At 40.2% G+C, this 57671-nt stretch carries 46 protein-coding genes and 1 pseudogene (1 of these 47 running past the window's edge); 29 read left to right on the top strand and 18 right to left on the bottom strand.

The window, feature by feature from the left end; genetic code table 11:
- Positions 1-66: 66 nt before the first annotated feature.
- Positions 67-1482, bottom strand: a complete 1416-nt coding sequence (locus tag IGJ26_RS16145) for a helix-turn-helix domain-containing protein (RefSeq protein ID WP_430599752.1) — start codon at positions 1480-1482, stop codon at positions 67-69.
- A gap of 292 nt (positions 1483-1774) precedes the next feature.
- On the opposite strand from IGJ26_RS16145, the gene IGJ26_RS16140 reads away from it, so the two are divergent.
- Positions 1775-7966, top strand: coding sequence for a Spy0128 family protein (locus IGJ26_RS16140; RefSeq protein ID WP_430599750.1), 6192 nt, complete (start codon positions 1775-1777; stop codon positions 7964-7966).
- An 81-nt stretch (positions 7967-8047) separates the two neighbouring features.
- Here the strand turns inward: IGJ26_RS16140 and IGJ26_RS16135 are convergent, their stop codons facing one another.
- Positions 8048-8719, bottom strand: a complete 672-nt coding sequence (locus IGJ26_RS16135) for a prepilin peptidase (RefSeq protein ID WP_430599749.1) — start codon at positions 8717-8719, stop codon at positions 8048-8050.
- A 125-nt stretch (positions 8720-8844) separates the two neighbouring features.
- On the opposite strand from IGJ26_RS16135, the gene IGJ26_RS16130 reads away from it, so the two are divergent.
- Positions 8845-9333, top strand: coding sequence for a Dps family protein (locus tag IGJ26_RS16130; RefSeq protein ID WP_005230382.1), 489 nt, complete (start codon positions 8845-8847; stop codon positions 9331-9333).
- Between the two features lie 41 nt (positions 9334-9374).
- Here IGJ26_RS16130 and argH read toward each other — a convergent pair whose 3' ends face one another.
- Positions 9375-10754 (bottom strand): argininosuccinate lyase, encoded by a 1380-nt coding sequence (argH, locus tag IGJ26_RS16125; RefSeq protein WP_430599747.1) that lies wholly within the window; start codon positions 10752-10754, stop codon positions 9375-9377.
- A gap of 53 nt (positions 10755-10807) precedes the next feature.
- Complete coding sequence (locus tag IGJ26_RS16120; RefSeq protein ID WP_005230386.1) at positions 10808-12022, bottom strand: argininosuccinate synthase; 1215 nt, start codon at positions 12020-12022, stop codon at positions 10808-10810.
- 406 nt (positions 12023-12428) lie between these two features.
- Here IGJ26_RS16120 and rplM point away from each other — a divergent pair, with 406 nt between their 5' ends.
- The 5 genes and pseudogenes from rplM to IGJ26_RS16095 all read left to right on the top strand — a co-directional run bounded on the left by rplM (position 12429) and on the right by IGJ26_RS16095 (position 16895).
- On the top strand, positions 12429-12875 hold the full coding sequence (gene rplM, locus IGJ26_RS16115) for a 50S ribosomal protein L13 (protein ID WP_301280258.1): 447 nt from the start codon (positions 12429-12431) through the stop codon (positions 12873-12875).
- A gap of 15 nt (positions 12876-12890) precedes the next feature.
- The gene (rpsI, locus tag IGJ26_RS16110; protein WP_003128901.1) at positions 12891-13283 is read left to right on the top strand and encodes a 30S ribosomal protein S9; all 393 of its coding nucleotides are present in this window, start codon (positions 12891-12893) and stop codon (positions 13281-13283) included.
- A 38-nt stretch (positions 13284-13321) separates the two neighbouring features.
- On the top strand, positions 13322-14290 hold the full coding sequence (locus tag IGJ26_RS16105) for a DUF6414 family protein (protein WP_368854548.1): 969 nt from the start codon (positions 13322-13324) through the stop codon (positions 14288-14290).
- Positions 14291-15424, top strand: a complete 1134-nt coding sequence (locus IGJ26_RS16100) for an AAA family ATPase (protein WP_430599746.1) — start codon at positions 14291-14293, stop codon at positions 15422-15424.
- A 168-nt stretch (positions 15425-15592) separates the two neighbouring features.
- A pseudogene (locus IGJ26_RS16095) lies at positions 15593-16895 on the top strand (ISL3 family transposase).
- A 62-nt stretch (positions 16896-16957) separates the two neighbouring features.
- On the opposite strand, the gene IGJ26_RS16090 reads toward IGJ26_RS16095, so the two are convergent.
- The 4 genes from IGJ26_RS16090 to IGJ26_RS16075 form a co-directional block, all read right to left on the bottom strand.
- A complete protein-coding gene (locus tag IGJ26_RS16090; protein WP_153884008.1) occupies positions 16958-18868 on the bottom strand; it encodes a P-loop NTPase fold protein in 1911 nt (636 codons plus the stop codon).
- A 38-nt stretch (positions 18869-18906) separates the two neighbouring features.
- The gene (locus IGJ26_RS16085; protein WP_194943348.1) at positions 18907-19140 is read right to left on the bottom strand and encodes a DNA methyltransferase; all 234 of its coding nucleotides are present in this window, start codon (positions 19138-19140) and stop codon (positions 18907-18909) included.
- 894 nt (positions 19141-20034) lie between these two features.
- Entirely contained in the window at positions 20035-20247 is a 213-nt protein-coding gene (locus tag IGJ26_RS16080) for a helix-turn-helix domain-containing protein (RefSeq protein ID WP_430599745.1), read from the bottom strand.
- Between the two features lie 77 nt (positions 20248-20324).
- The gene (locus tag IGJ26_RS16075; protein WP_015510596.1) at positions 20325-20543 is read right to left on the bottom strand and encodes a helix-turn-helix domain-containing protein; all 219 of its coding nucleotides are present in this window, start codon (positions 20541-20543) and stop codon (positions 20325-20327) included.
- Between the two features lie 252 nt (positions 20544-20795).
- Here IGJ26_RS16075 and IGJ26_RS16070 point away from each other — a divergent pair, with 252 nt between their 5' ends.
- From IGJ26_RS16070 to IGJ26_RS16025, 10 genes are all read left to right on the top strand, one after another.
- A complete protein-coding gene (locus tag IGJ26_RS16070) occupies positions 20796-23843 on the top strand; it encodes a glycoside hydrolase family 2 TIM barrel-domain containing protein (RefSeq protein WP_430599744.1) in 3048 nt (1015 codons plus the stop codon).
- Positions 23840-25135: an ABC transporter substrate-binding protein gene (locus IGJ26_RS16065; RefSeq protein WP_430599743.1), complete on the top strand. Its 1296-nt coding sequence runs from the start codon at positions 23840-23842 to the stop codon at positions 25133-25135. Before IGJ26_RS16070 ends, IGJ26_RS16065 begins: the two co-directional genes overlap by 4 nt.
- 22 nt (positions 25136-25157) lie before the next feature.
- Positions 25158-26039 (top strand): carbohydrate ABC transporter permease, encoded by an 882-nt coding sequence (locus tag IGJ26_RS16060; protein ID WP_115232999.1) that lies wholly within the window; start codon positions 25158-25160, stop codon positions 26037-26039.
- Complete coding sequence (locus tag IGJ26_RS16055) at positions 26036-26851, top strand: carbohydrate ABC transporter permease (protein WP_194193991.1); 816 nt, start codon at positions 26036-26038, stop codon at positions 26849-26851. The genes IGJ26_RS16060 and IGJ26_RS16055 overlap by 4 nt, the downstream gene beginning before the upstream one ends.
- Before the next feature lie 674 nt (positions 26852-27525).
- Positions 27526-28518: an ABC transporter permease gene (locus tag IGJ26_RS16050; RefSeq protein WP_005233042.1), complete on the top strand. Its 993-nt coding sequence runs from the start codon at positions 27526-27528 to the stop codon at positions 28516-28518.
- Between the two features lie 15 nt (positions 28519-28533).
- A complete protein-coding gene (locus IGJ26_RS16045; RefSeq protein WP_005230433.1) occupies positions 28534-29418 on the top strand; it encodes a carbohydrate ABC transporter permease in 885 nt (294 codons plus the stop codon).
- A 48-nt stretch (positions 29419-29466) separates the two neighbouring features.
- Complete coding sequence (locus tag IGJ26_RS16040) at positions 29467-31074, top strand: ABC transporter substrate-binding protein (protein WP_010729375.1); 1608 nt, start codon at positions 29467-29469, stop codon at positions 31072-31074.
- A complete protein-coding gene (locus tag IGJ26_RS16035) occupies positions 31075-32559 on the top strand; it encodes a glycoside hydrolase family 32 protein (protein WP_086316688.1) in 1485 nt (494 codons plus the stop codon).
- 176 nt (positions 32560-32735) lie between these two features.
- Complete coding sequence (locus IGJ26_RS16030; protein ID WP_086316687.1) at positions 32736-33728, top strand: LacI family DNA-binding transcriptional regulator; 993 nt, start codon at positions 32736-32738, stop codon at positions 33726-33728.
- A gap of 51 nt (positions 33729-33779) precedes the next feature.
- On the top strand, positions 33780-34649 hold the full coding sequence (locus IGJ26_RS16025) for an ROK family protein (protein WP_086316686.1): 870 nt from the start codon (positions 33780-33782) through the stop codon (positions 34647-34649).
- A gap of 493 nt (positions 34650-35142) precedes the next feature.
- On the opposite strand, the gene IGJ26_RS16020 is transcribed toward IGJ26_RS16025, so the two are convergent.
- The 3 genes from IGJ26_RS16020 to IGJ26_RS16010 are packed head-to-tail and all read right to left on the bottom strand — an operon-like array spanning position 35143 to position 37081.
- Positions 35143-36072 (bottom strand): NAD-dependent epimerase/dehydratase family protein, encoded by a 930-nt coding sequence (locus IGJ26_RS16020; RefSeq protein ID WP_061053449.1) that lies wholly within the window; start codon positions 36070-36072, stop codon positions 35143-35145.
- Positions 36057-36749, bottom strand: coding sequence for a type 1 glutamine amidotransferase domain-containing protein (locus tag IGJ26_RS16015; RefSeq protein ID WP_086316685.1), 693 nt, complete (start codon positions 36747-36749; stop codon positions 36057-36059). Before IGJ26_RS16015 ends, IGJ26_RS16020 begins: the two co-directional genes overlap by 16 nt.
- Positions 36746-37081 (bottom strand): ArsR/SmtB family transcription factor, encoded by a 336-nt coding sequence (locus tag IGJ26_RS16010; protein WP_086316684.1) that lies wholly within the window; start codon positions 37079-37081, stop codon positions 36746-36748. Before IGJ26_RS16010 ends, IGJ26_RS16015 begins: the two co-directional genes overlap by 4 nt.
- A gap of 296 nt (positions 37082-37377) precedes the next feature.
- Here IGJ26_RS16010 and IGJ26_RS16005 point away from each other — a divergent pair, with 296 nt between their 5' ends.
- The 12 genes from IGJ26_RS16005 to IGJ26_RS15950 all read left to right on the top strand — a co-directional run bounded on the left by IGJ26_RS16005 (position 37378) and on the right by IGJ26_RS15950 (position 51188).
- Positions 37378-38853 (top strand): helix-turn-helix domain-containing protein, encoded by a 1476-nt coding sequence (locus IGJ26_RS16005; protein WP_034872175.1) that lies wholly within the window; start codon positions 37378-37380, stop codon positions 38851-38853.
- A gap of 767 nt (positions 38854-39620) precedes the next feature.
- Entirely contained in the window at positions 39621-42743 is a 3123-nt protein-coding gene (locus tag IGJ26_RS16000) for a BspA family leucine-rich repeat surface protein (RefSeq protein ID WP_430599742.1), read from the top strand.
- A 39-nt stretch (positions 42744-42782) separates the two neighbouring features.
- Entirely contained in the window at positions 42783-43301 is a 519-nt protein-coding gene (locus tag IGJ26_RS15995) for a hypothetical protein (protein WP_034871937.1), read from the top strand.
- A 25-nt stretch (positions 43302-43326) separates the two neighbouring features.
- Entirely contained in the window at positions 43327-43890 is a 564-nt protein-coding gene (locus tag IGJ26_RS15990; RefSeq protein ID WP_144330853.1) for a hypothetical protein, read from the top strand.
- Positions 43891-43924: 34 nt separating this feature from the next.
- On the top strand, positions 43925-44263 hold the full coding sequence (locus tag IGJ26_RS15985; protein ID WP_086316681.1) for an LPXTG cell wall anchor domain-containing protein: 339 nt from the start codon (positions 43925-43927) through the stop codon (positions 44261-44263).
- 176 nt (positions 44264-44439) lie between these two features.
- Positions 44440-44787 (top strand): DUF7006 family protein, encoded by a 348-nt coding sequence (locus tag IGJ26_RS15980; RefSeq protein ID WP_005233047.1) that lies wholly within the window; start codon positions 44440-44442, stop codon positions 44785-44787.
- A gap of 353 nt (positions 44788-45140) precedes the next feature.
- The gene (locus IGJ26_RS15975) at positions 45141-46538 is read left to right on the top strand and encodes a polysaccharide deacetylase family protein (protein ID WP_086316680.1); all 1398 of its coding nucleotides are present in this window, start codon (positions 45141-45143) and stop codon (positions 46536-46538) included.
- 36 nt (positions 46539-46574) lie between these two features.
- On the top strand, positions 46575-47093 hold the full coding sequence (locus IGJ26_RS15970) for an RNA polymerase sigma factor (protein ID WP_005233050.1): 519 nt from the start codon (positions 46575-46577) through the stop codon (positions 47091-47093).
- Between the two features lie 32 nt (positions 47094-47125).
- The gene (locus tag IGJ26_RS15965) at positions 47126-47965 is read left to right on the top strand and encodes an RsiV family protein (RefSeq protein ID WP_223273055.1); all 840 of its coding nucleotides are present in this window, start codon (positions 47126-47128) and stop codon (positions 47963-47965) included.
- Positions 47966-48373: 408 nt separating this feature from the next.
- Entirely contained in the window at positions 48374-48754 is a 381-nt protein-coding gene (locus IGJ26_RS15960) for a MarR family winged helix-turn-helix transcriptional regulator (RefSeq protein WP_016613715.1), read from the top strand.
- 80 nt (positions 48755-48834) lie between these two features.
- Positions 48835-50211, top strand: a complete 1377-nt coding sequence (locus IGJ26_RS15955; protein ID WP_429962043.1) for an MATE family efflux transporter — start codon at positions 48835-48837, stop codon at positions 50209-50211.
- Positions 50212-50501: 290 nt separating this feature from the next.
- Entirely contained in the window at positions 50502-51188 is a 687-nt protein-coding gene (locus tag IGJ26_RS15950) for a YoaK family protein (protein ID WP_429962042.1), read from the top strand.
- Positions 51189-51265: 77 nt separating this feature from the next.
- On the opposite strand, the gene IGJ26_RS15945 is transcribed toward IGJ26_RS15950, so the two are convergent.
- The 7 genes from IGJ26_RS15945 to citC all read right to left on the bottom strand — a co-directional run.
- Positions 51266-51805 (bottom strand): DUF1697 domain-containing protein, encoded by a 540-nt coding sequence (locus IGJ26_RS15945; RefSeq protein ID WP_086316677.1) that lies wholly within the window; start codon positions 51803-51805, stop codon positions 51266-51268.
- Between the two features lie 274 nt (positions 51806-52079).
- The gene (locus IGJ26_RS15940) at positions 52080-53471 is read right to left on the bottom strand and encodes an oxaloacetate decarboxylase subunit alpha (RefSeq protein WP_086298863.1); all 1392 of its coding nucleotides are present in this window, start codon (positions 53469-53471) and stop codon (positions 52080-52082) included.
- Positions 53468-54010 (bottom strand): citrate lyase holo-[acyl-carrier protein] synthase, encoded by a 543-nt coding sequence (gene citX, locus IGJ26_RS15935; RefSeq protein WP_223347143.1) that lies wholly within the window; start codon positions 54008-54010, stop codon positions 53468-53470. The genes IGJ26_RS15940 and citX overlap by 4 nt, the downstream gene beginning before the upstream one ends.
- Entirely contained in the window at positions 54003-55535 is a 1533-nt protein-coding gene (gene citF / locus IGJ26_RS15930) for a citrate lyase subunit alpha (RefSeq protein WP_430599740.1), read from the bottom strand. The genes citX and citF overlap by 8 nt, the downstream gene beginning before the upstream one ends.
- Positions 55536-55537: 2 nt before the next feature.
- Positions 55538-56425, bottom strand: a complete 888-nt coding sequence (gene citE, locus IGJ26_RS15925) for a citrate (pro-3S)-lyase subunit beta (RefSeq protein ID WP_430599739.1) — start codon at positions 56423-56425, stop codon at positions 55538-55540.
- The gene (citD, locus tag IGJ26_RS15920) at positions 56413-56721 is read right to left on the bottom strand and encodes a citrate lyase acyl carrier protein (RefSeq protein WP_430599738.1); all 309 of its coding nucleotides are present in this window, start codon (positions 56719-56721) and stop codon (positions 56413-56415) included. The genes citE and citD overlap by 13 nt, the downstream gene beginning before the upstream one ends.
- 12 nt (positions 56722-56733) lie before the next feature.
- On the bottom strand, positions 56734-57671 hold the 3' portion of the coding sequence (citC, locus tag IGJ26_RS15915; RefSeq protein WP_430599737.1) for a [citrate (pro-3S)-lyase] ligase. The gene runs 58 nt beyond the window's last position; the window shows 938 of its 996 coding nt (coding positions 59-996); its start codon lies off the right edge, out of view; it ends in the stop codon at positions 56734-56736.

Raw genomic sequence — 57671 nt, 5'->3', positions numbered from 1 at the left:
ACAGCAAACAAATAATGGAAACACCCTCGAAAATCGCTAAATTGCGGCTTTTCAAGGGTGTTTTTTTTATTGCGCATTATTTTCTTGCAGCATACGAATCCCCTTTTCCTGAACCTGCCGAGCGATAAACGCCAAATCATTCGAAGTCAGGTTGATGTCTGCATAATGAAATAAGTTTTTTCTGCAGGAGGGGGTCAGATTGCCGATGATCAAATCATAAGTCTCGTCCAGTCTGGTCAGAGAAAACGAGTCCAGAGGATTTAAAATCGTGATGGTTAGCTGATAAGGAATAAACTGTTGGATTTTCGTTTGGATAAATTCCGTATGGTAACTATTCGTATCATAAAACAAAGCTAAGCGAAAGCCAGCATTGGCATCGATGATTTCTTTAGCGAAATTTGGGAAAGATATATGGAAAATATAAATCAGGTAATTGATCGTACTTGGTCGAATGATCGGTAAATTTGAATGGGTCAAAAGGTGAACGATGTCTCGATTGACTGCCTGTTGGACCAAATCACAGTTGTTGACAAAACGAGCAAAGCGATCATCCAAGATGCAGTAAGGAACGCGCAAGTTGATCCCAAGAAAATAAGAAAAGACCACAGCGTCGAGTTTCTCTTCAAAGTCGGCTTCATGATAGTTGTACTTTTTAAATATACGTTTGGTCATTTGATAAAACTCTTGTTTGGTCTTACGAAAGACGTTGGGGTCTTGACCAATATGGGTCGTGACATAACCGACCATTTTCTCGACGTAGGCCCGACTGTAGCCGGTAAATTCGCTCAAATCGATTTTCTCTAAGAAATATTCGACGTGGTTTCCATTGGGGTTGGAGGCGTATAGGCGATCGCGCTTCGTGTTGATATAGATCACAAAAGCGATTTTTTTGATGTCGGAAAAATAAAGCTTTAAGGGCGTCGCTGCCGCCATGATACGGGCGATTTTCAAAAAATCCTGTTCTTGGTTGATGTTGGCATCCACAAATTCATACTGGTACTTTTCTAAGAAGAAAATCAGAAAAAACTGGCGAATGTTGTGTTCATTTCCTTTTAACTGGATGGGTTTGGTCGCGATGAAGAAATCATACGGTGCCAGAACCAAATTGATCCTCTTGATCAAACGAATGATCGATGACTTGCTTAAATTTAATTCTAGTGCCAGCATGTCATAACTAGTGAAACTTGATGAGAAGAGTAGTTCTAACAATTGAAACGCAGACGAGCGATTTAAAAACTGGCTGTATACGTCTAGTCGAGTAGCGAAAGGATGCAAGTGTAGGCGAACAGCTGAATAATCGTCAAATTGTAAGTCCAGAAACGAAAATTCATTGGCGATTTCCGCGATATAGGTTTTCGCTGCAGACATTGAAATGGAAAATTTCACTGCCAAATCGTGAAGACTCGTCCCCTGATCGTCTAATAAATACTCAATCAGCTGTAGTTTCTTTTGTGTTGTAGATGATAACAATTTCCGTAACATGATTGCCCCTGAGCCCCCTTTTAAGTAAATAGTATCACGTTTTTACATGTATTCAAAAAAATTGCGTGTTGTATTTTTTTTGAATACATCCCACCCCCAAATTTTGGGAAAATAGAAGTGTGGAATAGTAGTAATACGTTTGATACAAGTAGCAAAGACCAAAATTTTTGAATCATGGGGAGGAGGCAAAAAGCAGTTGTTTGTTGGGATATCTTGCTCACTGTTGAACAATATTATTCGTCGAGCGCTTCCGAGATCAATTGAAAAAATTTATAAAAAGGAATGAGCAACTATGAAAAAACAATTTTCTATCTATATATGTTTGCTAGTCTTGCTTGGCTCCATTTTTTGTGAACCAACGATCATACTAGCAGAAGCAATCAACGCAACCGAAAGTACCGAAAGAACGGCTGAAACGCTGGAAAGTAGCGAACCTGAGACCGGAACGATCGATACGGAAAAAGCACCTACGGATTCATCGACAGCGGGAGCAGTTCAGTCAGAAACGAGTCAAGCAGAAGAAGAACAAGCAACCGTCCCTAGTGAAAGTCAAGCAACCCAAGCATCTTCGACACTGAATCAAAACAGCATTCAACCCCGAGCACCAGATACTGAGGCGGAAACGGAAGCTTCTACTATCGCTGAGAATCTTAGTGCCAACCTAAACGAACGGGGAGTACAACTTTTTGACAATGTCCGAATTACTGACTTAAACGATCAACCCTTCACTGCCGAAAATCCACCGATGTATAACGGCAACATCAAAATTCATTTTGACTGGTCGTTAGCAGATACGGAAGAAATTCGCGCAGGCGATTATTATACGTATCAATTGCCAGACTATTTTGCCATTCATAATACCGTTAGCGGCGAATTGACTCGTTCTGGCGGACAATCGATCGGAACCTTTACCTTGGATCATGATGGTACATTGACCGTCACGTTTAATGAGGCCGCACAGACATTATCCAATCGTTCGGGGACCATTGATTTGATCACTGAATTAAGTGTGAGTACCGTTACTGAAGAAGTGACGATTCATACTGGGATCTACGATGAAGATGGTCATGAGATCATCATTACATTGCCGATTTATGAAGTCGATATCATTAAGACTGGTAACGTGACTTCCAGCGGTTCAGTGGTTTGGGAAATTATTTTTAACCAAACCAGTCGTGAATTGCACGATGTGGTGATCACCGATAAAATGCCTCAAGGTTTGTCTTATAGTACTTCGACAGGCTACTTGTACGATGAAGCCACCGAGGAGTGGGTTCGTACCGATGGCTTATATACCTTTAACAGCGTCAACAACACGTTTACCTTCAATCAAACCGTCAATCAACCGGTCCGCATCGTCATCAATAGTGCGGTCACCGATCCAACGGCTTCTTCTTTCAAAAACACGGCAACAATCAACGGTAGCGATTTTACAGAAAAAACTGCAGAAGCAACGGTTACTTACGATGAGCAATCGGAATACAAACGGTTCAAAGGCTATGATCAAGAAACGAAACGAGCGTCATGGGAAATTTCCGTCACATTGGACAAAGACCAAGCCAAAGTTTTGGATCAGACCTATTCAGGAACGGATCCTGAAAAAGCCCTGCACTTTTTTGTGCCAGAGACTTTGGTGATCACAGACAAAGATGGTAACTCGATTCCAGCAGAAGATTGGTCCTTTGATGGGACGTACCAGCTGGACAAAGAGGGGGAAATCGTACGCTTTGGTATCACGTTTGCCAAAGCTGGTTACTACAAGATTCAATACGATACTCAGCTATATGAATCGGTTTTAGCCGATACCCGTATTTACAACTACGCTTCGGTCCGCGACAATCAAAATAGCTCGTTGACGGGCAGTGGGATCGTGACGCCAACCAAAACGATCGGTGTCGTGAAAACAGCTGGCACCAAAGATTATGAGACGAAGACTGTCGCATGGAAGATTGATGCCAATACCAATCAGCAAACAGTTAGCGACCTGATCATCGAAGACCGCTATCAATTGATCTCTGGCGCAAACAGCAGCGCACTGGCCTTGTTGGCGGATACGCTGGTAGTGACGGCAAGCGGCGTGACCGAGCCTTTGGTCCTTGATACCGACTATACGCTGGAGCGGATCAAAGAAACGAAAACACTGACGGATGGCACAACGAAGGAACTTGAGACGGGTTTTCGCATCAAGCTGCAAGGGGCGTACCAAACGACTTCGGCAACGATCACGGTTAATTTCAAAACTAGCTTCGATGTTTCACAGCAGATCGCATTAGGAAGTTCTAGTAGTCGTTTTAGTAATGCAGCGTTTGTCCATTATAAAGACGAAGCCGGCAATACGTTCACGGAAGCCTCTGAATCCAATACTTGGATGGATACCAACTGGTTAAAAAATGCCTTGAAATACGGCCTATTTATTGGTGAAGGGGAAGATGTCGCCAAAGCGATTACTGCCGTATTAGGTCGGAACTTAGGAACTATTTTTGATGAGCAGACCGCCTCTAGCGATCAAGTCTATTGGATGGGGCTATTCAATACGTACAAAGAAAAAATCAACAAAGATGCAATCATCACGGACCAGCTGCAAGAAGGCCAAACCTTGAAAGACTTGGCGCTTTACACGGTCACAGTAACTGGGTATACGACGCAAGTCAGAGCACTGAAAGAGCAATTGGTGCTAAACGAGGATTACAGTTACACTTATGACCCTGACTCGAAGACAGTTACGATCACCTTGCTGAAAGAAACGTCAGAAACACTGGCGGTCTTCTTGGCAACGGAAGCAGCGGAAGATGTATTTACCTACAAAAATACCATCACGTTGACAGACAACGATACAACGTTGACCGCGGATGGCCAAGCCGATAAGTCGGCGAAAACGGACTGGTTGATGAAAAACGGTAGTCAGAATGCCGACAACAATCGGTTGATCGATTGGGAAATCATGATCAACGCTGACAGTCGCAAAATCCACAATGCGGTGGTCACCGATACCATCAACTACAATCAACACACCTTTTTACGAGATGCCGACGATGCCGTGATCGTAGATGTGTATGAAGCGGTCTTAAACAATGGCACGTGGGAAAAAGGAGAAAAAGTCACCTTCACCAACGAGGACAATCCGAAAATCACCTCGGATGTGGTAGCAGGGACGCAATCGTTAGTGATCGCTTTTGAAGAAATGATTGATAAACCATACTTTATTGTTTATCAAACACAGCTTGATCCCGGGATTTTGAACAATGAACGGGTGGCCAACAGTGTCAATTTGACGGGTAGTGAGATCGAGATTCACACAGTGACCAAAGAAATCACTATCAAATCGACAGATGGCAGCGGAACGTCTTCTGGGACGAACGGCTCTTTGACGATCATGAAATACGATGCAGACGGCACCAAAGAACGAGGGATCGATAAAGAAGCGGTTTTCCAATTAAGCCGCAAAAATGCGCAAAATACCTATGAAGTCATCTTGTCGAATCTGGTGGTCAAAAACAATCAGATCATGGAAAACGGCAACGCCATTGATCGGATCGACAATCTGCGTTACGGCGATTATATGATCCAAGAAATCACCGCACCGGAAGGATACGAACGAGATGCGACTCAGTACACCTTCACTATTTCTGATAAGCAAGTCAATTATGTCTTTGAACTAGCCAACAAGCGGGAAATCAAAGAAACGACCCACGCCTTGAATGTTCAGAAGCTGCTTGATGGGCGCGAGCTAAAAGACGGCGAATTTACGTTCCAACTAGTGGATGAAACTGGCTCTGTGATTTTAACACAAACTAATGATGGCAACGGTCAAGTTGCCTTTGACGCCATCACTTACAATGAGCCTGGCGAATACCATTACACGATTCGGGAAAAAGCCGGCGATGATCCAACCATCACCTATAGCGACAAAGAACTAAAGGTAACTGTGACCGTCACGGAAGAAGATAGCCAGTTGATTGCGAAAGCAGTCTATGAAGGCAATCAAGTCTTCGAAAATGACTATACGCCAAAATCCGGTAGTGTCGTTTTGAATGCTGAGAAAGTGCTGATCGGTCGTGATTTGAAAGCAGAAGAATTTGACTTCGAATTAGTCAATGAAGCAGGAACTGTACTTCAAACAAAAGCCAATGATGCCACTGGCAAGATCTACTTTGACGCTATTCCTTATGATAAAGCAGGTGAATACCGCTATACCATCCGTGAGAAAGCAGGAACTGACGGTACCATCACTTACGATGCAAAAGAACTAGCGGTAGTTGTGACCGTGACGGATGAAGATGGACAGTTGACCGCAGTGGCGGAATATGAAGGCAATCAAGTCTTTGAAAACGACTATACGCCAAAAGCTGGCGAAGTGGTGCTGAATGCTGAGAAAGTATTGACGGGCCGCACGCTGGAAGCCAACGAATTTGCCTTTGAACTGGTAGATGAAGAAGGAACTGTTCTTCAAACAAAAGCCAACGACGCAACTGGCAAGATCTACTTTGACGCGCTCCCTTACGAGGAAGCCGGTGAGTATCACTACACCATTCGTGAGAAAGCAGGAACTGACGGTACCATCACTTACGATGCAAAAGAACTAGCGGTAGTTGTGACCGTCACTGATGAAGACGGACAGTTGACCGCAGTGGCCGAATACGAAGGCAATCAAGTCTTTGAAAACGACTATACGCCAAAAGACGGTGGAATGGTGCTGAATGCTGAGAAAGTATTGACGGGCCGCACGCTGGAAGCCAACGAGTTTTCCTTTGAGCTAGTCGGTGAAGCAGGCAACGTGTTGCAGACGAAAACCAATGACGCAACCGGACAAATCTACTTCGATGAATTAACGTATGACGAAGTCGGCGAATACCGCTACACGATTCGAGAAAAAGCTGACGCAGATAGTACCATTACCTATGACATGAAAGAAATTGGCGTTGTCGTGAAAGTCACCGATGAAGACGGGCAACTGGTGGCAAAAGCAACGTATGATGGCAATGCGATCTTTGAAAACGACTATCAACCAAAAGCTGGTAGTGTCGTACTGAGTGCCGAAAAAGTTTTGATCGGTCGTACGCTACAAGCAAATGAATTCGATTTTGAACTAGTCGATGAAGAAGGAACTGTTCTTCAAACAAAAGCCAATGATGCAACCGGACAAATCTACTTTGACGCTCTCGCCTATGAGGAAGCTGGCGAATACCGCTATACCATCCGTGAGCAAGCAGGAAACGATGGCACCATCACTTACGATACGAGAGAACTGGCAGTAGTCGTTACCGTCACCGATGAAGACGGGCAATTGACCGCAGTGGCGGAATATGAAGGCAACCAAGTCTTTGAAAACAGCTACCAACCAAAAGCCGGCAGTGTTGTACTAAGTGCCGAGAAAGTATTGACCGGTCGTACGCTACAAGCAAATGAATTCGACTTTGAACTAGTCGATGAAGAAGGGAACATTCTTCAAACAAAAGCCAATGATGCAACTGGCAAGATCTACTTTGACGCGCTCCCTTACGAAGAAACAGGTGAGTACCACTACACCATTCGTGAGAAAATAGACAGCGATGGCACTATCACGTACGATACAAAAGAACTAGCGGTAGTCGTTACCGTCACCGATGAAGACGGACAGTTGACCGCAGTGGCAGAATACGAAGGCAATCAAGTCTTTGAAAACAGCTATCAACCAAAGGCTGGTAGTGTCGTATTGAATGCCGAGAAAGTCTTAACTGGTCGTACACTACAAGCAAATGAATTCGATTTTGAACTAGTCGATGAAGACGAAACTGTACTTCAGACAAAAGCCAATGATGCAACCGGACAAATCTACTTTGACGCTCTCGCCTATGATGAAACAGGTGAGTACCACTACATCATTCGTGAGAAAGCAGGAACTGACGGTACCATCACCTACGATACGAAAGAACTGGCAGTAGTCGTAACGGTCACCGATGAAGCTGGACAGTTGACGGCAGTGGCGGAGTACGAAGGCAGTCAAGTCTTTGAAAACAGCTACCAGCCACAAGCTGGCAGTGTCGTACTAAGTGCTAAGAAAGTCTTGACGGGTAGAGACTTGCAAGCCAACGAATTCATATTTGAATTAGTGGATGAAGCTGGAAAGGTTCTGCAAACCCAACGCAATGACGCAAATGGAACGATTACCTTTGATGCATTGACGTATGACGATGCTGGGGAACATCGTTACACGATTCGTGAAAAAGCTGGCAATGACGCAACGATCATCTATGATGAAACCACCTATCAAGTGACGGTCACCGTCAAAGATCAAGACGGAAAATTAGTGGCTGAAGCGGAACAAACGGCAGACATGGTATTCAACAACCGTGTCAAAGAAGGCAAAACAACGAAACCGGGAACTGGCAACTTACCGAAAACCAATGACACCACGACCGCTGGTTGGGTCGTCTTGGGACTGTTGTTAGTAGTGATCGCAGTAGGCATCTACCTTGATCGCAAAAAACGGACGCCGTTATCATAGGCAGGGGAAGCAACAGAGCAGAAAGAGAAAGCGGGATGAGGCCAACTTGTCCCGCTTTTTCCTGCCCTATTTTTCTTCACTTCAAAGAAAAAAAGCGTCAAAAGTATGGAACGCTATGAAGCGAACAATCAGCAAACCCAGGCTCAAGAAGGGGACAAAGGGCAACTGCGCCAATCGTTTCTTCCAGATGCCTTGATAGCTAAAAAAAGCGAGAAGACCAAGACTACTGGCTATTAGTAAGAGGGCCAAAAGGGTCGTTGGCGCTAGCCAAATACTCCAACCTGCCAGCACTAAGAGATCGCCGCCGCCCATTTTTTTCTGCCAGACAAAAAAGACCAGTGGAACCAGCAAGCCTAAAGACAGCCATTGAAAAGAAGCGCCGCTCCTAAGCTGTGTCAGCGCTAGCAGTAGGTGGGCGGGGTACAGCAGTTGCGGGTAGACGCTATAGTCTATCAAGTCGGTCAAACTGAGTAAAAAGGCACTGGTCAGCCAGACAAAAGCCAGGAAGCTTTGGGAATCATGAAAGGCAACCACGCAAAGTCCGCCATAGCACAAGCAGACGATGGCCCAATAAAGCAGGGGTAAAAGCCATCTCGTAGGAAGGCGAAAAAACCAATGGTTATCCGAAACTTTGTTCACCTTCTCGTAATGAGAACGAGAATCACTTTTTGGTGGATTCCAAAACAGGGTATGTAAGAGCATAAGCCAAAAGAAGCCGAGTAAAGCGCCTAAAAAAAACACGAAAATCGTCATTTTTTGATCCTCCTTATAAAGAAATACGTAAGAGAGTGAGAAATTTTCTCAAATAGATGATTTTGTTGTACTTTTTATTTGTTTCGTATTATCCTTAAAATAGATAATTTAGAGGAGGAATCGTTATGAAATTTGAACAAACAAAAGAAGTATTAAACCAACTTGTTGCTGATTTAAGCCAAATGGCTATGGTCGTTCACCAAACACACTGGTACATGCGTGGACCTGGCTTTTTGACATTGCATCCAATGATGGACGAATTCATGGATGATTTAAATGAGCAATTGGATGAAGTTTCTGAACGCTTGATTACATTAGACGGTTCACCATATTCAACTTTGCGTGAAATGGCAGAACACACTCAAATCCCTGATGAAGTCGGCAACTGGGACCGCACGATTCCAGAACGCTTAGCTACATTGGTGGAAGGCTACCGTTACTTAGCGGACTTATACCAAAAAGGGATCGAAGTATCTGGTGAAGAAGGCGACGATCCAACCCAAGATATCTTCATCGGCTTCAAAACAGCCATCGAAAAACGTATTTGGATGATCCAAGCGCACTTAGGCGAAGCGCCATTGATCGATCCAGCGAAATCTCGCGTACGTCATTAATCAACAAAAAAACCAGCGAAGAATTTTCTTCGCTGGTTTTTTTACTTGCCCGCCAATAATGTTTTGGCGGCTTCAATTTGCTGTGCCACTTGATCAAAACCGGTGCCGCCATACGAATGACGATTTTTGACGGCGGTATAGGAATCAAGTTTTTCAAAAATATCGCTGTCGATGGCAGGATGGATCGCTTGGTAGTCTTCCAAGGAAACATCTTGCAGATAGATGCCTTTGCTCAAACACTCACTGACGAGTTTGCCGACGATCTCATGGGCTTGTCTGAAAGGCACGCCTTTGCCGGCTAAGTAATCCGCTAATTCTGTTGCGTTGGAAAAATCCTTTTCAGTGGATTCTTGCATCCGTGCTTGATTGACCTTCATCGTTGCGATCATGCCCGTCATGATCTGCAAGCTTTTCGTGATGGTTTCGGCACTGTCAAACATGCCTTCCTTGTCTTCTTGGAAATCTTTGTTGTACGCCAGCGGCAAGCCCTTCATGACCGTCAAAAGACCAAAGAGGTTCCCATAGACACGTCCTGTTTTTCCACGGATCAGCTCCGCCATGTCAGGGTTTTTCTTTTGAGGCATGATGGAGCTGCCGGTGGAGAAGGTATCGGTCAGTTCCACAAATTGGTATTCGTGGCTGCACCAAAGAATCAGCTCTTCACAAAAACGAGACAGATGCATCATCAATAAAGAGGCATTGCTTAAAAATTCCAAGATAAAATCACGATCGCTGACCGCATCTAGGCTGTTGCTGTAAATATTGCTAAACCCTAACTCTTGAGCGGTGAAGGCACGATCGATGGGGAAGGTGGTTCCTGCCAAAGCGGCACTGCCTAAAGGCATCACATCGATGCGGCTCAAACTCTCACTGAAACGCTCTTGGTCACGCGTCAGCATACTGTAATAGGCTAAGAGGTGATGGGCAAAAGAAATCGGCTGTGCATGCTGCAGATGGGTATAACCGGGCATGATGGTGTAGATGTTGGCTTCGGCTTGTAAAACCAGCACTTCTCGCAATTCAGCGATCAAAGTGATCACGTCTTGCACGACTTCTTTCAAATACAAATGCATATCGGTCGCCACTTGGTCATTACGACTACGGGCAGTATGCAATTTGCCTGCCACTGGTCCAATCAATTCATGCAAGAATGTCTCGATGTTTAAATGGATGTCCTCATTTTCAATCGTGAAGGTCAATTCGCCAGCGGCTAATTGCTGCTGAATCGTGGTCAAGCCGCCAATGATCGCTTCGCCATCGGGCTGACTGATGATGCCCGTATGGACCAGCATTTTGACATGTGCCAAACTGCCAAGAATGTCTTGCTTTGCTAACTTTTGATCAAACGTGATGGAAGCCCCAAAAGCATCGATCCATGCTTCGTTTTTCCCATCGAAACGTCCGCCCCATAATTTTGCCATATTCTCACCTCAAAAAAGATTACGGCTGAAGCGGCAGCTTCAGCCGTGCATACTTAAATCAATGTTTCTGTTAGTTGCTGTTGTGCTTGGATCTCAGCGTGCACTTTGCTTGGCAGTCCCCATAATTTGATGAAGCCGATAGCCGCATGCTGATCAAAGGTATCTGCAGAAGTATACGTTGCTAAGTTTTCATCGTACAAGCTGTTTTCAGATTTCCGTCCTTCACAAATGACGTTGCCTTTGAATAATTTCAAACGCACGATTCCGTTGACGTAGACTTGTGTGCTTTTCAGGAAGGTAATCAAGGCTTCCGTCAATGGATTGAACCATAAGCCGTCATAGATGACTTGCGCTAATTGTTGCTCGATGATTGGTTTGAAATGCGCCAATTCCCGTACAAAGACCAAATCTTCCAATTCTTTATGAGCCGTCATCAAAGCGATCGCTCCTGGACATTCATAAACTTCCCGTGATTTGATTCCCACCAGACGATTTTCGATATGGTCGATCCGACCAACGCCATGCTCGCCAGCCACCCGGTTCAGTTTCATGATCAATTCTGCTAGATTCATCGTTTCGCCATCAATGGCCGTCGGTACCCCTTGATCAAAGGTGATCTCAACGATCGTTGGTACGTCAGGAGTATCTTCTAATTCTTGCGTGATAGCGTAGGCCCCTTTTGGCGGCGTTGCCCAAGGATCTTCTAAGACGCCACACTCACAGGCACGTCCCCACAAGTTTTGATCGATGGAATACGGATTGTCCAAATCAGCGGGAATCGGCACTCCTTTTTCAGCCGCATAGGCAATCTCTTCTTCCCGGGACCATTTCCATTCCCGAACCGGTGCGATGACTTTCAAGTGAGGCGCTAAAGCGGCGATCGCTACTTCAAACCGAACTTGGTCGTTGCCTTTACCAGTACAGCCGTGGGCGACGGTCGTTGCGCCAGTCGCTAATGCCAACTCCACCAATTTCTTGGCGATCAATGGACGAGACAAAGCGGAAACAAGAGGATAAGAATTTTCATAAAAAGTATTGCCTTGTAAAGCGATCAAAGCAAAATCTTGGGCGAATTCTTCGCGGGCATCGATGGCATAAGATTCAATCGCGCCAACTGCCAAAGCTTTGTCTTTAATGGATTGGGTATCGCGACCTTCACCGATATCTAGGCAGCAAGCCACCACATCATATCCTTGGTCCGTTAACCATTTAATTGAAACGGAGGTATCTAATCCTCCAGAATAGGCCAATATTACTTTTTCTTTCATACTTATTAACTCCTTTTCCGCGTGTTTTCAAGTGATTGAAGCTATCTTATCAGAATAAAAATAATAAATCAAGGGTAAAATTAAATATTTATACATAAAAGTGGCGATTATCAGGTTTTTATACTATTATCGATGGTTAAGGAAAAGAAGTGGATGCTCACTTTGTTAATGAAAGTTTATACATAATATTCATTATGGTATTCAGTTTTAGAAACCTGCAACAACAAGTTTCGTTTTTCAGAGAAAATGGGAGAAAACGAATGGAGAAAATTTTCAAAAAGAGGCGGAATTACGTTGACATTAGGCTTTATAGAAGGTATTATGTTATATGGTATTGTTTGCCCCACAAGAGCCCCGGAAACTCAAGTGTATGTCAAACATTCGTGAAATTGAATTGGAGGAAAAAATTGTGCGTACAACATATATGGCCAAACCAGGCGAAGTAGAACGTAAATGGTACGTAGTAGATGCAACAGATGTTCCTATGGGTCGTCTTTCAGCAGTAGTAGCATCTGTCTTACGTGGTAAAAATAAACCAACATTCACACCTCATGTGGATACAGGCGATTTCGTAATCGTCATTAATGCAGAAAAAATCAAATTAACAGGTAACAAAGCAAGCGATAAAATTTATTACCGTCACTCAAACTTCCCAGGAGGATTGAAATCAGTCTCTGCTGGAGAATTACGTGCTAAAAATTCTCGTCGTTTGATCGAAACTTCTGTAAAAGGCATGCTTCCTAAAAACACTTTAGGCCGTAAACAAGGAATGAAACTTCATGTTTATGCTGGCGCTGAACACCCACATGCTGCACAACAACCAGAAGTATTGGACATCACAAACTTAATCTAATAGGAGGGAATTTCATTGGCACAAGCTCAATATATCGGCACTGGCCGTCGTAAAAATGCAGTAGCCCGCGTACGTTTAGTACCAGGTACTGGTAAAATTACTGTTAACAAAAAAGATGTTGAAGAATACATCCCACACGCAGACTTGCGTGAAGTAATCAACCAACCATTCGGCGTTACAGAAACTAAAGGTTCATACGATGTTTTTGTAAACGTAAATGGTGGTGGATACGCTGGACAATCAGGTGCAATCCGTCACGGTATCGCACGCGCATTGTTACAAGTTGATCCTGATTTCCGTTTAGCTCTTAAACGTGCTGGCTTACTTACTCGTGACGCACGTATGGTTGAACGTAAAAAACCAGGTCTTAAGAAAGCTCGTAAAGCTTCACAGTTTTCAAAACGTTAATCTATTTCATATATACCAACGTTTTGGACTATTATTTGGTGGAAATTGGTGTAAAAGCCAATTTCCTTATCAATATAAAAGCAAAAGACATCAGTATTTTACTGGTGTCTTTTTATGTTTACCAAGAAACTTCTAAAACTGTTATAATATATTTACTGAGTACATTATTAGGAGGGTTTGTTTTGGCGGAAAATTTAAAAAAAATAATTTATTTTGATGAGACATCTGCAATTGATTTATTGCAGATAGAGAAAAAAGGAAACTTTAATCAAACAATAGAACTAGTTAATGAAGTAAGTGGTGAAGCCAATGGTGGAGTAAAAGCCAGTGCAGCCGCTGGAAAGCAAAGTGCAGTTAAAGCTGTTTTTGAAAAATTAACAGGGTTGTCTGGATCAATTGAGGGTCAAGTTGGGGTTTCTGGAGCCGTTCATGGTGGAAGAATTGCAAAAACATTATTGGAAAATACTTTGCTCTACGATTTTTTAGATACTGTTGAATTTAGAAAAAGAAAATCATTGATAGATATTACAAGTGGATATAAATTGACTATTGATAAAGAATCTATGACTTATTTTGCTATGATTGCCCCTATAACAGAAATGATGGAAGGGAATCAAAGAGTAGACGAAGAGATAACAATGACAGTATCTAAGATGAACCAAGGAATCAGGAACACTAAAGGGTATTATGAATTGATAGGAACAAAAGATAAATCTGAAGATAATTCAACTGATAAAGGTATAGATAAGAGAATTTTCCGATTTAATATCGATTCTTTCAAAAATAATTATAGAATTCAAGATTTAAGAAGAATGAATTTAAATTTGTATTCTATATATGTAGGAGAAACATCTATGTCTGATTTAAACTTTGAAAGAGAATTTGATTTAAATTCAGATAAAACTGAGTTGGATTTTCAAGGATTTGGTAATAATAACTCTGAAGAAAATAATATACCTGATGAAATTGTCCCAGTATATGATGTAATATTGGCAGGGGTGAAATAAATGGATAAGATAGTTCTTTTTGATGGATCAAAAAAGGATTTCAATGCCTATATGAAAAAACATGGTGTTGAAGAATATACTCCATTTATGGAATTGATTAGACAATACAATGAAAAAATTAGAGCTAATGATACATCTGCTGTAAATGAAGTTGGTGAAGTAAATAAAAATGTTATTGAAAATGTAGTTATTTATTCTGATGATTTTGCTTCTGTAACAGATCATGTAATTACTAACTTCCCTAACATAGTAATTTTAGGACATGATATTGAGAATTTATATATTCAAAATGCACCTAAACGTGTCAAGTATTCGTTGGAGGTAGAGTTTGATAGTATAATAAAAAACCGAAAGTCTGATTATTATGAAGCAGATTCTGAAGATATCATTAAATTCTATAATAAGCTAAAAAATAGTAATGTTGTAGGACAAGAGGAAGCTAAGAAAAAAACATGTGTTGGTTTGTACAAATCTGCGGTTTTGAAAGAAAATCAACCATTAGTATTATTGTATTACGGGCCCTCAGGAGTAGGAAAGACTGAACTTGCCAAAAAAATAAGTAGTTTTTATGATGGAAAGCTCACAAGAATTCAATTTTCCATGATGCAAACAGATGAAGCTTATAAATATATATTTGGAGATACTCATGGAAAACCATCTTTGGCGAGAGACTTATTATCCAGGGAAACAAATGTGGTGTTAATTGATGAATTTGATAAAGTATCACCCTCTCTGTATAATGTTTTTTATCAGATGTTTGATGAGGGAGAGTTTGAAGATATAAATTATAAGGTTGATGTATCAAATTGTATTTTTATACTAACATCTAACTTCAATAATGAAAAAAATATTGCTGAAGTACTTGGTTTTCCGATTTTTTCAAGGATAGATACCAAAATAAGATTCAAAGAGCTAACAAAAGCAGAACTATCTTTAGTAATAAAAAAGATATTTGACAGTATTTATAAAAAAATATCAACTGAAGACCAAAAACTTATTGATGAGGTTGGATTAAAAAATAAGTATTTGGAGTCAGTTGAAATTTTTAAAAATATTAGACTGTTGGATAAGTTTATAGAAAATGATATCTTTAATGTATTGTTTGACAGTAGAATTCAGAAAAATAATAACTAAAATTTGTTATTTTAATGAATCTAATAGATTTAGGTTCTACAATATTTAGTGTTGGTGGAAGATCTACGGATTTTCTATCAACACTTTTTTTGTAAAAAAAGATAGAAAAAGAGATAGCCTAACTGGTAGAATTTAGTCGTCTAAAACAAAACCAAACCAAGATAGGATATCTCCACGGATCATTGTACTAGAAATTTGTTAGGTTTGACAGATGAAAATTTATTCTTCGAAGAAGAGTGGTTAGAGACGATAGAAGAAGAGGGGTTTCGCACCAATCTTATCCATGCCAAGCTTAGCTATATACCAAGTCATTGCCGTAAATGTGGCATCAAAAATGAAGGACAAATCATCAAGCTCACATAAAACAAAAGTCCAACTTTTGCCTTATCGAGCAACCAAAACAGAATTACGCTTGGTACGTACGCGCTTTTACTGTAAAGAATGTCAGTCGACATTCAACGCTCAGACAAATTTGGTGGATGAAAACTGCTATCTTTCAAAGGAATTAAAGGTTCAAATTGCCTTGGAACTGGCGAAGAATACAACAAGAAAAGAAATTTCCAATCGCTATTTTGTCTCTGACGTAACCGTTCTACGTGTCCTGCACACCTGTTTAAAAACGTATCATCCTCGTTTTGATACATTACCTTCGGTCCTTTGTTTTGACGAGTTCAAATCGATGAAGTCTTGCAGTGGAAAAATGAGTTTTGTTTTTATGAATGGGCAGACCCAGCAATTAATCGGTGTATTGGAGAATCGTCGCCTGGCTTTCTTAAAACCATATTTTCTTAAATTCACTCGTAAAGCACGAGTGAACGTAAAATACGTCGTGATGGATATGAATGTCCCTTATTTTGAACTTGTAAAGGCGGTCTTCTCAAACGCCAAAATCGTGACCGATCGCTTTCACATTGTCCAACAAATCACTCGTGCGTTAAACCAGTTGCGAATTAAAACAATGAACAGCTTTCAAAAAACGGAACCGACAAAGTATCGACGACTGAAGCGATTCTGGAAATTACTCCTGAAGCATGCCTATGATCTGGATAGTTCCAATTATCAATATGATCGATCCTTTCGTAGACCAATGACGCAAAAAGCGATCGTCGATGAACTTTTGAGTTATGACGAGCAATTAACAAGGGCTTACGAGACCTGTCAACTCCTCCTCTATCACTTTAAACACAAGGACAGCCAAAGCTTTTTCGATACGATCAACAGCTTAGATCAACGCCTCCCACAATGGTTTTGTAAGAAGCTGACGTTTTTAAATAAATACAAATTAGGGATTCAATATGCTTTAAAAACCAGGTATAGTAATGGGGCACTAGAAGGAACAAACAACAAGATAAAAGTGATAAAACGAGTAGCCTACGGCTATCGAAACTTCCACAACTTTCGAGCAAGAATATATCTCATTCAAGGCTTAATCTTCCAAGTAAAACAAAAACCAGTTAAGCACTTTGCCTAACTGGTTTATGACTAAATTTTCAGTTGTATCTTTTTCTACCAACACTAAATGTCGAAGAACCATTATTTTTGATTTCGTCTAGTGAAAGTGTATCCTTTGTTTTCAAGTTCATTTAATCTAGGTTCAATCTTCTGGATAGTGTAGCTATGATCTATAAACGTATTGTAAGACTCAAAGTCGCGTTTGTTTTCTAATAAGATGTATTGTTTATTTTCAGGAATTATATCAAATTCATGCCTTCTATTATTATCGAGTATCCCCTGAGCCACCCAAAATGAAAGATATTGAGTATCAGGAAACTGTTCAATAATCTGCCAAACAGACTCCGACCATTCTTCCATTTTTGCATACATATTTTTTGATGAAAGATACGCAATTAACAAAACATCCTTCCGTCTAACATGCTTAAAGTTCTCAATTGAAAGTTCGATGTTTGTAAAAAGAACACCTAACGCATGAAAGTGTAATTCGCTATATTTTTCAAGTAGATAAAGTTCTTGAGAAAAGTCAAAATCATGCTTACTCAGTATATTATGCCAAGAATCGTATATCTCTTTACGAATTTGCTCATCACTTTTATGTGCTCGTTTATCTGGAATACCCCACGTATTATTTCCCATATACTGTTTTCTAGGCATTAATTTTTCATTTTTTTCGTTGATAATATACCGTATTAGAGGACTACACTTGTATTCTTTCACTAATTTTAAAGTTGCAACAAAGATTTTGTGTTTTTTCTCTTTTTCAAAGTCTTCATAGTTACTAGTTATATAAGTGTAAAAGTCTGAGTCCATGTCAGATAAGAGGTTATGTGTTAAGGACTCATTATCCTGTATAAGCGAATCTAAATCTTGAACTGTTTGATTTGAAGGTTGTTCATATAAAAAGTATCCTTGTCTATTCTTTATAAATGGGTATGGATATCCTTCATTTTCTGTTCGCTGCATCGCATATAAAAGTGAATGAAGAATATCTTTGTTAGTAGAAATAAGAACTTCTTTTTCTTGATTCTGAAATTGCTCTGCAAAGTCAAATTCAGAATTAGATAATAAGGTATTATAGTGTTCTGGATGAAACAGATAGACGTATATAACCAGTAGTTGATGGATGGGTTGAACATAATTCAGTTTCTTACGAGTAAAAAACTCATTATTTACGTAATCATTAAACTGTTCACGCTCGCGTAAGTTACGTTGTTCATTGATTACTATTCTTTTAAGCTCATCAGGAATAGAGAAGTGTAGTTTATTTTCCAACACGTTAAAATACTCGGTCCAGATATTCTGTGGTTGTAAAGTAAAAGGAAGTTCCACTTTGCGGCTCATAATTTTTTGAAGAAATTTACCATCATTCTGCGATAATTTACTGTAGTCTCCTACAAAAATGATAGGTATTCTATTTTCAAGAATATTAAATAATGTATATAATTGTTCCTGCATGGGAGAATCAATTCTATCAAAATCATCTATAACTAGAACCGTGTTCTTAAAAGGGTATTTTTTAAGTACCCACACGTAAAATGAATCAGATTTTATCTTAAAAAAGCTCCATACTGCTACAATTAAAGCTACTACTCCCGCAATTTGTGCTATTAAAAGAGTACCCAAAAATTTAGAAAGCCCTAGATTTACAATGTCTGTCATTAAGATTGAGATGACGACAGATAATATCATAGCAGATCTTAAAATCCAGTATGTTTTTGGTAATAGTTTTGAAAAAGCGATAGAAACTACTGAACGCTCATCAGTTACTCTCCAAAAATCTAAAGTGATAAACCTCTTTTTGGTTTCTTTTTTTGCTTTTTTTTCAACTTCTCTTAGAAATTCTGTTTTTCCAGAACCCCATGCACCATTAAGAAAATAAGTTTTATTCTCTTTCAATAAATCTGAGAAGTTCTTTGCGGATACTGTAGTGTCAATGTGAGTAAGCTCGATAAATTCTGTTTGATAATCTTCGTTTAATACATGATGCACGGGCTAAGTCCTCCTTGTTTTAATATTTTATGAAACATCTATAAGTTATTTGAGTACCCTAGAATCTTTTTGAAAGCGTTTCTGTCTTGCACATATCCGATGAACCGTCTTTTTAGTTTTTTTGCGCAAAGGTCAGATACACCGCTACTTAAAAATAAATCAATCACTAAATCGCCCAGTTGGGAATGTCGTAATATTAAATCATCTATTAAAGACAATGGTTTTTGACAAACGTGGCGTCTGTCATTGCTTGTTACTCTTGAATATGCCATCATGGTAGGATTCAAAAGATGCCAGTTTAAAATAAGGCGTTAAGCCTTTATGAGTGAAATGAAAAATGTACTCTCTTGCTTTCGTGGTATACCCACGAATACGAATACACCGTGGGTTAACATTCGGATTTTGCCATAAAATTAAATCTTGTAACTCAAAATCAAAATGTTCAATAAAATATTTTGAACAAGTAAATATGCTACGTGAAGATTTCTTCAAGATAAATAAACATAGACAAGAAAATTTACAGTCTTTGCATTTGAAATTCTTAGGTTGGGGGTTCATCCATCGCACTATTTGTTTATAGTGAGCTCCAAGGTATAAAAAGTAAAGATCTATGGATTTCACTATTTTGTTCCAAATCAGAAAAGGTCACTTTATTTTTAATGATATTTATTATATCCCTAGTAATTATATGGATTATATATGTAAAAGAATTTCAAGAAATGAAAAAAGAATTTAAGAAACCCAAAAAATTTTATATAGATGAGTTATTTTTTGAGTCGAAATATTTTGACCGTTATATAAAAGAACCGGAGATTCCAAAAATCTATGTGCTTATCTTCTTAATTTTGCTGAATTTACTTATCTATAGGCTTTTAATAATTTTTCTATAACTACTATAATTGAAAATAAGGGTCAATTGCATTTAAAAACTATATATTTTATGAAGCTACCTATCGATTTTTGGAAGGTAGTTTTTTTGCTAAATTCTAATATGGAGAAGAAGTTATTGACTAATAATAGTAGTGTCTTATGTTTTAATTAGAAATTAGATATTTAGAAAATTGTGGTACATGTCACTATTCTAAAGTGAAAATTCTGTTTAATTAGTTAAAATATGCCCTGAAGATTAATAAAATTAGATTGTTTATATTTTACTAACTCTAAAGTCACCTATAAGGATTTTTAATATCAGTCATATTTACCAAATAATCAATACTAGTATCATAATGATTTGCTAACTTTATCAACGTTTGAATAGGAATCTCTAACTCACCGTTCTCGTACCGAGAATACGTTGACTGTGAAATATTTAAAAGAGTAGCAATCTGGTGTTGGGTTAAATCGTTGTCTTCCCGCAGATCGCGGATTCGTTGAAACATTCACGTCACCTCGATACTATTCTAAATTATGCTCTTATCGCATATTGACTTTTATGCGTTTTGCGCATATTATGTTGTTAGTTACGAGGATAAGGCTTTTGATGGTCTGTTAAATTAAGCAAGTAATCGACACTAGTAGAATAAAAATCTGCAAGTTTAATCAGAGATTGGGTAGGAATGTCTAATTTTCCTGACTCATAGCGGGAGTAAGTTGTTTGGCTGATATTCAGTAGTTTAGCAAGTTGTTCTTGATTCAAGTCTTTATCTTCGCGTAAGTCACGAATTCTATGATACATAAAAATCACCTCAACCTTATTTTAGGTGAGTAATTTTGTGCTACGGCATATTATGCGTTAAACGCATAATATTTTGGGTTTTCTGTTAAACATCAATATATTTAGTAACTTACATAGGAAATGAAAGGAGGGAGTACTTGAAAAGCAGAAACAAATTTATCTCTATGTAATTGCCATCTTTAAAGAGGGGACCATATAGAGGAGAAGTCACTTGGTTGTTACAGACAGGACGAAACACATCAGGAGGAAGCTATGTTCCAAGAAAAAATATTCAATCCAGCAATACTACATGAAAACCGCTTGTCGCCTCGAACCAGTTTTTTTAGTTATGAAACGGTCGCAGCAGCTATGCAAGGGGATCCACAGGCATCTTTTGGGTATCAGTCATTAAATGGTCTGTGGGATTTTTATTTGGGTGAGGCAGAAAATCAAGTTGTGTATGAACAAAAAATCGAGGTACCTGCTCATTGGCAGTTTCAAGGGCATGGAAAACCAATCTATACGAATGTCCAGTATCCTTTTCCAATTGATCCGCCATTTGTTGCGATGGAGAATCCAACCGCCTTTTATCGAAAAGCATTTATTGTGGAGGACATTGATCTTGAGCATGTGCTTCACTTTGAAGGTGTGGAATCGGTGTTTGAAGTGCATGTCAATGATCAATATGTCGGCTACAGCACCGGCAGTCGCTTGGTCTCTGAGTTTGATATCACACCCTATCTTCAAAAGGGCAAAAATGTGCTTAGTGTAAAGGTGAAACAATGGAGCGCGATGAGCTATGTCGAGGATCAAGATATGTGGTGGCTTGGCGGAATTTTTAGAGAAGTCTACTTGTTTTCCCGTAAGCCGCAGTCGATTCAAAATGTAACGATCAAAGCGGATTTATGCAATCAATATAAAGATGGCTTCTTGGAAGTTTCGCTTTTCTTTGATCCTACAATGCCAGAGCAGTTAGAACGTACGATAGAAATCGAATTGCTAGATCAAGAAAATGTAACCGTTTTAAAGAAAGCTGAGAAACGCCAAGGAGGAGCGAAAGCGGATTGGACGATTTCTGCAACCATTGAAGAGATAATTCCTTGGAACGCAGAAGAACCGTACCTATACCATCTTTTGGTGAAACAGTATCAAGGCGAGGAACTGTTGGAGGTCATTCCGTTCCAAGTCGGCTTTAGACAGATTTCCATAGTTGGCGGTATTTTCCAAATCAATGGAAAACGGGTGGTTCTGAAGGGTATCAATCGCCATGAATGGCATTGTGAGTCTGGTAGAAGTCTGACGGTTGAGACGATGGAACAAGATGTGCAGATGATGAAAGCATTCAATATCAACGCCGTTCGGTGTTCTCATTACCCAGCAGATACAAAGTTTTATCACCTGTGTGATCGTTATGGGCTGTACGTCATTGACGAAGCAGACATTGAAACTCATGGGATGGATATCACCCAAAGGATCAATGAACAGAGCAGTAGTGAGGAATGGTTGCCGACGTATTTAGACCGAGCAAAAAGAATGGTCGAAAAAAATAGAAACCATCCTTCGATCATTTTCTGGTCGTTAGGAAATGAGTCTGGCTATGGGGAAAACCATTTGAAGATGGCGCAGCTGATCAAGAAATTAGATCCCAGTCGTCTGGTTCATTATGAAGGAGAAGCACGGCACTTGAAAGCCTTGGGAGAATGGCAAGCGTGCCAAGCGTCTGATGTCATTTCGACTATGTATACTTCTGTTGGCGAAATGGCAGAACAAGGGGAACGTTCACTAACACAACCGCATATTTTATGTGAATATGGTCATGCGATGGGCAATGGCCCTGGTGGATTGAGCGAATATCTGGAATTGTTTTATCGCTATCCCCGGTTACAAGGCGGCTTTATTTGGGAGTGGATCGATCATGGTATCAAGAGCATTGACAACGTTTCTGGTGAGACGTACTACAAGTATGGCGGTGATTTCGCAGAGAAAATCCAAGATGGCAACTTTGTGATTGATGGATTGCTATTTCCAGACCGTACGCCATCGCCAGCATTGTTTGAGTATAAGAAAGTGATTCAGCCTGTCAAAATCACCTTCCAGCTCTCAGAACAGACCTGTTGCATCACTAACCGTTTCGACTTTCGAAATTTAGCCTCTTTACAGCCAGTCCTGCAAATCAAGGAAGACGATCAGGTGATTTTCTTACAAGAGTTGCCAAGAATCGACCTTCTGCCTCAGGAAGAAACAACCATTTCCCTGCCAGAAGAAGCTACGCTGAGCTTAGCGGGAAGAGCACAGGCAGTGGTCACGCTGTTTTTCTTTGAAGAAAGTGCCCCAGATTTTTCTCTAGAACACGCAGTTGCTTGGGAACAAGCCATCATTGATCAACCAGTAAAAAGCGTACAAATACCCAAATCGGATGCCTTTCACTGTTCAGAAACGGTCGATGAACTGAGGATTACTTTGGCTGAGCAGACCTATATTTTTCATAAGAAAACAGGTGCCTTGAGCCAGTGGCTCATCGAAGAACAAGCCTTGCTTACTGAACCGCTTGAAATGAACTTTTGGCGGGCACCGACTGACAACGACTTGTTAGGCAGTGAAGAATTTGGTTCGGCAAGCATCGCCAAGGAATGGGAAGCGTTTCGCATTCGCCACTTAAAGGAGCGTGTGCTCGCGTTTACCTATGAACAGCGCCCTGATGAAATAAAAGTTGAGATTCGCCGCAACAGCATGCCTATTTCCCTCGACTGGGGAATAGAATTGTCCTTTACGTATCGTCTTTCATTGGCAGACGACATCCGTGTAGAAGTCCAAGGAACCCCGTTTGGCAATGGGCCGAAAACTCTGCCGCGAATCGGTGTGCAGCTGATGATCAACAAAGAACATCAGAACGTGCAGTGGTTGGGACTTGGGCCGCATGAAACCTATCCTGATAGTTGCCAAAGCGGGTTTTTCGATTGGTGGGAAAGAACCGTTCCAGAGATGCACACGCCGTATGTGCGGCCGCAAGAAAATGGCAACCGCATGAAGACCAAATTCTTCCGTTTGTCTAAGCCTTCTGGAGCGGGACTGACTATTTCCAGCAAATCGCTGAATTTCAGTGTGCATCACTACACCCAGAACAATTTGGAACAAGCGACCCATACCAATCAATTAGAAACCAGCGATGCAGTTGCCGTCAACATTGACTATGGGGTGCAAGGATTAGGAAGTGCCAGTTGCGGTCCCGGCATTTTACCGAAGTATTTATTAAAAAATCAGGCATTTGCCTTTGATTTTAATATGAATTATCAAAAAAAAGTGGAAGGAGCAAAACAATGAAAAAAATAGCTTTATGTATGGCAATAATAGGACTAGGAGGCTTAGCTGCTTGTGGGAATGGCAGCGATACGCCAGAGCGTGAGGGGGGCGATCAAAACGGCGCAGAGGAAATCACCATTTGGGCGTGGGACCCAAAATTCAATATCGCAGCCTTTGAGTTGGCGGAATCATACCATCAAGAAGAAAACCCTGATTTCAAAATCAATGTCACCGAGATTTCCCAACAAGACAGCGTACAAAAAATGAATACCATCTTTAGTTCAGGCAGTACCCAAGGATTGCCTAATATCGTCTTGATTGAAGATTTTCGCGCTCGTATTTTTTTAGAAGTGTTTCCAGAGTATTTCGTTCCATTGACTGAGTATATAAATGTTGACGACTTTATGGATTACAAAATCGAGGTGTCTTCGATCGATGGCGAGCAGTATGGGATGCCGTTTGATTCAGGGGTAGCAGGCGTTTACTTGCGAAAATCGATCATTGAAGAAGCGGGCTTGGAACTGTCAGATTTCACCAATATCACTTGGCAAACCTTCAATGAATTGGGGGTCCGTGTGAAAGAATCAACTGGCAAACCATTGCTGTCCATCGATATGAACGATCTAGGACATTTGCGAATGATGATGCATTCCAGTGGTTATTGGTATACCGCAGAGGATGGTGAAACGCCGTTTATTGACGGCAATCCTTCTTTGAAACAAGGGCTTGAAGATTTGAAAATGCTGCTTGATTCAGGAGTAATGACAACGCACAATGGCTGGGATCAAATGCTAGCAGGTTTTAACAGCGGCGAAGTAGCAGGCGTTTTACAAGGCAACTGGATCACGCCATCGGTGAAAGCAGAAGAAAGTCAAAGTGGCGATTGGGCAGTCGTTCCAGTGCCCAAGCAAGAATCGATCGAAGGTTCAGTCAATGCAACCAATCTCGGAGGCTCGTCAATTTATGTGTTAGATATCGATGGGAAAGAAGAAGCCCTGAGCTATATTGCTGACGTATTCGGCAAAAATATCGCCTTTTACGAAGAGCTGATTCAAACCGTTGGAGCAATCGGTTCTTACGTTCCCGCCTCACAAGGAGATGCGTATCATGCACCAGATCCTTTCTTCGACGATCAGGCTATCTATCAAGATTTCATGAACTGGGCAAATGAAATTCCTTCGGTAAACTTTGGAAAAAACACATATGCGTTGGAAGACATCATGAATCAAGGCTTTTTGGACTATGTCAATGGAGCAGATTTGGATGAAGTCTTAAAAAATACGCAAATGATTGCTGACAATCAATTGAATTAAAACGGACTGAGGGGCATGTACGATGAAAAATAAATTATTTTATAAAAAAGGAGTGATCACGGGGTGGCTGTTTATTGCTATCCCGACACTCTTAATCTTCTTTTTCTCTTTTTATCCAATGATCCAAGCATTTCTATTATCCTTACAATCAGGAAGCGGCACCGGGCTGACCTTTAGCGGACTAGCGAATTATCGGCGGCTGTTTTCGGATCAAACCTTTTTGACAGCCACGAAAAATACCTTGATCTTTTTGGGCTTTCAAGTGCCTGTCATGGTCTTGTTGGCCATGTTCTTTTCCGTCCAGCTCAATCAGAAAACCCTAAAGCTGAAAGGCCTGTTTCGGACGATCATTTTTTTGCCAGCAGTGACTTCATTAGTCGCATACTCCATGGTCTTTAAATCACTGTTTGCAACAAATGGCGTGGTGAATGCCCTTTTAGTGAGACTGTCGATTGTCTCTGAGCCAATCGCCTTTTTCTCCAGTCCCTTTTGGGCAAAAGTCATTATCATTTTAGCCATCACTTGGCGCTGGACCGGCTACAATATGATTTTCTTTCTATCGGCTTTGCAAAATATCGACCCAGCAATTTATGAAGCTGCTAGAATCGATGGCGCTTCTCCGACCAAACAATTTTTTAAAATCACCGTCCCTTTGCTGAAGCCAGTCATTTTGTTTTCAGCTGTGACGTCAACGATTGGGACACTACAGTTATTTGATGAACCGATGAACTTGACCCAAGGGGGGCCAGGAAACGCCACATCGACGATTTCCCAATATATTTATAATCTTTCTTTTCGCTATACACCAGATTTTGGCTACGCCTCTGCAGTTTCCTATGCCATTGTCGTCATGGTCATCTTCTTTTCCATGATCCAATTTAAGATCGGAGGAGAGGAAAAATGAAAAAAGTAGGCACGTATGTATTTTTGGGTGTTTTTACCATTCTGTTTGCCTTTCCCTTTTATTTCATGTTAGTGAGTATCACCAATCCTACCGTAAATATCATGCAAGGCAAACTATTGCCAAGTACCCATTTGCTAGAAAACTGGCGTAACCTAGTCGCAACCTATGATTTGAAACAAGTATTCTTTAATAGTGCAAGAATTGCGTTGTTACAGACGATTTTATCCGTGACGATCGCTTCGTTGGCCGGCTACGGATTTGAGATCTATCAAAGCCGATTAAAAAATATGCTTTTTAATATTTTGCTTTTGTCGATGATGTTGCCTTTTGCCGCCACCATGATTCCGCTGTTTCGAATCTTCGGCAGCTTTTCAACGACGATTCCTTTTATTGGACTCGATACAGTAGCTTCAGTCATTTTGCCAACATTATCGACCGCATTTCTGATTTTCTTTTTCAGACAAAACACAAAAATGTTTTCCAAGTCACTGCTTGAAGCTGGGCGAATGGATGGTCTGTCGGAACTAGGCTTGTTTTTCCGAATATACATGCCAACCATGAAAACAACTTATGCGGCCGCTGCCATCATTACATTTATCAATAGTTGGAATAGCTACCTTTGGCCGTTGATCACCCTTCAATCACCAGAAAAGCAAACCTTTCCCCTAATGATTTCTGCCATCGGCGCCGCCAATAATCCAGATTATGGCTTAATGATGTTAGCAATCGTGATCGCAACTCTGCCAACAATGGTGGTCTTCTTCTCGCTGCAAAAGTACTTTGTGGCTGGGATGTTGGGATCGGTGAAGTAGGGAGAAGCTATATGCGAGAAAATACTAGCTCATCGTTAGAAAATTTGATTCCATAAAAGAAGAGCCGTATATTGATTTGGAGTAAATTCACAATTTTTGTGAGTTTACTCTTTTTTCGCTAATTTCTTTCAGCTGGCGGAAAAAATGAATACTCCTAATTCCTGCATTTTTTTCAATCCTGATTGGCGACCTTAGTTTTCCGAGATTCCCCTAAAAAGCTCATCTAACAGCTCTTAACCTTATATACATTTACAAATTTAACTCTTATCTTTTCGCTTTTAGTTAGTTAAAAAGCAAAAAATAAATGTGAATCCGAGCTATTTTTAAATAATTAACTAGATAATCTTCCGATTGGAACGGTTAAACAGTGAATGATTGTTAGAAAAGAGATTGGGGAATGCAAGTTGTGATAAGTAAATTCATAAAAGAAGAATGCTAGAAAAGTAGAGAAAAAACAGGATTAATGAAATAATCGAGATCCTTAATTTTTAACAATTTTCGTAAACCATAAATGAATTGACGGAAGCTTAGTGTGGGTGAAAGAATAATTACAAAAAAATATTGACTTAAAAAAATGGCTGTGGTAATCTATAAACGAAAATAGTGGGAACGTTTCCAAAAAGCATCTTCGTTAAATTTTTATTTTTTTAAACGAAAATGGAAACGTTTCTAAAATGTATTGGGAGGAGATCGAATTGGAAAAGACATTGGGACCAGGTGGTGAGATAAGGGCGGTACAACGAGATAAAAAAAATATCTCGAAGTGGGAAAAATTAAAGAAACAGTTGCGGCGTGATAAGTGGATGTACTTGTTGCTCTTACCAGGTATCATCATGACGTTTATCTTTAAGTATGTGCCAATGTACGGTGCTGTGATTGCATTTAAAGACTATAATCCTATGCTAGGAATTTTGGAAAGTCCTTGGGTAGGACTAGATCACTTTAGGGAATTTATCAGTTCACCAAATTTTACGCTTTTGCTGAGCAACACATTAAAAATTAGCATTTATGGTTTATTGTTAGGTTTTTTTCCACCAATTATTTTAGCACTGAGCTTGAATCAAATTATCAATAAAAAAATAAAACAGAAAATCCAGTTGATTCTATATGCGCCGAATTTTATCTCAGTAGTTATTATCGTGGGGATGCTGTTTTTGTTCCTATCCGCAAATGGACCTATTAATGGGTTAGTAGAAAAGGTTACGGGGCAACCAATTATGTTCATGTCTAATCCAGCTTATTTCAGAACGATTTATATTTTATCGGGAATTTGGCAAGGAATCGGCTGGTCATCCATTCTTTACACCGCGACGCTGGCGGGAGTCAGTACCGATTTATATGAGGCAGCAAATATCGATGGGGCAAATATTTTACAAAAGATTTGGCATATCGATTTGCCTGCATTGAGGCCTGTGATGGTGATCAGCTTCATCTTGGCCGCCGGCGGTATTATGAATGTAGGATATGAAAAAGCCTACTTGATGCAAACTTCAATGAACATCCCTGCCTCAGAAATCATTTCCACTTATGTATACAAAGTCGGCTTGCAATCAGGTGATTATGCCTACTCTGCTGCTGTTGGTCTGTTCAATATGATTATTAATGTCGTTTTATTACTGATTGTCAACAATATAACCAAGCGGCTAAACGATGGTCAAGGCTTGTAATGAAAGGAGAAAATTATGAATAGTGCTTTATCAAAAATCGACCGTCAAATCTTATGGTTGAATCGAGTGATTGTAACTTTTTTAGTCGTCATCACCATTGTTCCGCTGATTTATGTACTGGTAGCTTCTTTTATGGACCCAGCTACTTTGATCAATAAAGGTATAAGCTTCAATCCGAAAGATTGGACAATACAAGGATATCAACGGGTATTTGCAGATGATTCCATTTTACGCGGTTTTGTAAATTCGTTGTTTTACTCTTTTAGCTTCAGTTTATTGACTGTATTTATTACGATGATCACTGCGTATCCTTTGTCTCGACCTAACTTGGCGGGGAAAAAGATTATTATGACTTTTTTTGTCATTACAATGTTCGTGGGTGGCGGCTTGATACCTACCTATTTATTGGTAAAGAACTTGGGCATGTTAGATAGTGTATGGGCGATTATCGTACCAGGTGCTATAAATGTGTGGAATATTATCTTAGCCCGTACCTATTTTAGTGCTTTGCCAAAAGAACTTTCTGAAGCTGCTACTATCGATGGCGCCAATGACTTGCAAATACTGTTCAAAGTCATGCTTCCATTAGCTAAACCAATTATGTTCGTATTGTTTTTATATGCCTTTGTTGGGCAATGGAACTCATATTTTGATGCCATGATTTACATCAAAGATCCCGACTTACAGCCGTTGCAACTCGTATTAAGAAATATTTTGATCCAAAACCAACCCTCACAAGACATGGTGGGAGCCAATACTGCCATGGCAGAAATGAAACAAATTGCTGAGTTGATCAAATACGCAACGATCGTCATTTCTAGTCTGCCATTAATCATAATGTATCCTTTCTTCCAAAAATATTTTGATAAAGGTGTTTTAGTTGGTTCTGTTAAAGGGTAAGAATTGTTCACTATTTGTATGAATAAAAATTATAAAGGAGATTTTAAGATGAAAGCAAAATGGATGCTGCCAATCGTTTTTACTTCCGTACTAATTTTGGGGGCTTGTGGAGGCTCAAAAGAAAAGAGTAAATCAAGCCCTGATTATGAACTAGAAAATGTCTCTTTTCCATTGAAAGAAAAAGTATCTTTAAAAATGATGTCTCAAAGTGCCCCTTTGGCTCCCAATGATCCTAATGACAAATTGATTTTCCAACGATTAGAAGAAGAGACCAATCTCCATATTGATTGGACAAACTACAGTAGTGATTTTGCCGAAAAAAGAAATTTGGATATCGCTAGTGGTGATTTACCAGATGCCATCTTCAACGCCGCTGCAGGTGACTATGATTTATTAAACTGGGCGGAAAGTGGTGTTATTGTACCGATTGAAGATTTGATCGAAGATTATATGCCAAATCTGAAGAAAATTTTTGATGAAAACCCCGAATACCGACAAATGTCTACTGCACCTGATGGTCACATTTACTCTATGCCTTGGATTGAAGAATTAGGCGAAGGAAAAGAGTCGATTCATACAGTAAATGGGATGGCTTGGATCAACAAGGAGTGGTTGGATAATTTGGGTCTTGAAATGCCGCAAACCACTGATCAGTTGATGACTGTGTTGGAGGCTTTCAAGACGCAAGATCCAAATGGTAATGGTGAAGCAGATGAAATTCCTTTTAGCTTTATTAACAATGGAGGAAACGAAGACTTAAAATTTTTAATGGGGGCATTCGGTCTAGGTGATAATGATGACCACTTAGTCGTTGATAACGATGGCCAAGTACAATTTACTGCTAACAAAGAAGGGTATAAAGAAGCCATCAAATATTTCAATGAAATGAATAATAAAGGTCTTATTGATAAAGAGGCTTTCGAACAAGATTGGAATACGTATGTTGCCAAAGGGAAAGAACATAAGTATGGCGTGTACTTTACTTGGGATAAAGCAAATATCACGGGTGCAGATGATAGTTATGACGTCTTGCCAGTCTTAGCGGGACCAGATGGAACGAAACACGTTACTCGTACGAATGGCATGGGTTTCTCAAGAGATCGTTTCGTAATTACTAGTGCGAATAAAAACTTGGAACTTACAGCTAGGTGGATAGATAAAATGTATGAACCGTTACAGTCTGTCCAAAATAACTGGGGAACCTACGGTGATGAAGCACAGGCGAATATTTTTGAATTAAAGGATGGTATGTTAAAACATTTGCCTTTAGAGGGGACAGCACCGGGGGAACTAAGACAAAAAACCGAAGCTGGAGGACCATTAGCAGTTCTTGATTCTTATTACGGCACAGTCACTACTATGCCAGATGATGCGAAGTGGCGTTTAGATTTGATGCATGACACGTATTTGCCATATATTACAGAAGACAATATCTATCCACGTGTCTTTTTAGAAAAAGAAGAAACAGATCGATTAGCAAAAATTGAAACAGATATGTGGGATTACATCTATCGCAAAAGAGCAGAGTGGATCACCGGCGGTAAAATCGATGAAGAATGGGAAGAATACCTTGCTGAATTGGAACGTGTAGGTTTGGAAGAATGGATTCAAATAAAACAAACTGGCTATGATAATTTTTTGAAGGGAGCACAATAAGTGTTAGTAGAAGAAACGGCGATTTTGGATAAAGCAAATCGATTTATTGAAATGATGCGAGGAAAAGTTAACCCTCAGTATCGACAAAACTATCATTTTTCCGCACCCATCGGGTGGATAAATGACCCCAATGGGTTTATATATTACAAAGGGCATTACCATCTCTTCTATCAATACTATCCTTACGATAGTCGATGGGGGCCCATGCATTGGGGGCATGCGCGCAGTAGTGATTTGGTCCATTGGGAAGATCTACCAGTAGCGTTAGCCCCAGATCAACCTTATGACAGCGGCGGGTGTTTCTCAGGAAGTGCAATTGAAAGAGACGGAAAACTATATTTAGTTTATACAGGCTGTCAAGAAATTGATGGTATTAGCCATCAGCATCAATGTTTGGCGGTCTCTGAAGATGGTATTCATTTTAGCAAATACAGTGGTAATCCTGTGGTAGCAGAAAAACAGCTAGGTGAGAATGGGCTGATACAAGAATTTCGTGATCCTAAAGTAATTGTTCACAACGATGCTTACTATATGGTAGTAGCTACTAAATCTACACAGTCTACTGGTAGAATAGTGATGTTTCAATCGTCAGATTTGTATACTTGGCACTTTTACTCTGTGTTGCTAGAAGGGACTTCAGAGCAAGGAATAATGTGGGAATGTCCTGACTTATTCCATTTAGACGGACGAGATGTCTTAATCATGTCACCGATACAAATCAAGAAGAACGGACTGGAATATCATAATATCAGTTCTACCATGGCTTGTATTGGTGAGGTAGACTGGGAAACAGGTCAGATGATAGTTGATAATTTCCATGAAATGGATTTTGGAATGGATTTTTATGCACCACAAACAACAACAGATCCTAATGGTGGACGGGTGATGATTGCTTGGATGCAGATGTGGGATCGTACATTGCCTACACATGAGTTAGGCCATCTTTGGGCAGGCTCTATGAGTTTGCCCCGAGAGTTAAGAGTGAAAAAAAATCGATTGGTACAAAAACCCATCTCAACTGTATATAGTCATTTAGTTTATCAACAAGGCAGTGAAAATATCGCAGTGACTGACACATCAGTCGTATTTCGAAACGCACTGTCGGATTCTTCATATTTACATCTAGTCGCAGATTTGGAGAAAGCAGAAGTTTTTACAATTGAATTACTGCGGTCTAAGACGGATTGTCTCAAACTAACTTATGACACTGCTAAACAGGTTTTTGAATTGGATCGTCAGAAACTAGGAAGAGAGCTTACAGGGGCGGAAGAAGAATCTCTGAATGTCCGAAAAGTTGAAGTACCTTTGATTGATAATCAGCTCGTTCTTGAGATTTTTAGAGATACCTCATCAGTTGAAGTCTTTATTAATGGTTTAGAAGTTATGACGGCTACTTTCTATGAGCTGGAAAAAGCTCGAGATATCTTGTTTCATTCGATTGGAGAAAGTCGTATTCAAGCTTTTGAAACAGCGAGTGTGAAATAAATGTTTGATTGCTTAGGCGGTGTATCAATTATTTAATAGGTTTTGAAGGATAATATTTTTAGAAAAGAACAGATAGCTAGATTTCCCATGACTTTGCTATTAGTATTTTGAAAAAATTAGTAATTTATGACAAAATTCATTATACTAAACTTGTGCAGAAATGTGAGGGATCAACTATGAAAGCAACAATGAAAGATGTCGCAAAATTAGCAGGTGTCGGAGTAGGAACTGTTTCCCGGGTATTGAATAACGGCTCTGTTAAAGCTTCTACTAGAGAAAAAGTTGAAGCAGCAATGACAGAGTTAAACTATCAACCAGATTTTTATGCCCGGGGGTTAAAGATGAAGCATACGAATACGGTTGCTTTGATTCTACCCACTGTATGGCATCCATTTTTTGGCGAATTTGCCTACCATGTAGAAACAGCATTAGAAAGACAAAACTACAAGCTTTATTTGTGTAACTCCAGTGGGAATAGTGAAAAAGAACAAGAATATATCCAGATGGTCAGCCAAAATAAAGTAGACGGCATCATTGGAATTACTTATTCAGATATCGATGAATACATTTCGAGTAATCTGCCTTTTGTTAGTATTGACCGTTATTTCACTGAAGAGGTGATTTATGTGACCGCTGACAATGCGGCCGGTGGACGTTTGGCTGCAAATGAACTTTATCGCCGAGGATGTCAGAATGTAGCATATATCGGTGGGTACCAAGAAACACCGAATGAAACGAAGAGTCGTCGAAAATATTTTGAGATCGAGTGCCGTCAACTGGGGATTTCCTATAAAGCGTTAGATATGTTAGAACCTTTAGACCATCTCTCAGAACGTGTAACAAATTTTTTGTTAGAGAATTCCGATATCGATGGGATTTTTACGATCAACGATCCGATGGCATTAGCTGTCATTGGTATGCTTGAAAAAATAGGGAAAAACGTACCAGAGGATGTCCAAGTTATCGGATTTGATGGTCAAAAGATGACAGAAGGAGACCCTTATCTCGTATCAACAATTGCCCAACCTACAAAGCAAATGGCGGAAGTGGCAGTGGCAAAATTAATTGCTGTCATTAATGGAGAGACAGTAGAAAAACGTACCGTATTGCCGATTGAATTTGGCGAAGGTGGCACAACGAAACCTTTAGTGAGAAACGATTTTGCTTAGTGCAAATACGTTTCTTTTTTTGAAAATGAGTGAATGAAAGGTGTAGATAAAATGTTATATGGTGGAATAGAAGCTGGTGGAACAAAGTTTGTCTGTGGGATTGGTAATGAACAATTACAAGTGATAGAACGGAAAAGTTTTCCTACCACAACACCAGAAGAAACGATGAAGCAAGTGTTTGATTTCTTTGATAAGTACAAAGGAAATATCGCATCAATTGGTGTAGGAGCATTTGGGCCAATTGATATTCAAATCGAATCAAGAACTTACGGATATATCACCAACACTCCGAAGGTAGCTTGGCAAAATTATCATTTTGTAGGAGCTTTGGAAAACGCCTTGTCGGTTCCCATCTATTGGACTACCGATGTAAATGCTGCTTGTTATGGAGAATATATGGCAGGGTATGGAAAAGGTAAAAATAGTGTTCTTTATTACACCGTTGGTACTGGTGTTGGTGGTGGTGCTGTAGTCGATGGAAAAATAGTCACAGGTTTCAGTCATCCTGAAATGGGACATATGCTCTTACAACGTCATAATGAAGATCAATTTGAAGGAATCTGTCCTTTTCATCATGATTGTTTGGAAGGGTTAGCCTCAGGCCCCGCGATTGAAAAACGCTTTGGAAGAAAAGCCCAGACCATTTCATTTGATCATCCTTATTGGGCGATTGAGGCAGATTATCTTGCTCAGTGTGTGTATAACACAACTTTACTATATGCACCGGAAGAAATAATTTTAGGTGGGGGTGTAATGAAACAGCCGCAACTACTCGAGTTGATTCGCCAAGCGTTTAAAGAAAAAATGGGTTCCTATGTGGATACCCCTGCTCTTGAAGAATACCTACTAACTCCAATGCTTGCTGACGATGCAGGTTTGATCGGCTGCTTAGCTTTAGCAATAAAGAAGTTGGAACAATAGCAGCATGTTAAAGAACGTGTGAGAGAGTTTTTATAGCAGTTAGGATAGATAAAAAGGTTAACTAAAATGAGAGCTAGTAAAAAGGATGGCTAATAATAGATGTTCATATATATTTTTTGCGTAATCGAATGTCGCAAATAAGAATTTTTTCTTTCGTTCTCGTCTTCAGTTATATTGTTGTCTAGCTGCCTCAAAATTACTTCTTAGTGCTTGTTTTTTTTCTATTAGCCCGAGCAAAGAAAAAGGAAACAGAATGTCTTATTAAAGCCAATTAGGCCTACGCCTAATTGGCTTTCTATATTCCTGTGCTAATTGTGTTTGGGTGGGATGAATATCCTTTTTATTAATAATAGTGACGGTGTAATGAACGGTTTTGCTAACGGTAAAGATTCAACTTTCTACAAACGCGAACATCCTTTGAATTTGATTTACTAAAAGCTGGGTAGCTTCTCATCAGTCATTCTCTTCATTGGGGTTAATAAAGTGTTGTCAGTCATCCTGCCCTATTCTCAACAAGTACCTGCCTAATGCCTTCTTCAAACGTTGTGATCTTAAAATGAGGAAATGCCTTTTTGAATTTATCAGAGACAAAAAGATTATCCACCGTGTATCTAGGTAATAACTCACTTAGTTCGCGCGCGTTTTTACTGAATAGCTTAGCAAGTTTAAATTGCCACAAAGGAATGACACGGTATTTCAATGGTTTGCCTTCAATTTTTTCGGCGAGATCGATCATGTCTTGGAAACTATGAGGTGTATCACAGGGCAAATGCCAAGTCTGGCCATAGGAACTAGGCGTATTTCCGATAAGGGCCATTGCTCGGCTAGCATCAGGTGTCCATATAAGTGTGCGTAAAGTGTCCTTATTGACAGGTATTTTGACGGGAGCATTGTGGACTATATTGTTTAAGACGAGTGTATTGGTAATGCTCTGGGTCTTGCCTGGGCCGTAAAACTCGGGGGCTCGACAAATCACCGCATCTAAACGGCCACTTTCCATCTCGGATAAAACCAATTGAGCCATTTTAGAGCGTACGAGGGACTTCCTGCCTGCTGGAGAAAATGGCGTGTCTTCCTTTTGGGGGGTACGATCCTTTGGATACATATAAGTATTATCAAAAAAAACCAGTTTGCTCTGTGCTTCTTGGCAAGCGCGGATGACATTTTCTGTGATTTTCATAAAATTGGTTTCCCACAGCTCTGCATCCATCGGTAACCCAACAGTGAAGTAAACAATCTCACTATGTTCAATCGCTTTTTTCGTTTGCGAAAAGTCCATCAAATCTGCGGAAACGATCTGATCTGTAGGATTGATTTTTTGAGGCTTCCGGCTAACTAGCCGAAGCTCATTTGTGTAATTTTTGTATAGTTCTTTTGCTAGTTCATAGCCGATTTGTCCATTGCTTCCTAAAATTGTTTGCATGACTGTACCTCCTCAAGATATAGTTTTGCTACAGCACGTACAGAAAAAGGATTTTGGCCAGTGATGATCCGCCCATCTTTTAGGGCAAATGCTTTATAAAAGCGTCTTTTTTTGAATTGAGCGTTTCTTTCTTCTGCGGCGGTTTGATTAAAGAAAGGAACTTTGTTCATTTTCCCGGCGAGAAATTCTTCGGTTTTCGTAAATCCTGTGATTTTTTTCCCAGAAATCAAAAAGCTTCCTTCTCTATCTTTTATATTTAGTAAACCAGCGATTCCGTGGCAAACAGATAAAATATACCCATTGTTTTCATAAATGGCTAAAGCGAGTTCTTGCAGCTCTTTATTATCAGGAAAATCCCACATGACACCATGCCCTCCGGTAAAATAAATCGCATGGTAGTCATTTGGATTTACTTCTGCGGGTTTTTTCGTTTGAATCAAGCCGTTTTGAATGAAATTTTCTTCCAGATAAATGTTCATAATGGCTTGATCTATATATTTCATGCTTCTTGGATCTAGAGGAACAAAGCCTCCTAATGGACTTACGAAATCAACATCAATCCCTTGTTGATAGACTTCATCTAGAAACTCGGCACTTTCTCCTAACCAAAGTCCGGTAGCCTCGCTCGTGCCAGCATATTTTTGAATGTTTGTTTCAACAACTAATACTTTCTTCATGAATGGTCCCTCTCGTTCATAATGTGAAGGACTTTCGTTAAAAAGGATTGGAGTTTTTTTATTTCTGTTTGCTCATGATCGAGATAGTAATAATTTTTTGTTCCTTCTTGTCTGAAATTCACGATTTTGGCTTCTTTTAAGATTTTCAAATGATGTGAAATGGCGGGTCTAGATAAATTGGTGGCCTCTAATAAGGAAGTGACCTGTAAGCCAGCACAATTTTCCGCTTCTAGCAACCGAATGATGATAGCTTGTCTTTTTTTGTCACCTAGCGCGATTAAAAAATCACTTAACTCAGAAAAATCTTGTTGCAGATTGGCATAATCTATCATAATTGTCTCTCCATTATCGTTTAAAAGTTTAAACCATTAAACCATTTAAAGGAGATTTTTGCAATGAAAGAAGCTCGAGAGCATTCCTCTTCTCCACCATCGCTAAGGAGATTAGAATGTTCTGTAAGCAAATAGATAATAATGGAAAAGCATAAGAGCATTTGATCCTTTTTTGTGTATAGAAGCAACTTATTTTTTTATGAAGTGATTAAGAGCCGTGTCTTGCTCATTTTTTGTTGTTGTGTTATGTATGTAACATCTAGACAAAAGACGTAGTGAGATATGAGGCGGAGAATATGAGAGACTTACAGTTAGCATTTATCAGTAATCGCACAACTAAGCGCTTATTTCGAGTTTTGAGTGTGATGGAGCGAGATCGTTTATTTACAATTGGTGAAATGGCAGAAAAGATGCAAGTCACACAACGCACAATTGCAAATGATCTCAAGTATGTGAAAGACTATTTTGGTGATTGTATCACCCTAACTTCGGGGAATAGTGGCTTTCTTTTTGAAGAGAAAAAACCTTCCGTGTACCAAGAAAAGAAACAAGATTTGCTAGAAAATGAGTGCTTATTTGAAATCATCGGTCATATTTTTCAAGGGGAATTGATGGATATTGACGAGTTGGCCCATCATTATCATTTTTCTGAGAGCACGTTTCGACGGTTGTTGGGTCAATCGAACAAAATATTGAGCAGTTATCGGTTAAAATGGGTGTCGAATCCATTGACAATTGAAGGGAGCGAAGCGGATTTACGGAAATTCTTCAAAGACTTTTATTACGAAGGGATTGATACTGCCCATACCCTTGTTCCCGACCCCGCATTGCATGAGTTGGTCTTAACCCAGTTAAACAACAAACTAGGACAATATGATATTGGCTCTGGAACAACACCAGCTGCTTTTTACTATACTTTTTTTATTGCAATCAAACGGGCGAGCCTTGGTTTTCCGATAACAGTCCCGAAATACTTGATTGAATTAGCCTACAAAGGAAATAGCTTCTCCCTCCTGTATTCTTTAAAAGACGGAATCAACAAGCTTTACGGCGTAGAACTAGCGAAGGAAGAATTTGCATGGATTTATTTAGTTACTATTTGTAAACGTACCTTAGATCGAGAAGCATCGGAGGAAAAGTTCTACCAGCAGTTTCATCAAGGATCAGAAATTGCCAAACTTACGGAGGCTTACTTACAAGAGTTTGAGCTCACAAATGAGAGCTATGCCAAGATAAAAATTTTCTTGCAATCCTTCTTTTTGTCTAGAAAAGTGAACTATGCGTTAGCTCCTGCATTGAACAAAGAGGCACAGGACATCAAAGAATCTCTCATGCGTTCTGACAATGAAAACTATCAACGGAATTTACGATTTTTAAAGAAGCATCAAAGAAAAGACTTTTTGGCTGCGCCATATCTTGAAGATATTTGTGTGAGTTTAACGATCTACAGTGATTTGATTTTTGATTTTTATTCACCGACAAAAAGAATTTATTTTCTTCTAGAAGGTGATCACTTCATCTGCCAACAGATTCGAACTCGTGCAATGCAACAGTTTGGTACAAAGCACACGTTGACCTTTTTGCCATTGCAACATCTGACACAAGAAATATTAAATGCCGATCATATTGATTTGATTGTCACAAACTATAATCGGTACCTCTTAGACTATATTATTGAAACAGATTACTTGTTATTGAAAGCTGTCCCAGATGAGCATGACTGGCGGAATCTGGAAAGAAAAATTGATCCGTATCGAAAACCATTTCTCTAATCTCCGTACACTCGTTAAAAGTATTAACGAGTGTTTTTTTTCATTTATTTCATCCGAATATGAAAATGTTGATTCCCATTTTATCTAAAAATCATGTAACCTTTATCATGTAAGAGATAGGTATGCATACAAACTTACAGACAAATGTATCAAAAACCTTCGTTTTTTAGAATAGACATTTGTTGTTTATTCTCTAAAATAGAAAACCTAATCTAATAACTTTTCCATGACATTCGATCGGATCGAATGTCTATTTTTGTTCTAATCTAAAAATCGAAGAAATTTGAGACTAATTAAGAAGTAGATATCTCTTTATTGGTTTAGGAAGGTTGTTTTTGGTGTTTTTCATCCATAAAGTATTCCACTTATTAAGTGTACAGACCTTTCTCGTTAAATGTTCTGAAATTTTTAAATATTGAATCACATTAGTACGAAAAACGAGGTGAAAGTGATTTGAATATATAGATCACTTGGTTAAATGACCTTATATTTATATGTTAGGAGGTGGTCAGGTGAAGAAAAGATTATTGACTGTATTATGTTTTTTGGTTGTTCAAGTTTTTCATCCTATTATTGTTTTTGCCGAGGTTCATGTTCGTCAAGAAGACGAAATTGCTCAATCCAAATCATCAAGAGAAGAAATAAATGAATCAGATAGTGACGAATATTCAGATGATACACTATTTGAGAGTGAGACATCAAAAGTAGTAGATAGCAATATATCAGAAAATTCACATGACAATGAACTAAAACAAGAAATAGAGTCTGTGGCAGTGGCACAAGAAAAAAGAGATAGTAAAGTTACAGACTCGATTTTAGTCAGAGGGATACCTACAGATCAAGGGTTATGGGGGACTGTACCTTGGTCTTATTACGAAGGAGAAGGAACAATCATAGTAGGTGGCGGAACAGCAGGGGCGGCAAGAGAGTCGCCATGGTGGCAGTATCGTCACATTCGCAAAATAATTTTTGAAGATCAAGTGATTTTACCTAGTAACTCGTCGGGGATGTTTAGGGAATTACAACTTTTAGAAGTCATAGAGAATGCAGACAAACTAGATGTTTCTAACGTCACTAATATGGAGAGTATGTTTCAAGTTACATGGCGGTTAAGGGAAATAGATGTTAGTAATTGGGACACGTCAAATGTGACTAATATGAGACTTATGTTTGGGAATCTGGCGGCCACACCCGCAGCTTTTACTAGGTTAGACCTTGCATCGTGGGATACATCAAGTGTCACGGATATGAGTCAAATGTTTATGAATGCTCAAAGTCTTACCACCTTAGATTTAAGAGCATGGGACACATCAAATGTCACGGATATGAGGGACATGTTTCTTCAAGCCAATAGTCTTACTACTTTAGATTTAGGAACATGGAACACATCAAAAGTTACGAATATGAGCCGAATGTTTAATTTAACCCGATCTCTCACACGATTGAATCTTAGTTCATGGGACACTTCCAGTGTTACAAATATGAGTCAGATATTTAATAATACTAATTTAAAATCATTGACACTCGGAGAAAACAGCTTGTTTTCAGCTGACACTCAGCTTCCAGCGATTCAACAAACAGACGGTTATACCGGTGGGTGGAAGTTGGAACCAGGTACAGAAAATCTTGGGATCAGGTATGCCAGTTCAAGTGAATTCATGACAAGTTATGATGGCCGTTTTCCAGGTACGTATACATGGGAAATATTTGAAATGTGGGGATCCGTTCCATGGCTATATGATGGTATCTCAGAAACGATCATCTTGTATGGTGGAGAAGCTGGAGCAGTTGCAACTGCTCCTTGGAAAACTTATCCATCGGTCAAGAAAATCTTAGTCAATGATTCTGTTACTTTACCAAGAAATTCTTCCTTCTTATTTGATGGACTAGCAGAATTGGAATCTATCGAAAATGCTGATAAGTTTGATGTTTCTCAAGTAACAGACATGAGATTCATGTTTAGTCAGGTCCGTGCACTGAATATACTAGATGTTAGTAGTTGGGATACTTCTCAGGTAACTAATATGCGAGCGATGTTTCAAAATGCGAATTCTTTAAAGAAGATAGATGTTAGCAATTGGGACACTTCACAAGTAACAGACATGGCATTCATGTTTACCGAGGCGAGTGACTTAGAAGAAATTGACGTCAGCAACTGGAACACCTCTAGTTTACTGTCTACACAAACTATGTTTAACAATGTGAATTTAGAGGAAATAGATGTAAGCAACTGGGATACTTCTCAGGTAACTAATATGCGAACGATGTTTCAAAATGCGAATTCTTTAAAGAAGATAGATGTTAGCAATTGGGACACTTCACAAGTAACAGACATGGCATTCATGTTTGCCCAGGCGAGTGACTTAGAAGAAATTGACGTCAGCAACTGGAATACTTCTCAGGTAACTAATATGCGAACGATGTTTCAAAATGCGAATTCTTTAAAGAAGATAGATGTTAGCAATTGGGACACGTCACAAGTAACAGACATGGCATTCATGTTTACCAATGCAAGTGACTTAGAAGAAATTGACGTCAGCAACTGGAATACTTCTCAGGTAACTAATATGCAGAGTATGTTTGGTAATACTAACGCATTAAATAGAATAACATTAGGAGAACAATCTATTTTTTCTGCTGCTACAAACTTACCAGCAATCCCAAGTACTGAACAATATACTGGACGTTGGACGCTAGAAGAAAATTTGTCGGGTGATGGTTCGGTTATAACTTTTGAAAACTCAACTGAGTTTATGGCTAACTATGATGGTAGTTCCCCAGGAACCTATATCTGGGAGCGAGTAGCTCCAGAACAGCTTGTCGCAAGCATTGATCGAGTAAGCGATCAGTCCCAAACTATTACTGGATATGCAACAGAGTCCGTAGATGAGTTGACTATTAGTTACCAAACGACGTCTGGAGATAAGGTAGTTCTTGAAAAAGATGATCCTCGAATTGTTTGGGGCGATTATCAAGAGTCAAATCAACAAGTCCGACAGTTCCAAATTGATTTGATAGGAAACGAACGTCTTGAGACCGAGACAAAGGTAACGATTACAGTTGCGAAACCTTCTGTTGAAACGACCGGTGATAGAACGGAAGAACAAACAGTCATAAAAGGAATTAATTATCAAGCGAATAACCTCACTTTAGACCGTTTCAAAATTAATGAATTAAGCACGCAAGAAGAATTAGATGCTTTGATCCTTCAAGAAAGTCGCGCGCAAGCCGCAAATGTATTGACGGAAGTGGATATGACGGATGACTTTCGCATCGTAGAAACGGATCTTACACGAGAAGTGGACGAAGACGGCAGCTACTTCGCTGTTCTTGAGGTGGGGAATAAAGCCTACCAGATGACCATCGGTATCGATGTGACATCGAAACTGGAGCATATGCGAGTGACGATCCCGACCAAAATGGTCTTTGAATCCTTGTACAATACGGCGGAATCGAATCGTAATTTTGAAAGCCAAGCGTATGAGATCCGCAATCAATCGCCACTTGCTGTGGATACCTATATCAATCAATTGGCGATCGATGATCCTGCCGGAATCGTCTTGTTAGAAGAGGGAGAAGATCCCCTCGATTACGCTGAAAGTGAAAGCGAAGAGGAAGACCCAACCCTTACTTATGACGATATCTCAACCCCGCTGTTGCGATTGAACCTAAAAACGGAAGAAACCCAGATTCAACTCTATGAAGCGATGGAAGAACAACACTTGGTTCGCTTAGAAGAAAGAAGCCGCGTGCCGATTTCCTTAACCGGGGATTTCTATGGGGACTATCCCCAGTGGGTCGTTGATTCAGAAGCCGATCAAGGCGGGTATTATGAAGACTTGCTTGTACCGAATTATCGCATCGTCTTACGCTTTGTTCCACGAGACTAAGAAAAAAAGATCGTACCAAATGGGAAGGAGGTGAATCCATTGGAGCAAACGAATCAAACCGAAAATAAAAAACGACGGAAATGGCTCTGGTGGTTGTTGCTATTGGCCGTACTTGCCGGTGGACTCGGGTACTATTTCTATCAATCAAAAGAAGCAGTTCCGTTGATCAGTGCAGACCTTTTGCCTGAATCTGGCGATGCCACCGATCAGCGATTATCTGAACGGGCGCAGGAAATTGCAGATGCGAATTATTTCACCCTGCAAATCAATCCAGAAGCCATTTTTGAAGATGGTCAAAGCACGGGATCCATAGAAATCGTTAATCCAGGCACCAATGTGTACCCAATCGCCGTGGACATCTCTTTACTGTCGAGCGGGGAAGTCATCTATTCTTCCGGTGCGATCTATCCAAATCAATTTGTTGAAAATGTCGCCTTGGCGACACCATTGGCAAAAGGCGAGTATCCTGCCAAAGCCACCATCAATATTTATGACCCTGAAAGCAAAGAAAAACAAGGGGTCACTGAAGCTGAATTAACGATTATCGTTAAGAATTAAAAAAAGGAAAAGTGAGGAAATAAAAATGAAAAAATTTGTAGCAGCTATTCTAAGTACAGCAACGATTGCAGGAGTAATCGCAAGCGGCACCACCGCTTTTGCAACACAAACTATTGACGGACGTGAAGGCGATACGTCAGGAGATGTCCAAGTAAACGGGATCATCGGTGAATTCGAGAATACAACACCTGGACCAAATCCCGATGATTTGAACCAATGGATCAATGTAACGATTCCAACGACTGCTTTGTTCTATACGACTGAAGCGTCAAGCCACAAAGAGATCGTTTCGCCTACGTACACGGTGACAAATAACTCAGCAGTTGGTGTGATCGCTTCTGTTGCAGGTGTTGATACACCATTGAATATGTCTGAAGTAGACTTGTTAAACGTAAACGGGATTGAGTTGTTTGAAAACGGCACACCAACTGTAACAGAAACAGAATTGTTTACCCTTGAAGGCAACCAAGGAACGAATGAAGGGACGTTTGCGTTCACTGGTGAAGCAACACCTGCCAATGCATCAGAAGAATCAAACCCAAGTTTCAAATTGGTCTTGAGTTTTGCGCCGGATGTAGAGGAAGACTAAAAACTGAAATCCCAGTAAAGAAGGGATCTATCGTATGAAAAAACGAAAAAGAATCATTTTTTTCATCGCTGCATTACTGGCTCTGACTGTCTGGGATCTATCAGAAACCATTGTCGCAGAGGCGACAACAGGGCAGGTCACTGTGACTGGTCGAATTGGTGAAACAGCGAAGAAAGAGGAAGAAGCAGACGATGACAATAAGAAAACGATCGTCGCAGATGCTTCTCAAATCGGACAAGGGAAATTACCGCAAACAGGTTCTTCAAACACAAGCAGTTTGATCATCCTGGGGTATGCACTCATAGTATTTTCTATCTTATTACTATTGAGTAAAAGCAGACACATTTATGGAACGACTGATTACTATAATTAGTGAACAAATAAATGAGTAGGCAGAGTATTCTATAATTACTTATGCCCTATCAGAACACCTCGATGGAGCTGATAGGGCAGTTTTATTTAATTGTTATAAAAAGGAAGGCAAGATAATAGCGTTTTGCTGATACAAATAAAATTTTAGGAAAAATACATAGAAAGAGGGGCAAATGAATGGACGGTGGAAACAACCACGAACCCTTTTCTTACTACTTCAATTTTAAGAAAATAAAAAAAGGTATTGAACGTGAAAAATTGGAAGCATATTGCGAAAAACACCTAACTGAATTCGGTCAGCTGATTGAATCGATTTCAAAAGATAATTTCTGGGAAGTGCTCCCAAAAATTCTAGGACTTGATGCAAAGATGAATCTAGTTTCAGAATTATCTCGATTCGACGATTTCTCAGCAGATGAGATTATTAGAATTACTGAGAATGATTACAAGACATATTTCAAAGAAATCTGTGGTTATGATCTAAGTGTAGAAAAGAAGAATTCTATCGTATTCAATGTGTCATAGGTTTTGCATAAATAAAAATTATCTTAAAAAAGGCTTCGAAAAAAAAATTTTTTGAAGCCTTTTTTTGTTTTCCGCAAGTATTAAGATTAAGAACTAACGCTACTGTCTAATGACATAGTTAAGGGAAAACGTAAAGATCTGATGTCAAAGCTAAACCTTAAAGGAAAAGATAGGAAAAAAACGAATAATTGGGAAGTTACTATTTTTCGCTAATGAATTTAGACAGCAATATTATGGAGATAAAGGAATCACGATTAAGAAAGTTCACGATTGATAAAAACTTGCTAATAAATGAAACTATTTGACCTGTTCTTTCGTCATACCCTATAGAACAACGAAAGAGAGGAAATACTATGAGAAAAAAATTATTGTTAATAGCTATATTCTGTGCACTGATTCTTACGTTAGTAGTGGGTGCCATGTATAAGTACCTAATGAGTCAAGTGTATGGAGAAGAACAAACAAATTTTGAAACGCAAGTCGAAAAAACAATTAAAACTGAATTTTTTGATCGTGATATCACTCAGATTGAAGAATCAAAGAGTGGCGATAATCAATACAATAAATATTACCTGTACTATTCTGCGACTGAAAATAAAAATATTATAAAACAATTGGAAGCTCAAACTCAGGTTGCCTCGAAACAATTGAAGGATTCTCGGTCAATGGTGCTTTCCTATGTCAATGAGGAAAAGGTGAATGATGCCCTTATTAATCGACAATTAGTAACAAAGGAATATATTTGGGATGATAAAACAAAGTCTTTGAAATATTTAGGTGAATTAAAAGAATTATCTGAAATACTCTTATCCAAAAATCGAAATGAACCTCGGTTAAAAGATATTGTCAACGATGAATCAGACTTGCTTGCGATAAACAGAATTGTACAAGAACAGCTACTTAGTACTCGAACTAAATTAAAATCGACAATTGATGAAGAAGAATTAGATCAAGTGTTAACAAATGACTTTTTAAGCAAGGATAGTAAGATAACCATTCTCCCTCACTCAATACAAATCGCTTTTGATAAAGAGGTCTTAGGGGTGACAAAGATGAATGTCGACATTGAAAAAATTCTGCCTTTTATTGATCCAGCGATCGTTTCTGATAATAATCTGCCAAAAAAATCCTTAGACCAAAAAAGAAACTATGTTGCGCTCACCTTTGATGATGGACCTAACGATACGTCTACGAAAAAATTACTAGGAGAGTTAAAAAAAGAAAAGATCAAAGCGACTTTTTTTGTTTTAGGTCAGATGGTTGATAAGAACCCAGAGGTCGCGAAAAAAATAGTGGGAGAGGGGCATGAAATTGGCAGTCATTCATACACTCACCCAGACTTAACTCAAGTAACTCTGGATAAAGTCAAAGAAGAAGTACTGAAGACTGATAAGGCAATATTTCATGCTACAGGGGTATTGCCAAAACTCTTTCGACCACCTTACGGAGCAGTAAACGGTGCCGTTGCCAAAACCATCGGATTGCCTATTATTCAATGGAATGTAGACTCTGAAGATTGGCAAGTCAAAAATAAAGATTTGATTGTAAATAAGGTAATTGATACTGTAGAAAATGGATCAATCATTTTGATTCATGATATCCATGAACGTTCCGTAGAATCCATTCCAGAAATGGTAAGTCAACTAAGAAAAAGAGGCTATGAGTTTGTGACTATAAGCGAATTGCTCTCTTATGGACAAAAACCACTAAATCAGTATTTTGGTTTAGCTGACCAAAGAGAAATTAAATAGCAGTCTTTTCTAGTCCCTTGGAGAGTTGTTGAAGGAGTGATCTTTATTTTTAAGAATAGAAGTCAAACAAAAAAAGTGCGCTATTATGAGCATCTACTAGAAGAACTGATAGAAGGTAAATATGATCAAATGTATCGAATTGCCTACAGTTATGTTTATGATCATGAAGATGCTTTAGATGTCCTGCAGGATAGCTTTCAAAAGGCGTTAAAAAGCTTTAGAAACACAGTAGAAATTGATAATTTTCAAGCATGGTTCTATAAAATTTTAGTAAGAACCGCGATTGATCAATGGCGAGTGAAGAGACTAAGACCATTTGGGTTAGCCTTTGAAGAAACTATAGAACTAAGTCATTTTCGTTTCGATCAAAGTGAATTTCTTGAACTAAAGGAAATTCTAGAGAGAACGCCTAGTCCGGAAAGAGATATCATCATTTTAAAATATTTTGATGGATTTACCTTGCAGGAAATTGCTCAAATACTTAATTTAAATGAGAATACGGTGAAAACGAAGATGTACCGTTCTCTTGTTCAATTTAAGCATCTTTTAAATTAAAAAAACAAGATATGAAAAGGAGAATGAGCGAAATGAAACAGCACACGTTTGATGGAGAAAACCAGGAACAATTAAAGCGTGAAATAGTTGCACGTTTTCAAATAGAAAAGGCAAAGGTATACGAAGAAAAGAAGCGAAAAGTACTTAGAAGAGGCGTCGAAAGCGTGATCTTGGTGGTTTTTAGTTTTTTGATTATGCTTCAAAATACTACCTTTAGAGGTTTTGCATCAGAAATACCTATTTTGGGGGATTTGGTATCAATTATAACTGGGGAAACGCTTCTGTTCAGTCAAGAGGAAGCAGAAATCACTATTGATGTGCCTAAGATAACAGAAGAAAATCAAGTGTATTCGCAATTAAATGAAAAATATCTCCGTGAAGGACAACGAGCATATCAAAGTTATACAGACGTAATAAATAAGGTGGACGAAAAACAAATGTATGTCAGTGGTACCTATGATGTGAAAGTCAATGATAATCGATTTTTAGTAATCGACCGTACGTTTGAAGAGACAGTGGGGAGCACCAATGTCGAACATCGATTTGATACATTCGATAAAAAGAACGAGGTCTTATTATCATTAAAGATGTTATTTAAAACGGAAAACTATTTAGAGGTGCTGGCTCAGGAAATTGAGCACCAAATGAAAGAGCGGATGAGAGTAAATAGCGATATCAAATATTGGGTTTTAGACTATAATGATACAAATTGGTTGGAGAATGATCCGAATTTTTATATTAATGAAAATCATGAACTAGTTATTTCGTTTGATAAATATGAAGTTTCGGCTGGATACATGGGGACACAAGAGTTCATAATACCTACTACAGTATTGAAGCCGATCTTAGTTGACGCAAATTATTTTAATTAGATCGATAAATCAGTTTAAGCTTATTCGGAAAATGATTTCTGGATAAGCTTTCTTTTTTTCGCTAGCAAGAGCGGAAAATAAAGCCTACTTTTCTAATTGGCTGTGATACCATGAGGGAAAAAATCGACGAACCCAGGGCTCTTTTATACACGTTTACTAAAAAGGCAATAAAAAGTCCCTTGTTGTCTGCTTTTGTCAGTAACTTTTCCACAGTGTGGAACTCCCTAGCCTTACTACCATTATTGAATTTGAAAATAATTAGAGGTCTAATTATTAGGTAGCGAATCTTTTTATTGACTTTCCTTTTTAACCGGTGTATATTCTTTTCGAATAGTTAGATATCTAACATTTGGCAAAGGGGGAGTCGTTTTGGAGGAACTGATCGTTTCGAATTTGATGCGGTCCATTATGAATAAGTCACGGGAATCGATGGAACTGCGTATAAAAGACCTGGATATCAGTCAACAGCAAGGAAGAATGATTGCGTATATCGCACAAAATGAAGACAAGGGATTGATTCAGAAGGATTTGGCCCAAGTGTTTCAACGTCGTGATGCCAGTATCACAAGTATGCTTCAAGGGTTAGAAAAAAAAGGGTATATCGAACGCCGCATCCCAAAAAATAATGAGCGGCAAAAAAATATATACGTTTTACCTAAAGGAAAAGCGTTGATTGATCAAACCAATGAAGCTTTTTATGCGGCAGAAAAAGAACTGGTCCAAGCACTGAATGCAGAAGAAGTCGAAGAACTAACTCGTTTGTTAAGAAAAATCGATCAAAGTCTATGAGCAATAAGCAGTCAATCACTGCTTATTGCCTTAAAGTTAGAATTCTAACAGTTAACTATCTAATAGAAGGAGGAATCATCATGGAAGAAGTCACAATGGATGAATCCAATATTTACTACTTAAGCGAAAGTCCGGTGCGAAAGGCAATTGCCCATTTATCGATCCCGATGATGGTTGGTATTTCAACCACGACGATCTATAATTTGATTAATGCCTATTTTATTGGATTGATCCATGATACCAATATGATGTCGGCGATTACCTTGGCGATGCCCATTACGATTCTGTTGATGGCCGTTGGGAACATGCTGGGTGTTGGTGGAGGAAGCTATATCACACGACTACTAGGCAATGGAGACACTCAAAAGGGCAAGAAAGTTGCCGGCTATGCGTTTTACTCGAGCATCCTGCTCGGTGTAATCATAGGGATTGTCGCAGTAATTTTCATGGATCCATTTATTCATTTACTAGGAGCAGGTGGGCAGACATTTTTGTATACAAAACAATATTCACTGATTTTGTTTGTTGGTGGAGCATCGTTCATTTTAAATTTTGCTTTGGAACAGTTGGTGCGTTCAGAAGGGGCATCAAAAGAATCAATGTATGGCATGTTTGTCAGTGTTGCAGTGAGTATCCTACTTGATGCATTATTGATTCTCGTCTTTAACCTACATGTGATCGGTGCAGGGCTATCACTAGTGATTGCGAACATCGCTTCAACAACGTATTATGTCTGGTTCCTAGAAACGAAAAGCGAGACATTGAAGGGCTTTTTAAAGAACGTGAAACTTTCAATCAAAGATCAGCTAGAAGTTTATAAAATAGGGATATCCGAGCTGTTTAAATCAGCTTTCATGATCGTCACCACATTATTGTTGAACAATTTTTCTGCTGAGTATGGGGACAATGTTGTGGCTAGCTTTGGTATCGCTGTTCGAATCACACAATTACCGGAATTTTTAACAATGGGTCTATTTTTGGGCGTCATACCGTTATTTGCTTATAGTTTCTCTGCCCATAACACGAAACGAGTGAAAGAAGCACTGAAAGAAGTATCTTTGTGGATAGGTGGGATCTCCATCTTTTTTGCCTTGATTGTGTATTGGTTGCGAGTGCCTGTGCTGGGATTATTCACAAGTGATCCACGTGTGATCCAAGTTGGCTTAACGATTTTGGGAGCACAGTTGATTTCTTCGATCTTTAATGGTTTCTCTGGTTTATTCATGGGCAACTTTCAGGCATCTGGACTAGGTGCTCAGACCGGAGTGATGTCCACGATTCAAGGAACATTCTTTATTCCGATCGTTTTATTGCTGCATCATTTCTATGGATTGGATGGATTGATTTGGTCAATGACGATTACAGAAGGTATCGCGTTTGTTGCGGGTGTCTTAATGATGATTCCTTATCTAAATAAACTAAATAAGGATGACCTGCCCGCCATGCAAAACCAGTAGCATATAAGAATCAGGTGCGTTTGAACTATTGGTTTCTAAATGAAAAGATAACGAAAGGTTTCTTTTCGAACGTCCTATAAGGAAAGCCCAACGAAGTTTGCTTTGTTGGGCTTCTTTACTTGCTATATATTTCCTTTTCGTTAAAGTAAGAGGAGATGTTGATTCTGTTATACTTACTATTGAAAAAAACTCCATTTCAAGGATAAACGATCTTTTTCATGTATCAATAGAAGAAAAGCGTCTAAAACAAATGCTATTAGCAAAATTATCAAGCGATTGAGGAATCTACTATGCAAAAAAAAATTTATAAAGTTGTCTCTGTCTCGAATAACAGTCGTCTGTTTGCGATTTTAATGGCTTTTTCAGGTGGGGCATTAGATGTCTATTCTCATAATTACTTTCATGGATTAGTTGCTACTCAAACTGGGAACATTATTTTGATGGCTTCGAATTTATCCCAATATAATTGGCAGCAAATGCTGCCTAAGATCGTATCGATCATTTTGTTTACGGTAGGATTTTTATTAGGTATTCTTCTAAAGCGCAGCAATTTCAGTCATTATTGGCGCAGTTACACCATGCTACCTGTTATTTTATCGAGCTTGATCATTCCATTGTTGTCTCAAAACTTGCACCTTTTTAAAATTGGTCTGCTTGCTTTTGGCAGTGGCTTGCTGATGCTGACGTTTACTGGAACGCAAATCGAAGGAAATCCTTATACGATCATGATGACCTCAGGAAATTATCGGAAAATGCTAAATGAATGGTATCTGTATCTGACCTCACGGAATAAAACGTCGCTTCAAAAACGCAATGCCCATAACTATACGATCGTCGTGCTCTCATTTGTCATTGGTGCTTGTTTACTAGCCTTTGTCAGTCTTGTTTTAAAAAAATATTCAATTTGGATCGTAACCTTCACGTTTCTGCTTGCTCTTTTTATTGAAATCCATCAAGCGAAAAAGACGATTCGATAGTCAAAGAAAAACCGTCAGAGGGACTCCTTCTGACGGTTTTTCTTATAAGTTGAGAGGGGAATATTTTTAGAATGTCGTCACAGCTCCGCAATCTTCCTTACGGTATTGATGGTTCGAATCGTAATCTGTTTGCCGACGCTGGTGCTGGCTGTTTTTTTCCACCAATTGGTTTTTTGATAGTCTTTGCGGAGGTAAGACCAGAAGACGACGTCTTTGTAAGGGAAAACCTGTTCAAGCTCGGCATTCGGAGCCCCGAGTTTTTCAGATAACTCCTCGTAGGTCAGCGAAGGCATCAAAAAGATCAGGTTGTCATAGATGGTTTTATCTTCCGTTCCTGACCAGTCGGGCATATGGGTCAAGCGTTCCTGCAGCTCTGATTGGCGAATGATATAAATAGCGATATCAAAGGAAAAGTCGCGTTTGACCATTGCTTTAATCGTTTCGGCAAGGGCTTGTGGATCATCCTCTTCACTGGAAAAAATCACATTGCCGCTATTCAAATAAGTGACCACATTGCTAAACCCCAATTCTTCAAAACCGGCTTTCAATTCTTTCATAGAAATTTTGTTCTTTCCACCGACATTGATGCCTCTTAATAAAGCGATATATCGTTGCATGGATAACCCCTCCTTTAAACCCCTTCTTTTAGCTGATTATAGAATGGATGAAGCGGAAGTACAATCCTGGCTTCTCAGCTACCCAAAATACGTGAGCGAGAAACGACGAATGCAAGCTTATTGGTGGAGTGGCTATGGCGCATGTATTTTTGCGCTGCTAATTAGTAAAAACGAATAAACAGCCTGTAAATGATAACAACCCTCACAAATCTGCTCAAGCAAGCGAATTTGTGAGGGGCACTTTAAGTCGTTTTCTCTGTTTCTGGCTTCGTTGCTAATCCACCGCAATCTTCACAGACACGGTCTGTACGGGAACATCATAAAAGGGATCTTCTCGTCGGCCTAAAAAGTCTTGGGCTTGCTGAGGGAAGAGGGCGTACATCAGCACGTCTTCTTCGCTTTTGGCATACTCAGCGATTTCTTCCCGAAAGACTGGCAGTTGTGGTGCCAGTAGATCAGCTGGTCTGACGGTGATCACTTCAGCATCTCCGATGATTGTTTCTTTGATTTCGTCGGTGATGGGTGCTGGCGATTGACCGTAAAGTCCTTTGACGTAATCTTTGATCTCACTTGGGACAAGTTTGTAACGTTCTCCTGAAATCACATTCATCAAGGCTTGGGTACCGACCATTTGCGACAATGGGGTCACTAGTGGCGGATAGCCCAAGTCTGCTCTGACTTTTGGTACTTCTGCTAGGACTTCTTCATACTTGTCTTGCAATCCTTGTTCCGTCAATTGGCTGAGTAGGTTTGACAACATGCCACCAGGTACTTGATAGATCAAGGTTTTAGGTTCAATATCTTTGACTTTTGGATTCAGCAGTCCTTCTTCACGGAAGCGATCACGAACGGGATTGAAATGTTCAGCAATCTCAGCGACTTTCTGCAAATCAAGTCCCGTAGCAAAGCCGCAATCTTCTAAGGCGATTGCCACAGATTCGGTTGCTGGCTGACTGGTGCCGCCAGCAAAGGAGGAGATGGCGGTATCAATGATGTCTGCACCGGCTTCCGCAACTTTTAAGTAAGTCATCTCAGCGATGCCGCTGGTGGCATGGGTATGGACTTCTAGCGGTAGATCGACGGCATCTTTGATTCGGCTGACCAGCTCGTAGCCAGTTTGCGGTGTCAAAACGCCTGCCATATCTTTGATACAGATGGAATCGGCGCCGAGGTTTGCCATTTTATGGGCAAGGTCGACGAAGTAATCCACCGTATGGATTTGGCTAGTAGTATAAGAGATTGCTGTTTGACAGTGTCCGCCGGCTGCTTTTGTGGCGCGGATGGCGGTTTCTAAATTGCGGACATCATTTAAGGCATCAAACAAACGAAGAATGTCGATGCCGTTTTCAACCGATTTGGTAACAAAGTCAGCAACGACGTCATCGGCATAGTTTTTGTAGCCTAAGAGATTTTGTCCCCGTAAGAGCATTTGCAATTTGGTCTTTTTCACTTCTTTGCGGATTGCGCGCAATCTTTCCCATGGGTCTTCATTTAAAAAACGCAGACAAGCATCGAAGGTTGCGCCGCCCCACATTTCAAGGGCATGATAGCCTGCTTGATCCATGGTTTTTAAAATCGGTAGCATATCGCTGGTAGGCATTCGTGTAGCGATCAGACTTTGTTGGCCGTCCCGCAAGACGGTTTCGGTAAATTGGATTTTTTTCATTCTTTCACTCTTTCCTGAATGATTTTACGGATCTGCTGCTGCATATCTGCTACGCTATGAGTTCTAGAACGGCCACAAACTTTGGCATCTTGTTCACAGACGTAGCAGCTTCTTGTCGGCAGTCCGATTTCGGTGCGGCTGATAGGTAAAAGCTGGTCTTGGGTTTTGGCTAAGACATCCAGATCCACCAATCGACCATAAGGATGATGGGTCTCAATCTGAACCATCATTCGTTTTAGTTCATAAGGATCTGTGGGTAGTACGAGATAATATTCCGGTCCAGTTTCCAAACTACGGTAGAGGTTTGCCAGTGGAATCAGTTCCTTGACGGCCTCTTCGATTTCCGTAATGAGTTCTTCAAAAACGGCGGTCAATGGGGCAGAATTTTTCACGGGACCGGGAATATTCATGGTGGCAACAAGCAATGCCGCTTTTTCATCCGCAGCGAGAAGCTCCCGTTGAAGCGAGCTTCTATTTTCTCGTGCCTGCAGCATGTCGATTAGCGTCACAGGGGTTCCTGAAAATAGGGCATCAGACATTTTTGACCACATCAATGATCGTGCCATCGCGGTATTCGATCAAAGCGACGGTTTTTTCCCCGTACTTGATTGGTTCGGGTTGACCGACAATGCTGTAGGCTTTTTCTTTTAGCTCTTCAATGGTGTATTGGGGAATATACAATGCTTCAAAATGGCTGATCAAGTCTTTGCGAGCAGGATTGATGGCGATCCCGATTTCCGTAACGACAACATCAATACTGGCGCCCGGAGTGACGATCGTGTTGACGGTATCGACGATCGTTGGGATCCGTCCCCGCACAAGAGGAGCGATCACTAAGCTCATTTTGCACGCCATACTAGTATCTGAGTGGCCGCCAGAGGCACCGCGGATCACACCGTCAGAACCGGTGATGACATTGATGTTGAAATCCGTGTCGACTTCCAGTGCGGAAAGAATGGCGGTATCCAATTGATTGATAAACGCCCCTTTGCTTAACGGTGAGGCATACATATTGGCATCGATCTCGTAATGATTGGCGTTTTTCCCTAGCGATTGCGCGGAAGGATGATCAAAGTCTTGGACATCGATCAGTTTTTCCACTAATCCTTCTTCTAACAGTTCCACCATGGCATTGGTAATGCCGCCGAGGGCAAAGCTGGCTTTGATCTCATCTTTGATCATCGCTTCGCGTAAAAAACGAGAAACGGCTAATGCGGCACCGCCTGTTCCGGTTTGGAAGGAGAAGCCTTGTTGGTAGTAAGGCGAGCTGGTGATGACCTTGGCTGCATACTCAGCAATCAGTAATTCCTTTGGATTTTTGGTAAAGCGGGTCGCCCCTTTTGCGATCCCTGCAGGATCACCGATGGCATCGACTTCCACGACATAATCGACATCCGTTTGGGGAATGCTGATTGGGGTATTTGGAAACGGCACAAGGGTGTCGGTGATGATCACGACTTGGTCGGCGTATTTTGCATCGACCATCGCATAGCCCAATGAGCCGCAGGTTGCTTTTCCGACGGTGCCATTGGCATTGCCATACGCATCTGAGCTAGGGGCCCCTAAGAAGGCGACATCGATGTGGATATCGCCGGCGGCAATGGCACGAGCCCGACCGCCATGAGAACGGATAATGACTGGAGCATCCATAATGCCTTCGGAGATTGCGGCACCGACTTTGTCCCGCAGACCGCTGGAGGTGATATTGGTTACGACGCCAGATTTGATATGTCCGATCAATGGTTCATGGACATTGGCGATGGAACTAGGGGCAATCGCAAGATTCTTGATGCCCATTTTTGCGATCTCGTCTAAAACGAGATTCATGATAAAATCCCCTTCGCGAAAATGATGGTGGAAGGAGATCGTCATGCCGTCCGTTAACCCTGTTTTTTCAATGGCTTCACGAATACTGCCCAAGACCTTGCTTTTGCCCGGCAGGACTGGCTCGATCTTGCGACTCGCTTCTTTGTAGGCATGGATATTGGCCGTTTCATTTTCAAAGACCCCGTATTGGTTGGCATAGCATTCAGGGATGTCTTTTCCTGCTTTGTTTAACACCATAATTACACTTCCTCCTCGGTAATCAATTTCGCTGCTTTGGCAAGGGCAATCACGCGTTCCGCTCGCGCAACGATTGGTTTATCGACCATTTTGCCATTCAAGGAGATCACACCAGAACCTTTGCTTTCGGCTTCACGAATGGCCCAGATCACTTCTTTGGCCTGTTGGATCTCGGCTTTTGAAGGCGCATAGATCCCATTGACTAGGGGAATCTGCCGTGGATTGATCACTGATTTTCCGTCAAAACCAAGCTGCTTGATGCGGGTCGTTTCAGCGATAAAGCCATCTGTGTCATTGATATCAGAAAAGACGGTATCGATGGCGGCGATCCCCGCAGCTCTAGCTGCATGCAAAATCATACTGCGGGCAAACAACAACTCTTGCCCATCTGGGTAGCGACGGGTTTTCATATTGGTGACATAATCTTCTGCCCCTAAAGCGATCCCGATCAAGCGGTCGGAAGCTGTGGCGATGTCTCGGGCATTTAAAACGCCTTCGGCCGACTCGATGGCAGCCATCATTTTGGTGGTTCCTACCGGTAGATCATTGTCTTTTTCCACTTGTGTAATCACGGCGGCAACATCAATGATGTCTTGGGCGGTTTCGGTTTTCGGTAGACGAATGACGTTGACCCCCGCTAGGACCATCGCTTCGATATCAAGGGCACCCACCGTGTCGAGGCCGTTGATGCGCACGACGGTTTCGATGGCAGAATAGTCAAAAGTTTTTAAGGCAAAATGCACCAGTGTCCGAGCAGAGTCTTTTTCATTCAAGGAGACCGCATCTTCTAAATCAAACATAACGGAATCGGCGCCATACAATGGCGCATCCCGTAGCATGGCAGCGTTAGCTCCTGGTACAAACATCATCGTTCTTCTTAAACGTTCCATGTGTCGATCTCCTTCCAAGCATACCGTTCTTGTTCGGCTGCCCGATGAACGGCGGTCAGAGTTCGGGCTTTGATGGTACAGTCCAATGCGCCTTTATCGGTGGCGGTGATTTTGGCCTGTGTCACGCCTAGATGGTTCAGCGTCTCAAGGATGACGGCGCGAATTTGTTTGCCGAATTGTTTTTCGACACTGCTATCGAGGGTCAGCTCGATGGTTTGGGTTGTGGTGGGCTCGATCGCGATCAAGATATCACTGGATTCAACGGAGCCGGCAACCGCACTTTTTTTGATTTCCACTTATTATCACCTCTAAATATAGTTATGCTGCATTAAAAATGAGAACGTTGTTTCTGGCAAAAATTGCTGCAAGGAAGGTATATCTTTTTCTGCAATCGCTTTCCGAACGTTTGTAGCCGAAACGGTTGATTGGTTGATCTTCAGACGGTCGATCACGATCAGTTCAAGCTCGGGAGAAAAAACGGTAGCCATTGCCTCGTTGTAGAGTTGGGTCACGGGCGAGTAAGGCTCTGAGCCTACAAAACGCGTAGTGATCGCCAACAACGGGGCAATTTTTTCTTTGAAGAGGGTTGCATCAAAGGCGGCTTGTTTTTTGGCGATCGCCTCAGGTGCTTGCTCTTTTAAGAAATAACTGGGAAAGACCGCTGAAGAGACGAGATAGTTGTTGGTCGGCAGCACCGTTACATTTGACAGGTGAGCCACGCCCTCCGTCACCATCTGCAGCCGTTCACTGGCAGAAAATTGCGAGCGGTCTTCTGATAAAACGAACACATAAACCTGTTCTTTTTGACTCGCAGCCGTTTCGACTAAGTACAAATGTCCTTTAGTAAAAGGATTAGCGTTCATCACGATCGCGCCGTTGTTTTGTCCGATTCGCTGCCGTTGCAGTTGTTGGGCATAGCTTTCATAAGAAGGAACGCCTTGTTCCATGAACAAGATGTCTTGCGCAACGAGCACTTCACGAAACCCGAGAGATTCAAAAAACAAACGATTTTTCGGTGCTGTATAGACGAAGGACTTGGTATAGCCCTCGTCTTTGATATGATCGCTAAGGTGCGAAATCAATTGCGTCAACAGCTGTTCGGAGCGTTTTTTTTCACAAACCACCACATACTTGATGATATTGGCATAGCAAGAAGCAGTAGCAATCAAGGTTTGCTGGTCAAAAATGCCGACGGTATAGGCTACTTCTTCACCGACGGCTAAGCCAGCACGGGTGATCAATTTTT

The organism is Enterococcus sp. AZ095a (assembly GCF_050546735.1).
In the GTDB taxonomy this organism is placed as follows: Bacteria; Bacillota; Bacilli; order Lactobacillales; family Enterococcaceae; genus Enterococcus_D; species Enterococcus_D entomosocium.
Note: the sequence above shows the minus strand (reverse complement) of the source record. Positions and strands in the feature narration are given on the sequence as shown.

Bases quoted from the DNA above. Each gene is read 5' to 3' on its own strand.
- IGJ26_RS16050 (WP_005233042.1), top strand. From the start codon at position 27,526: ATGTATTGGGAGGAGATCGAATTGGAAAAGACATTGGGACCAGGTGGT.
- IGJ26_RS16030 (WP_086316687.1), top strand. From the start codon at position 32,736: ATGAAAGCAACAATGAAAGATGTCGCAAAATTAGCAGGTGTCGGAGTA.
- IGJ26_RS15950 (WP_429962042.1), top strand. From the start codon at position 50,502: ATGCAAAAAAAAATTTATAAAGTTGTCTCTGTCTCGAATAACAGTCGT.
- IGJ26_RS16020 (WP_061053449.1), bottom strand. From the start codon at position 36,072: ATGCAAACAATTTTAGGAAGCAATGGACAAATCGGCTATGAACTAGCA.
- argH (WP_430599747.1), bottom strand. From the start codon at position 10,754: ATGGCAAAATTATGGGGCGGACGTTTCGATGGGAAAAACGAAGCATGG.
- IGJ26_RS16135 (WP_430599749.1), bottom strand. From the start codon at position 8,719: ATGACGATTTTCGTGTTTTTTTTAGGCGCTTTACTCGGCTTCTTTTGG.
- IGJ26_RS16080 (WP_430599745.1), bottom strand. From the start codon at position 20,247: ATGTTTCAACGAATCCGCGATCTGCGGGAAGACAACGATTTAACCCAA.
- IGJ26_RS16010 (WP_086316684.1), bottom strand. From the start codon at position 37,081: ATGATAGATTATGCCAATCTGCAACAAGATTTTTCTGAGTTAAGTGAT.
- citF (WP_430599740.1), bottom strand. From the start codon at position 55,535: ATGGTGTTAAACAAAGCAGGAAAAGACATCCCTGAATGCTATGCCAAC.
- IGJ26_RS16140 (WP_430599750.1), top strand. From the start codon at position 1,775: ATGAAAAAACAATTTTCTATCTATATATGTTTGCTAGTCTTGCTTGGC.
- IGJ26_RS15990 (WP_144330853.1), top strand. From the start codon at position 43,327: ATGAAAAAATTTGTAGCAGCTATTCTAAGTACAGCAACGATTGCAGGA.
- IGJ26_RS16045 (WP_005230433.1), top strand. From the start codon at position 28,534: ATGAATAGTGCTTTATCAAAAATCGACCGTCAAATCTTATGGTTGAAT.
- IGJ26_RS15975 (WP_086316680.1), top strand. From the start codon at position 45,141: ATGAGAAAAAAATTATTGTTAATAGCTATATTCTGTGCACTGATTCTT.
- citE (WP_430599739.1), bottom strand. From the start codon at position 56,425: ATGGAACGTTTAAGAAGAACGATGATGTTTGTACCAGGAGCTAACGCT.
- IGJ26_RS16145 (WP_430599752.1), bottom strand. From the start codon at position 1,482: ATGTTACGGAAATTGTTATCATCTACAACACAAAAGAAACTACAGCTG.
- IGJ26_RS16075 (WP_015510596.1), bottom strand. From the start codon at position 20,543: ATGTATCATAGAATTCGTGACTTACGCGAAGATAAAGACTTGAATCAA.
- IGJ26_RS16100 (WP_430599746.1), top strand. From the start codon at position 14,291: ATGGATAAGATAGTTCTTTTTGATGGATCAAAAAAGGATTTCAATGCC.
- IGJ26_RS16005 (WP_034872175.1), top strand. From the start codon at position 37,378: ATGAGAGACTTACAGTTAGCATTTATCAGTAATCGCACAACTAAGCGC.
- IGJ26_RS16055 (WP_194193991.1), top strand. From the start codon at position 26,036: ATGAAAAAAGTAGGCACGTATGTATTTTTGGGTGTTTTTACCATTCTG.
- IGJ26_RS15980 (WP_005233047.1), top strand. From the start codon at position 44,440: ATGGACGGTGGAAACAACCACGAACCCTTTTCTTACTACTTCAATTTT.
- IGJ26_RS15965 (WP_223273055.1), top strand. From the start codon at position 47,126: ATGAAACAGCACACGTTTGATGGAGAAAACCAGGAACAATTAAAGCGT.
- IGJ26_RS16070 (WP_430599744.1), top strand. From the start codon at position 20,796: ATGTTCCAAGAAAAAATATTCAATCCAGCAATACTACATGAAAACCGC.
- IGJ26_RS16130 (WP_005230382.1), top strand. From the start codon at position 8,845: ATGAAATTTGAACAAACAAAAGAAGTATTAAACCAACTTGTTGCTGAT.
- IGJ26_RS16040 (WP_010729375.1), top strand. From the start codon at position 29,467: ATGAAAGCAAAATGGATGCTGCCAATCGTTTTTACTTCCGTACTAATT.
- citX (WP_223347143.1), bottom strand. From the start codon at position 54,010: ATGTCTGATGCCCTATTTTCAGGAACCCCTGTGACGCTAATCGACATG.
- IGJ26_RS15945 (WP_086316677.1), bottom strand. From the start codon at position 51,805: ATGCAACGATATATCGCTTTATTAAGAGGCATCAATGTCGGTGGAAAG.
- IGJ26_RS16060 (WP_115232999.1), top strand. From the start codon at position 25,158: ATGAAAAATAAATTATTTTATAAAAAAGGAGTGATCACGGGGTGGCTG.
- IGJ26_RS16015 (WP_086316685.1), bottom strand. From the start codon at position 36,749: ATGAAGAAAGTATTAGTTGTTGAAACAAACATTCAAAAATATGCTGGC.
- IGJ26_RS15960 (WP_016613715.1), top strand. From the start codon at position 48,374: ATGAATAAGTCACGGGAATCGATGGAACTGCGTATAAAAGACCTGGAT.
- IGJ26_RS15955 (WP_429962043.1), top strand. From the start codon at position 48,835: ATGGAAGAAGTCACAATGGATGAATCCAATATTTACTACTTAAGCGAA.
- IGJ26_RS16120 (WP_005230386.1), bottom strand. From the start codon at position 12,022: ATGAAAGAAAAAGTAATATTGGCCTATTCTGGAGGATTAGATACCTCC.
- IGJ26_RS16065 (WP_430599743.1), top strand. From the start codon at position 23,840: ATGAAAAAAATAGCTTTATGTATGGCAATAATAGGACTAGGAGGCTTA.
- IGJ26_RS16085 (WP_194943348.1), bottom strand. From the start codon at position 19,140: ATGGCATATTCAAGAGTAACAAGCAATGACAGACGCCACGTTTGTCAA.
- IGJ26_RS15940 (WP_086298863.1), bottom strand. From the start codon at position 53,471: ATGAAAAAAATCCAATTTACCGAAACCGTCTTGCGGGACGGCCAACAA.
- IGJ26_RS15985 (WP_086316681.1), top strand. From the start codon at position 43,925: ATGAAAAAACGAAAAAGAATCATTTTTTTCATCGCTGCATTACTGGCT.
- IGJ26_RS16025 (WP_086316686.1), top strand. From the start codon at position 33,780: ATGTTATATGGTGGAATAGAAGCTGGTGGAACAAAGTTTGTCTGTGGG.